Origin of the sequence: Inquilinus limosus (genome assembly GCF_002195995.1) — a bacterium.
Classification (GTDB): domain Bacteria; phylum Pseudomonadota; class Alphaproteobacteria; order DSM-16000; family Inquilinaceae; genus Inquilinus; species Inquilinus limosus_C.
The window spans coordinates 1-55,569 of sequence record NZ_NHON01000006.1; the positions used below are offsets into that span (position 1 = coordinate 1).

A 55,569-nucleotide genomic window follows, 5' to 3' on the forward strand; every position below is an offset into this window, starting at 1 on the left:
CTTCGGCGCCGGGGCGGCCGTGGGCGGCACCGGCTGCGGCGCGGCCACCGGCTCGGCGGTGGCGAGGCTGGGCGCCTCGGCCGGGCTCGGCGGCGTCACCGCCGTCTCGGCCGGGACTGGAACCGGCACGGGAATCTCGGCGGCGGCCGGGGCCGGTGTGGGCACAACGGGCTCGACCGACGGGGCCGGCACAGGCGCCGCGGCACCGCCGGCTGCGGCGCGCTGCTCCATCTCGGCGGCGAAGCGGGAGAAGAAGTCGTCGGCCATCTTCTTGGCGGTGCCGTCGATCAGCCGGGCGCCCAGCTGCGCCAGCTTGCCGCCGATATTGGCCTTCACAGCATATTGCAGCAGCGTGCCGTCGCCGTCCTCGACCAGCTTCACATCGGCACCGCCCTTGGCGAATCCGGCCGCGCCGCCCTTGCCCTCGCCGGAGATGGTGTAGCTCTCGGGCGGGTTCAGGTTGGACAGGGTGACCTGGCCGCCGAAGCTGGCCTTGACCGGGCCGACCTTGGCGGTGACGGTCGCCGTCATCTCGGTCGGCGATGTCTTCTCCAGCGTGTCGCAGCCGGGAATCGACCGGCGCAGCACCTCGGGGTCGTTCAGCCCCTCCCAGACCACCGACCGCGGCGCCGCGATCCGATGCTCGCCCGTCATTTCCATGGCACGGTTCCTTCTTCTGCGCCGGCTTGCGCGAGTCACTGGAAGCTAGTGTGCGCCGTGTGACGCGACAACCCTACCTTGGGCCCGACAGCGCGATGGGCGCGGCGGGCCGCCCGGAAAAGGTTTGCCGGCTTCGCCTCGATGGCCATACTCCTGCCGCCTGAAGCGCGAAGGGGAGAAGGGTGTTCATGCCGGTGTCTCGACATGCCTGTCGCCGTCTGAGAGTCGCGGCGGCGGGAGCGGCCTTCCTCATGTCGACCGCACCGGCCCAGGCCGCCGCCGAAGGCGCCCCTCATCTCGACGGATCGCAGCTCGGCCTGGGCTGGATCATCCCCTTCATCGGCATCCTGCTGTCGATCGCGCTGTTCCCGCTGGTCCGGCCGCAGTTCTGGCATCACCATTTCGGCAAGGTCGCGGCCTTCTGGGGCCTGGCCTTCCTGTTGCCCTTCGCCGCGATCCATGGCGTCGATCTGGCGCTCTACGAGGTGCTGACCGTCGCGCTGACCGAGTACCTGCCCTTCATCATCCTGCTGGCGTCGCTGTTCGTGGTCGCCGGCGGGGTGCGGCTCAAGGGCACGCTGGTCGGCACGCCGGCGGTCAATCTCGGCATCCTCGCGATCGGCACGGCGATCGCCAGCTGGATGGGCACCACCGGCGCCTGCATGCTGCTGATCCGGCCGCTGCTGCGCGCCAATGAGAACCGGCGCTACCGCGTGCACACGGTGGTGTTCTTCATCTTCCTGGTCGGCAATATCGGCGGCGCGCTGACGCCGCTGGGCGACCCGCCGCTGTTCCTCGGCTTCCTGCAGGGCGTGTCGTTCTTCTGGCCGACGCAGCACCTGCTGCTGCCGATGCTGGTGTGCTCCGTGGTCCTGCTGGCGCTGTATCTCGTCATCGACATCGCGCTGTTCCGGCGCGAGCACGGGCTGCGCGAGGTGCCGCCCGAACCGCGCGTGCCGTTCGGGCTGGAGGGCGGGGTCAACCTGCTGCTGCTGGCCGGCATCGTCGGCGCGGTGCTGCTGAGCGGCGTGTGGAAGCCGGGCGTCGAACTGACCGTCTATCACGTGCCGGTGGCGCTGGAGAACCTGGCCCGCGACCTGGCTCTGCTGGCCATCATCGGCCTGTCCTGGGTGCTGACGTCGCAGGACAGCCGGCGGCTGAACGACTTCAACTGGTTCCCGATCATCGAGGTCGGCAAGCTGTTCGCGGCGATCTTCGTCACCATCGTGCCGGCCATCGCCATCCTGCGCGCCGGTCGCGACGGGGCGCTGGCGCCGCTGGTCGACCTCGTCGGCGGCACCGGCGCGCCGAACAACCTGGCCTATTTCTGGCTGACCGGGGCGCTGTCCAGCTTTCTCGACAACGCGCCGACCTACCTCGTCTTCTTCAACATGGCCGGGGCCGACGCGCAGCACCTGATGGGCCCGCTGGCGACCACGCTCGGCGCCATCTCCGCCGGCGCCGTGTTCATGGGCGCGAACACCTATATCGGCAATGCGCCGAACTTCATGGTACGGTCGATCGCGCAGGAGCGGGGCGTCGCCATGCCCAGCTTCTTCGGCTACATGGCCTGGTCCTGCGGCATCCTGCTGCCGCTGTTCGTGCTGGTGTCGCTGCTGTTCTACGCGGGGGCGTAGGGGGATGGCCGGGCCCGCCGATGACTATGAGGCCCAGTACCGGAGCCTGCGCGAGATGGGGCAGCCAGGATGGGCCGGTGACCAGTATGAGCGTGGGCTAGCCAGGCTGAAGGAGACGCTTGACCGGCTGGAGCGCGAAGGGGCCTTGCCGGTGCCTCCGGCTCGGATGCTCGAGCTTGGCTGCGGCAACGGCCAGTCATCCTATCTGCTGGCCGGCAAGGGCTACGAGGTCCAGGGCATCGATATCTCTGCCACCGCCGTGGCCTGGGCGCGAGAGCGCTTCGCGGTAGCCGGGCTGCACGGGACGTTCCATGAGGGCACCGTCTGCTGCATGCCCGTCTTCGCTGATGGCATCTTCGATATCGTGTTCGACGGCAGCTGCCTGCACTGCCTGATCGGCGATGACCGGGCTGCGTGCCTCGCCGAGATCCGCCGCATCCTCTGGCCCGACGGCGTCTTCGTGGTCAGCAGCATGTGCGGCGAGCCCCGGTCGGCCGATGCCCGGGCCCGCTTCGACCCACGGGCCCGCTGCCTGATGCGGGACGGCCATCCCTACCGGACCCTCAAGCCCCTCTCGGCGCTCGAAGCCGAGTTGGCCGGCGCCGGCTTCGCGGTGCAGGATCGCCGCGTCGCGGTCAGCCCGTGGTGGGATCACGCCACGCTGGTCTGCGGCCGGGCCTGCTAATTGGTTGGCCCGACATAGCCGAGATAGTCGGCGATCTCCGGCAGTGGCGGGCGGGTCAGCAGCTCGGTGGCCGGGCCGGTGGCGGCGACGCGGCCGTCCTCGATGAAGGCGGCCTGGGCGTCGATGCCGGGCAGGGCGTCGAGCTGGTGGCTGACCATCAGCACGGTCAGGCCGCGCTCCCGCCGCAGCCGGTCGACCAGCCCGACCATCTCGCGCCGCTGCGCCGGCCCGAGCGCGGCGAAGGGCTCGTCCAGCAGCAGGATCGGGCGGTCGCGCACCAGGCTGCGGGCTAAAGCGACGCGCTGGCGCTCGCCGCCCGACAGCTCCGCCGGCCGGCGTGTCTCCAGCCCCTCCAGGTCGACATGGGCCAGCGCTTCCTGCACCCGGGCGGCCTCGGCCGGGCTCAGCCGGCCCGGATGCAGCCCCAGTGCCACGTTCTTCGCCGCCGTCAGATGCGGGAACAGGTTGTGGTCCTGGAACAGGGTGGTCACCGGCCGCGCCGCCGGCGGCAGGCCCAGCGCGTCGCGGCCGAGCAGGCGCAGGCGGCCGGACAGCGGCGCCTCGAAGCCGGCGATCAGGTTCAGGAGCGTGCTCTTGCCGGCGCCGCTGGGCCCGAACAGCACGACGAACGCCCCGGCCTCGACCGCCAGGTCGAAGCGCATCTCCATCGCCTCGTAGCGATAGGTCAGGGCCTCGATCTCAATCGCGCGGTCTTCAGTTGGAGGAGGGGCCACCGAAGATCCTCTCGATCAGGCCGAACAGGGCGAGGCCCATCAGCACCAGCAGCAGCACGACGGTCGACGCCTCCTGCAGCCGGTAGGCGCCGAGCAGCTGCGCCACCAGCACCGGCAGGGTCTGGTTGCCGTCGCCGCCGAACAGCGCCGCGGCGCCGAGGTCGCCGAAGGCCAGGCCCGCCGCGATCGCCAGGGCGAAGCCGGCCGGGCGGCGCAGCAGCGGCCATTCCACCAGCCGCAGCCGGGCCCAGCCGGACAGGCCGAGACTGTCGGCCAAGCGGCCGTGGCGATGCTGCGCCAGCTCGGCGGCGCCGACCAGCAGGCGCAGCACGAAGGGCAGGGCCATCAGCGCGTTGACCATGGCGACGATCGGCAGCGCCCAGCGCCGCAGGTCGGCGGTGCCGAGCAGCATCACGAACAGCCCGGCGCCGAGCGCCAGCGGCGGCACCACCAGCACCACCGTGCCGCTGAGCTCGAACAGCCGGGCCAGCCTGCGGCGGCGCCTCCCGATCCGCAGCACCGCGATGCTGTGCGCCAGGGCCCAGCCCAGAACCAGAGCCAGCGTGGCGGCGCCCAGCGCCACGGCCAAGCTGCGCCCGGCGGCCTGCCACAGGGCGGCGCTGGCCAGGATCGGCTTGCCGATGCCGCCCAGCCCCTCGACCAGGATCGCCACCAGCGGCAGCAACACGAAGCCGGCGGCCAGGACCAGGACCACGGCATCGATCGTCCGGGCGGCCGGAGTGTGGCCGTCGTCGCGCAGCACCGGCCGGCCGACACCGCCCTCATCGGCGACCCGGCCGGTCAGCCGCATCGCCGCCAGCACCAGCACGGCGCACAGCGCCACCTGCAGCAGCGACAGGGCGACGGCGCGGCCGGGGTCGAAGTCGAAGCGCAGCGCCTGGTAGATCGCGATCTCGATGGTGGCCGAGGCCGGGCCGCCGCCCAGCGTCAGCACCACGGCGAAGCTGGTGAAGCACAGCAGGAAGACCAGGGCGAGGAGGCCGGGCAGCTGGCGCCGCAGCATCGGCCATTCGACCAGCCGGAACAGGTCGGCGCCGCGCAGCCCCAACATCGACGCCAGGCGCCAGCTCTCGGCCGGGATGGTGCCCCAGGCCGCCAGCAGCACGCGCACGGCGAAGGGCATGTTGAAGAACACATGCGCCAGCAGGATGCCGGCCAGGCCGTAGATGTTCGGCCGGATCGGCAGCCCCAGCGCCGCGAACAGGTCGGCCAGCAGGCCGGAGCGGCCGAACACGGTGAGGATGCCGAAGGCGCCGGCCACCGCCGGCACGATCATCGGCAGGCCGAACAGGCGCAGCAGCAGCGTCCGGCCGGGGAAGCGGCGGCGCGACAGGGCGCGGGCGACCGGAATGGCGATGGCGACGCTGATCAGCGCCGACAGCCCGGCCTGCAGCGCGGTGAAGCGCAGCACCGACCAGAGATACGGATCGGCCCAGACGGAGAGCAGGTCGAACTCGGTGGCGGCGCGGAGGAGGCCGGTCGCCGCGGTGCCGATCAAGGCCAGGATGGCGAGAAGCGCGAGAAGGCCGGGAAGGGAGGTCATCCGGACGAAATGGCGGCCGTGTCCGGCGCCGGCTTCCCCCTCACCCGAAATCGCGATGCGATTTCGACCTCTCCCCAAGGAGAGGTGAACGGGACGTCGCTCGGTTTCCCTCTCCTCGGGGAGAGGGAGGGGCCCGGCCCGCTTGGGCCGGGAGGGTGAGGGGAAGAGCCGGCCCAAGGGCCATGTCCTACTTGCTGGTCGCCTGCAGCCATTCGGCGATCCAGGCGGCGCGGTTGGCCGCGACCTCCTCCGGCGGATACAGCAGGGCCTTGGCCGGGGCCGGCAGCGCCTTGTAAGCGTCGGGCAGGCCGGCCTTCGGCGTCACCGCCGGATACATCCATTGGGTGGTCGGCAGCTGGTCCTGGAAGGCGGGGGTCAGCATGAAGGCCAGGAATTTGTCGGCCAGCTCCGGATGCTTCGAGGAGGCGAGCTTGGCCGCGACCTCGACCTGCAGGTAGTTGCCCTCGCTGAACACCGCGGCGCCGACATTGCTGTCGTTCTCGGCGATCACGTGATAGGGCGGCGAGGTGATGTAGCTGAAGGTCATCGGCACCTCGCCCTTGCGGAACAGGCCGTAGCTCTCGCTCCAGCCCGGGGTGACCGTGAGAATGCGCGGCTTCAGCTTGGCCCAGGCCTCCGGCGCCTTGTCGCCGTACACCTGCTTGACCCAGAGCAGCAGGCCGAGGCCCGGCGTGCTGGTGCGCGGATCCTGGATGGTCAGCTCCAGGTCGCTGCTCTCGACCAGCTCGTGCAGGCTCTTCGGCGGGTTCGGCACCTTGGTCTTGTCGTAGACAAAGGCGAAGTAGCTCCAGTCGAACGGCACGAAGACCGGGTCGGTCCAGGCGACCGGTAGCGACAGGCCGTCGAGCTTCTGGCCATGCGGCGCGAACAGCCCGGTTGCCGTGGCCTCGGCGGTCAGGTTGGTGTCGAGGCCGAGCACGATGTCCGCTTCGCTCGACTTGCCCTCCAGCTTCAGCCGCGACAGCAGGGCGACGCCGTCCTCGACCGAGGTGAACTCGACCGTGCAGCCGCATTCGGCCTCGAAGGCCTTCTTGACCTGCGGCCCCGGGCCCCAGTCGGCAGTGAAGGATTCGTAGGTGTAGACCTTCAGCACCGGGGTCTCGGCCATGGCTGTGCCGGCGAGGGCGGAGGTCAGGGCCGTCAGCAGGACGGCGGCAGTCAGGCGCATCGTAGTTCCTCCGCAGGGTCGAGGCGGGGCGGGAAGGGACGTGCCGATGCCTGAGGCGTCGTCTCGCGCTCCCTCCGCCGGCATGACCCGGATCAGGTTCGTCGGGTTGGCGCGGACGCGCCTCTCAGCCCTCGCGGGCACCCCGGCAAGACGCGCGCATCATCGGGGCGCGCCCATTCCGTGTCAACGAGGTGACAGATGTCGAAAGTGCCATTCGCGAACTTGTGATTGAGCGAGTTGAGGCCTATGTCTCTGGCATATGCCGTGGAGGATCGAATGCCAGAGCAAAGGCACGTCAGGCTGTTCCGCAACGGCCGCAACCAAGCCGTTCGCATCCCAGTGGAGTTCGAATTGCCAGGCGACGAGGCGATCATGCACCGCGACGGCGATCGGCTGGTGATCGAACCTGTGCGCAAGCGCGGGCTGCTGGCTTTGCTTCGGACGATGAAGCCGCTCGACGAGGAGTTCCCCGAGATCGACGATCCGGTTCCGGCGCCGGAGAGCGTGCTTTGACCCGCTACCTCCTTGACACGAACATCATCTCCGACTTGATCCGGAACCCGCGGGGCAAGACCGCCGAGCGGATCGCCGCCATCGGCGAGGACTCGATCTGCACCAGCATCATCGTGGCTGCCGAACTGCGCTATGGCTGTGCGAAGAACGGCTCGAAACGGCTGCTCAAAGCAGTCGAGGATGTGCTCAGCGAGATCAAGGTCCTGCCACTCGATCGTCCCGCCGATCTGAACTACGGCCGCATCCGCTCAGAGCTGGAGGTGGTGGGGACACCGATCGGCAGCAACGATCTGCTGATTGCCGCCCATGCTTATGCGACCGGCGCCACTGTCGTGACCGCCAATGACGATGAGTTCAAGCGCGTCCGCGGCCTGAGGGTGGAGAACTGGCTCGCTTGAGCGGCCCTTGCGACAAGGCTCCTGATGACACCGGCCTCGCGGCACGGTAAAATTACAAAATTAACGTTTATTGGAGGTAGAAATGGCCGGACCGCTCGCGATTGGTGAGGACGCGCCCGATTTCGAAGTCGAGACCACCGAGGGGCGGATCCGCTTCCATGACTGGCTGGGCTCGTCCTGGGGCGTGCTGTTCTCGCACCCCAAGGACTTCACCCCGGTCTGCACCACCGAGCTCGGCGCCGTCGCCAAGCTGAAGCCGGAATTCGACCGCCGCGACGTCAAGGTCATCGGCCTCAGCGCCGACCCGGTCGACCGGCACGCCGCCTGGGCCGAAGACATCAAGGAGACCCAGGGCCACGCCCCGAACTTCCCGGTGATCGCCGATTCCGAGCTGGTCGTCTCCAAGCTCTACGGCATGCTGCCGGCCGATGCCGGCACCACGTCGGAGGGCCGCACCGCGGTCAACAACCAGACAGTGCGCAACGTCTACGTCGTCGGGCCGGACAAGAAGATCAAGCTGGTGATCTCCTACCCGATGTCCACCGGCCGCAACTTCGACGAGATCCTGCGGGTGATCGATTCGCTGCAGCTGACCGCCAGGCACAAGGTCGCCACCCCGGCCGATTGGCAGAACGGCGAGGACGTCATCATCGTCACCTCGGTCTCCGACGAGGAGGCGAAGCAGAAGTTCCCGGACGGCTTCAAGACCCTCAAGCCGTACCTCCGCACCGTCGCGCAGCCCAGGGATTGATGTCCGGATCCCCGGGCTCAATCGAGCCCGGGGACGCTCTTTTGCGGCACCAGCCAGCCCGAGTTGGGCCGCAGCCGGTAGACGGCGCGGCCGATGATGTTGCCGACCGGGACCGGGCCGAAATCGGGCGAGCGGCTGTCCAGCGAATTGTCCCGGTTGTCGCCCAGCACGAAGACGGCATCTGCCGGCACCACGCGCTCCGGAACCTCGTCGAAAGGCTGCGTGTCCGAGATCTCGGCGATCCGGTATGGCCGGGCGCCGCCCAACACCTCCTCATAGATCGAGACCGGCATCGACCGGTAGGACAGGGCCAACTCGGTCTGTCCCTGCGGCTGCCGTTCGACGATCTTGCCGTTCAGCACCAGCCGGCCGCCCTTCAGGGCCACGCGGTCGCCCGGCAGGCCGATCACCCGCTTGCAATAGACCGTGTCCGGGCCCGGCGGGCGGAAGACGATGATGTCGCCGCGGCCGGGCAGGGCGCCGGCCATGCGCAGATCGGCCAGGATGACATCTTTCTCCCCCAGCGTCGGCATCATCGACGAGCTGCCCATCGCGTAGCTCTTCGCTGGAATGCCGGCGGCCAGGAAGCGGCCGACCATGTCGGCGCTGTCCAGCCAATCGCCCAGGGATGCAGCGGAAGCCCGCCCCGCCGACAGGGTCAGCAGGGCCGTGCCCGCTGCCCCGATCGCCTCGCGTCGCCGCATCATCAGCCCAGCAGGTGCTTGGCCATCATCATGTGCACGCCCTTGCAGCCATTCACCGTCTGGGTGATGCGCAGGTCACCGGCCAGGCTGCACAGGGTGTAGGCGTCGTAGCGCGACAGCCCGGCCACCTCGCCCAGCAGCACGATCATGTCGCGCAGCGCCATCTCGGCGCAGCGGTCGAGGTCCGGGGCCATCCCCATGGTGATGTGGTGGGTCGGCGTCTCCGCCCGCGGATAGGTGAAGCCGAGGTCGTCGCGGGCGATCAGCTGGAAGGTGCCCTGCAGCGCCGTCTCGATCGCGGTGACGCAGACCTCGCCGTCGCCCTGGGCGCCATGGCCGTCGCCGCAGGAGAACAGGGCGCCGTCGTTGAACACCGGCAGGTAGAGGGTGGTGCCGGCCACCAGCTCCTTGTTGTCGATGTTGCCGGCATGGTCATGCGGCTGGATCGAGCTGATCCGGCCCCAGCCCTTCGGCGGCGCCACGCCCATGACGCCGAAGAAGGGGTTCAGCGGCAGCTCCAGCCCCCAGGGCAGCCGGGCGGTGCCGCGCGCCGCGTCGAGCGGGATGTGGATCAGCCGCATCTCCTCGAAATCGTAGGGCAGGGTGCCGGACAGCGGGCGGATGACGTTGTAGCCCCAGTCCTGGCGCAGCGAGACGTCGAGGATCCGCACCTCCAGCACCCGGCCGGGCCGGGCGCCGCGCACCGCGACCGGACCGGTCAGGATATGGCCGGGCGTCGACCGGTCGCAGCGCTCATGGATCTCGTGGATCTCGGGCGGGATGTGGAAATCGCCCTCGGGCAGCGCGGCCGGCCCGCCCGACACGGTGTCGATCACGACCGTGGCGCCGCTGTCGACCGTCAGGACCGGCTCGCGCGTCGCGTCGAAATAGCCCCAGGCGCAGGTCTCGGCGGACGCGGGCACATGGTGTCGCGGCATAGTCGGCTCCCCTCCGGTGGAGCCGACACGCTCGGACGTTTCGGCCGCCGGTTCAACCCTTCACCGCGCCGGCGGTCAGCCCCTGGACGAGGTAACGCTGGATCACCGCGAAGAAGATGCAGACCGGGATCAGCGCCAGCACCGAGGCCGCGGTCATCTGGCCCCAGTCGACGCCGAACTTGGCGACGAAGGTCAGCAGGCCGACGGCGAAGGTCTTCTGGCTGTCGGAGTTGATCAGCATCAGCGCGAACAGCAGCTCGCTCCAGGCCGCGGTGAAGACGAAGCCCAGCGTCGCGCCCATGCCCGGCAGGGTCAGTGGCAGGATCACCCGGCGCAGCGCCTGGAAGCGGTTGCAGCCGTCGATCATCGCCGCCTCCTCCAGGTCCTTCGGGATGGCATCGAAGAAGGACTGCATCAGGAAGGTGGCGAAGGCGACGTTGAAGGCGCTGTAGATGACGATCAGCCCCATCAGGTTGTTGGTCAGCCCCAGCGGCGCCATCAGGCGATAGACCGGCGGGATGATCATCACCAGCGGGAAGGTCTGGGTCAGCAGCAGCACGAACATCACCACCGGCTTCGCCTTGAAGCGGAAGCGCGAGAAGGCGTAGCCGGAGGCCGAGGCGCAGACCGTCACCACCGCCGCGGTGGCGATCGAGACGATGACGCTGTTCAGGAAGTAGCGCGGGAAGTTGCTGGCGGTCAGCACCGAGCCGAAATTCGCCAGCGTCCATTCCGAGGGCCAGAAGGTGATGCCTTCGGAGAACAGGAGCTGGGTCGGCGTGACCGAGATCTTGACCAGCCAGTACAGCGGGAACAGCGCGAACAGCAGATAGGCGCCGATGCCGAGATAGAAGCCGGTGCCGCCGGCGAGGCGGCCGAGGGGCGAGCGTCCGACGACGTTCATGGTCTCATTGCCCCGCGAGCAGGCTCTTGCGCATCCGGATCAGGATGCCGGCATAGAGCAGGAGGAGAAGCAGCAGCACCGTCGCCACGGCCGAGGCATAGCCGAAGTTCAGCCGGGTGAAGGCCTGGGAGAAGATGTAGGTCGACAGGATGTTGGTGGCGTTGGCCGGACCGCCATTGGTCATCACCCAGATCAGGTCGGCGAAGGTGGCGATCCAGATCGTGCGCAGCAGCACGGTGATGGCGATGGTCGGCGCCAGGAACGGGACGGTGATCTTGGTGAAGCGCTGCCAGGCCGAGGCGCCGTCGATCGCCGCGGCCTCGTAGAAGTCGCCCGGGATCGCCTGCAGCGCGGCCAGCAGCGTGATGGCGAAGAACGGGATGCCGAACCAGATGTTGGCCAGGATCGGACCCCACATCGCCAGGTCGGGGTCGGACAGGATGTTCAGCGGCTCCGACAGCAGGCCGAGATCCGCCATCCAGTAGGGCAGGGGCCCGACCACCGGGTTGAACAGCCAGGCGAAGACCAGGCCGGACAGGAAGGTCGGCACCGCCCAGGGCAGGAACACCAGCGCCTGCACCACGCGCTTGCCGCGGAACGGCCGGTTCAGCAGCAGGGCCAGGCCGAGCCCGCCGAAGAACTGGAACACCAGGCTGCCGACGGTCCACCAGACGGTGTTCTTCAGCGCCCGCCAGAAATTGGCGTCGCCCAGCAGCGTCTCGAAGTTCTTCAGCCCGATCCAGGTGGGCTTCCCGAACGGCCCGAAATTCTGGAAGGCATAGGACAGCCCGACGATCAGCGGCACCAGCATGCTGAGCGTCAGCAGGATGATGGCCGGGCTGAGATAGAGCCAGGGCTCCAGCGCATTGCCCAGCGCGCGGCGGAAGGATCCCGGGCGTGCGCCCGGGATCGCGTGGGTGGCGGTCATCTGACTCGTCTTGTGTATCGACCGGCGGTCACTTCTTGCTGGCCAGGAACTTCTGCTGTGCGGTGGTCAGGTAGTCGGCCCATTCCTTGGCGACGTCGGCCGACTGCTTCTGGCCCAGCAGGGCCTCCTGGAAGCTCTGCACCGACATGACGTCGAAGAAATAGCCGAACTCCTCGAGATGGGCCGGCCAGGGGATCGGCTGCCACTGCGGGTCGTTCAGCTCCTGGAACCAGCCGGCATAACGCTCGCCGGCGAAATGCTCGTTCTTCTCGGCACCTTTGTGGATCGGCAGCACGCCGACGAACTTGGCCCATTCGATGTTCTGGTCGGCATCGAGCAGGTAGGACATCAGCTTCCAGCTCTCCTCCTTGTGCTCGCTGTTGGCGAACATCGACCAGCCGGCATAGCCGATCGAGGGATAGGCGTGGCCGCCGGGCCCGACCGGCATCGGCGCCACCGCGAAATCCTCCGGCTTCATGTGGTCGAGGATGCCGATCATGGCGTCCGGGTCGTTGTCCAGCATCGCGCAGGTGCCGGAGTAGAAGCCGGTGACGGTCTCGTTGAAGCCCCAGTTCAGGCTGTCCTTCGGCGCGCCGCCGGCCTTGTACAGGTCGACCAGGAACTGCATGCCCTTGGCCGCGTCGGCATCGGCGAAGGTCGAGGTGCCATCGTCGTTGAAGAACTTGCCCTTGCCGTCCATGGTCAGCATGAAGAAGGCGGTGCCGCCGGTGCCGCCCTTGCCGCCGCGCAGGCAATAGCCGGCCTTGCCGCCGCCCAGCGCCGCGATCTTCTTCGACACGTCCATGAACTCGTCCAGCGTCTTCGGCGGGGCTGCGACGCCGGCCTCCTGGAACAGCTTCTTGTTCCAGTACAGGCCGCGCAGATAGAAGCCGTAGGGCACCATGTAGGGGGTGTTGTTCACGGTCTTCGAGAACTGCACCGCCCGGTCGTTCAGCGTCGACGCCTCGTCCCATTTGGCGATGTAGGACGTCAGGTCCTCGAGCTGGCCGTTGTTGGCGTAGAGCGACATCCAGCGCTCCGGCATCTCGGCGATGTCCGGGGTCTCGCCGGCCTGGACCATGGTCAGGAACTTCTCGAACGCCTCGCCCCAGGGCAGCGAGACGATCTCGACATGCACGCCGGGGTTGGCGGCCTCGAACTTGCTGATCTGGCCCTTCAGGAACTCGGTGCGCTGCGGGCTGGTGATGACCTCGACCAGCTTCAGGTTGGTGTCGGCCAGCGCCGGACCGGTGAAGGCGATCGCGGCCAGGCCGGCCAGGAGCATCAGTCGTTTCATTTTTGCCTCCCTTGTTACGGTGTCAAAAGTCAGATCAACGGTAGGAAGTCCTGAACCGTCATGGCGAGCCCCGAAGGGGCGTGGCCATCCAGGGCGGCTCGCATCGGCCCCTGGATGGCCACGGCGCTACGCGCCTCGCCATGACGGATCTGGGAAGAGCAGGACGTTGCCAATGCGGGCTCCGGTCAGTTCACGGAGCCGGCGAGCGCGCGCTCGAGATCGGCCCACAGGTCCTCGGTGTCCTCCAGCCCGATGGCGAGCCGGACGATGCGCGGCGTCACCCCGAAGGCGGACATCGAGTTCGGCCCCTGGGCCTGGCGCAGCGAGGCGCGGGCCGGGACCACCAGGCTTTCATGCCCGCCCCAGCTGACGCCGAGCTTGAACAGGCGCAGCGCGTCGACCAGCCGCGGCACGTCGACCGTCTCCTCGACCTCGAAGGAGAACAGGCCGCTATGGCCGGTCAGCGTGGCGCCGCCGGGGTGGTTGGAGAAGGCGGGGTGAAGCACCCGCGTGACCAGCGGGTGATCGGCCAGGCGGCGAGCGATGGCCAGCCCGCTCTCCTGGTGCTGGCGCATCCTGAGCGGCAGGGTGCGCATGCCGCGCACCAGCAGCCAGGCCTCGAAGGGCGACAGCTTGCCGCCGAGATAGGGCTGGGTCCGGTCGTTGACCCGGGCGATGGCCTCGGCCGAGCCGGCGATCACCCCGGCAACGGTGTCGCTGTGGCCCGACAGGTATTTCGAGGCCGAATGCACCACCAGGTCAACGCCGTGCCGGAGCGGCTGCTGGAACAGCGGCGTGGCCCAGGAATTGTCGATGATGGTGGCCGCGCCATGCGCCTTGGCCAGGGCCGCCAGCCGCCCGATCTCCTGCAGTTCGAACATCATCGAGGTCGGGTTCTCGAGATACAGCAGCTTGGCGCCGGGCAGCGCCGCCTCGACCGCAGCCAGATCGCCGCAATCGACATAGTCAACGGTGATGCCGAGCCGTGGCAGCAGCTTCTCGAACAGCCGGTAGGCGTCGCCATAGACATGGCGGGTGCTGAGGATGCGGTCGCCGGCCCCGGCGATGCTGAGCACGGCGGAGCTGATCGCCGCCATGCCGCTGGCGGTGCCGCGCGCCGCCTCGGCGCCTTCCAGCGCCGCCACCTTGCGCTCGAATTCCTGCACCGTCGGGTTGTCGCCGCGGGAATAGACTGGGCGCTTCACCTGGCCGGAGAAGGCCGCCTCCATCTCCGCATAGCTGGCGAAGGTGAACAGCGAGGTCTGGTAGATCGGCGGCACCACCGCGCCGGCGGGGAAGCTGTCGTCATGCGCCAGCGTCGTGGCGGCCCCGTATTCCTCGGGGGGAGTGAAATCGTCGGTCATCGGGTCCGTCTGCGGTCGGCGTCTCGGATGTCCTCATCGACCATGTCGATGATGGTCAGCGCGGCGGCGCGCGCGCCGTCCGGGTCGCGCCGGACGATCGCGTCGTACATCACGCGGTGATAGGGGAAGGTGCGGCCGGCGAAATCCGGCATGTCCAGCGGGTTCTCCCAGAAGCGGTGGAAGGCGTCCCGCATGCTGGCCAGGATCTGCTCGAAGATCGGGTTCTCGGTGGCGCGGAAGATCGACTGGTGGAACTCCCAATCCTGCTCCGGCGCGTCGCCGTATTTGGTGTGGTGCGCCTCCATGATGTCGAGGCGGCGGCCGATCTCGGCGATCTGCTCCCCGGTCGCCCGGCGGGCGCAGATCGCCGCGGCCTCGCCCTCCAGCGCCCGCCGCACCTCCAGCGTGTGCAAGAGCGTGGCGACATCGGAGGCGCGGTCGATGGTCAGCGGCATGTGGATGCTGGCGGTCGACACCGGTACCTTGAGATAGGTGCCGCTGCCCTTGCGCATCTCGACGATGCCCAGGCCCTCCCAGCGTTTCAGCGCCTCACGGATGGTAGAGCGGCTGACCTGCAACTGCTCGGCCAGGTCGCGCTCGGGCGGCAGCCGCTCGCCGGGCCCGATGCCGGTGCGCTCGACATGCTCCGCGATTGCCGCCAACGCCGCCTCGTCACGCGTCGGCGTGCGGATCGGCGACAGGGCAGGGCGGAGGCGGGCGGACATCGGCGGCGGCAGATTTCAAAATTGGTCTGACATCTGGACCACTTTGATCGAATGCATTGAATGCCGTCAATATCGGTTTGTCGCCGCGGCGGCCGCGGTTACAAATCGCAACATCGTTGCGAGGTGTCCGGAATGCGCGTGCGGTCATGGGGCTGGGTCGGGGTCGTCTGGGCCCTGCTGTCCTGCGGCGCCGCCGGGGCCGCCCAGGGCAAGGACGAGACGGTCGAGCAGGCGGTGTGCCGGCTGATCGAGCAATCCGCCGCGGCCGAGAACCTGCCGCTGGAGTTCTTCACCCGGCTGATCTGGAAGGAGAGCCGGTTCCGGCCGCGCGCGGTCAGCCCGAAGGGCGCGCGGGGCGTCGCCCAGTTCATGCCCGGCACCGCCAAGCTGCGCGATCTGGAAGACCCGTTCGACCCGGAGACCGCGCTGCCGGCCTCCGCCGCCTTCCTGGCCGAGCTGCGCGACCAGTTCGGCAATCTCGGCCTCGCCGCCGCCGGCTACAATGCCGGGCCGAACCGGGTCGAGAGCTGGGTCGGCGGCCATGGTTTTCTGCCGTTGGAGACCGAGGATTACGTGCTGTTCGTGACCAAGCGCCCGGCCGATGACTGGGTGCCGAAGCCCGGTGCCCCCGCCCCCAGCTTCGACGGCAGCGACAAGCCCTGCCTGGAGATCCTGGCATCGCTGAAGACCGAGGCCGACCGGGACGAGCTGGTGTCGCCGACCGCGCCCTGGCATGTGCAGATCGCCGGCAACTTCTCCAAGGGCCGGGCCCTGGCCTCCTACAACCGCGTCCGCCGGCGCTTCCCGCAGCTGATGGCGGAGATCCAGCCGATGATCGTCGGCACCCGGATGCTGAGCATGGGCACGCGGCGCTTCTACCGGGTCAGCGTGCCGGCGCAGAGCCGGGCCGAGGGCAACCAGTTCTGCACCCGGCTGCGCCGGGCAGGCGGCGCCTGCATCGTGCTGCGGAACTGAGCGGGTAAGAGCTTTGGATGAAGAGGCGCAATGACGCTGCGCTTGTTGCTTTGTGTCATTACCGCGCTTGACCCGGCAATCCAGGGGCCATCCAGAACAGCGTCGACATTCCTGGATGCCCGGGTCAAGCCCGGGCATGACAGTGAAATAGGGAAACGATCTTCTGCTCGATTGTCTCACCTGAAGAAACAACAGGGGCTTGAAGAAGCCCCATTTCGCGCCGATCCTCACTCGACTGTCCGCGACGGAGGATGCCATGCGGTTCCCGAAAATCCTGATCGTGGCCGGCCTGGCCATATCGCTCGCGTCCTGCCAGTTCGACAGCGCGCCGAACACGATCGGCGGCGCGGCCGCCGGCGGCTTGGCCGGGGCCGGCATCGGCGCCCTGGTCAGCGGCGGCAACCGCGGCGCGGGCGCGCTGATCGGCGCCGGCGTCGGCGCGCTGGCGGGCGGCGCCATCGGCAACTACATGGACCGGCAGCAGGCCGATATGCGGCGTAACCTCGCCGGTACCGGCATCGGCGTGAACCGCCGCGGCGACAATTTGGTGCTGGAGATCCCGGGCGACGTCACCTTCGCCACCGATTCCGCGTCCATCAAGCCGGCGTTCTACGGCCCGCTCGACCAGGTCGCGGCGACGCTGAACCAGTACACCAGCACCTATATCGACGTGGTCGGCCACACCGACAACACCGGCGCGGCCGAGTACAACCAGCGGCTGTCGGAGGCGCGGGCGCGCTCGGTCGCCGACTACATCTCCTCGCGCGGGGTGTATCCGCCGCGGATCAACATCGGCGGCGCCGGCGAGGACCAGCCGAAGGCCAGCAACGCCACGGCGGCGGGGCGGCAGGAGAACCGGCGGGTGGAGCTGACGATCCGGCCGAACGGGCAATAGCAGCGACAGGATTCCTTCGACCAAAGTCGGAGGTGGTACGCGACGGGTTCACAACCCGAAGCACGGCACGTTACGCTCATTGCCGGACATAAGATCCGCAACGGGAGGAACGGCCATGCAGCTGAGTCGCGACGACCTTTTGCGTGCCTATCGCCAGATGCGCCTGATCCGTGAGTTCGAGGATCGGGTGCATCTCGAATTCGCCACCGGGGACATTCCGGGCTTCGTCCATCTCTATGCCGGCGAGGAGGCCAGCGCCGTCGGCGTCTGCCTGCACCTGACCGACCGGGATTCGATCGCCAGCACCCATCGCGGCCATGGCCACTGCATCGCCAAGGACTGCGATCCGGTGGCGATGATGAAGGAGATCTACGGCCGCAAGGACGGGCTGTGCGGCGGCAAGGGCGGGTCGATGCACATCGCCGACCTGTCCAAGGGCATGATGGGCGCCAACGGCATCGTCGGCGGCGGCCCGCCGCTGATCTGCGGCGCCGCGCTGGCGGCCAAGACGCTGGGCACCGGCGGCGTCGCCGTGTCCTTCACCGGCGACGGCGGCTCGAACCAGGGCACCACCTGCGAGGCGCTGAACCTGGCCACGGTGTGGAAGCTGCCGGCGATCTTCGTGTTCGAGAACAACGGCTATGCCGAGGCGACCTCCAGCAAATACTCGGTCAGCTGCAAGGACATTGTCGAGCGTGCCCAGGCTTTCGGCATGCCCGGCGTCGTGGTCGACGGCCACGACTTCTTCGCGGTGTGGGAGGCCGCGCGGGAGGCGATCGAGCGGGCCAGGTCCGGCGGCGGCCCGACCCTGATCGAGGTCAAGCTGAACCGCTACTACGGCCATTTCGAGGGCGACGCCCAGACCTACCGCGCCCCCGGCGAGGTCGATGCCATCCGGGCCCAGCGCGACAGCCTGGACCTGTTCCGCAACCGGGTCACCGAGGCGGGGCTGCTGGATATCGCGCAGATGGACGCCATCGACGCCGAGATCAGGCAGGCGATCGACCGCGCCGTGGTCGACGCCAAGGCCGCCGCGGTGCCGGGGCCGGCCGACCTCCTGACTGACGTCTACGTCTCGTATTGAGGGAGGCAGGGCATGAGCAAAAAGAGCTTCCGCCAGGCGGTCAACGAGGCGCTGGCGCAGGAGATGCGGCGCGACCCGCGCGTGATCCTGATGGGCGAGGACATCTCCGGCGGTTCCGGCGCGCCGGGCGAGCAGGACGCCTGGGGCGGGCCGCTCGGCGTCACCAAGGGGCTGTACAAGGAGTTCGGTCCCAGCCGCGTGCTGGACACGCCGATCACCGAGAGCGCCTTCATCGGCGCCGCGGCCGGCGCGGCAGCCAGCGGACTGCGCCCCGTCGCCGAGCTGATGTTCGTCGACTTCATGGGCGTCTGCTTCGACCAGATCTTCAACCAGGCCGCCAAGTTCCGCTACATGTTCGGCGGCAAGGCGGTGACGCCGCTGACCATCCGCACCATGTACGGCGCCGGCTTTCGCGCCGCGGCCCAGCACAGCCAGTGCCTGTACCCGGTGTTCACCCACATCCCCGGGCTGAAATGCGTGGTGCCGTCCTCGCCCTATGAGGCGAAGGGCCTGCTGATCCAGGCGATCCGCGACGACGACCCGGTGATCTTCTTCGAGCACAAGGTGCTGTACGACATGGAGGAGGAGGTGCCGGACGAGCCCTACACCATCCCCTTCGGCGAGGCGAACCTGGTACGTGAGGGCGAGGACGTCACCATCGTCGCCATCGGCCGCATGGTGCAGATGGCCAAGGCGGCGGCCGAGGCGCTGGCCAGGGAAGGCGTCGACTGCACCATCATCGACCCGCGCACGACCTCGCCGCTCGACATGGACACGATCCTGGAGAGCGTGGAGGAGACCGGGCGGCTGGTGGTGGTGGATGAGGCCAGCCCGCGCTGCAACATCGCCACCGACATCTCGGCCCAGGTGGCGGACCAGGCCTTCGGGGCGCTGAAGGCGCCGATCAAGATGGTGTCGCCGCCGCATGTGCCGGTGCCGTTCTCGGCGGCGCTGGAGGATCTGTACATCCCGAACGCCGACAAGGTGGCGGCCGCGGTGCGCACGGTGATGGGCGCGCCGGACCGGCGGGAGGCGGCCGAATGACCGGGACGATCCACCCGATCACCATGCCGAAATGGGGCCTGGCGATGACCGAGGGGCTGCTCGCCGCCTGGACGGCGGAGGAGGGGGCGCGAATCGAGCCGGGCACCGAGATCGTCGACATCGAGACCAGCAAGATCACCAACGCGCTGGAATCGACGGTCGCCGGCACGCTGCGCCGGCGGGTGGCCGAGGAGGGGCAGACCCTGCCGGTCGGCGCCCTGCTCGGCGTGGTGGTCGAGGGCGAGGTCGAGGACGGCGAGCTCGACCGCTTCATCGCCGCCTTCCAGGCCGAGGCGGCGGCCGCGGCCGAAAGCGCCGCCCCGCCGCCCGAGCCCAAGGTGATCCAGGCCGCCGGCCGGCCGGTCCGGGCCCTGGTGACGGGGGAGGGCGACGGTACGCCGGTCGTGCTGATCCACGGCTTCGGCGGCGACCTCAACAACTGGCTGTTCACCCAGCCGGCGCTGGCCGGCCGCCCGGTCCATGCCATCGACCTGCCGGGCCATGGCGGCTCCGGCAAGGAGGTCGGGGCGGGCGACATCGCAGCGCTATCCGGCGCGGTGCTGGCCTATCTCGACGCCGCCGGCATCGGCAAGGCGCATCTGGCCGGCCATTCCATGGGCGGAGCGGTGGCGCTGGCCCTGGCTCTGGACTCGCCCGACCGGGTGGCCTCGGCAACTCTGATCGCCCCGGCCGGCCTCGGCGCCGAGATCAACAGCGGCTACATCGACGGCTTCATCGGGGCGCAGAAGCGCAAGGACCTGAAGCCGCATCTCGAGGCGCTGTTCGCCGACCCCGATCTGGTCACCCGCGACCTGGTCGAGGATGTGCTGAAATACAAGCGCCTGGACGGGGTCGAGGCGGCGTTGAAGACGATCGCCGGCGCCGTCTTCCCCGGCGGCCGCCAGGCGGTGTCGCTGCGCGACCGGATCGGCAGTGCCAAGGTGCCGGTCCAGGTGATCTGGGGCACGGCCGACGCGATCGTGCCGGCCGCCCATGCCGACGGGCTGCCGGACTCGGTCCCGGTACATCGCTTCGACGGCAAGGGCCACATGGTCCATATGGAGGCGGCGGCCGAGGTCAACCGGCTGATCGCGGACTTCGTCGCCGCGCATTGAACGGAGGCGGGGCCGGGCCCTTGCACCGCCTGGCCCCTCCGGCTAGCCTGTTGGCCGCGTGCAAGACGCATCCGGTCCGCGGGAAGGGCAGCGCCCACTTGCCGAGAGACGAGCTTCCAGCGTCGGTCCTTCTTTCTGCCCGTTGATGCGGATGCCGGGCGTGTGAAAGGAGGAGCGTCATGCCCCATCCCTATGCCCAGGACCTGCCCGCATCGCCCGATCCGGAGCAGCAGAAGAAGCGCGCCAAGGACCTGCTGAAGGCGCTGCGCGCCGGCGAGGCCACGGCGATCGCAAGGGTCCGCTACAGCCATCCCCGGCTGGCCCACCGCCCCGATGCCGAGCTGGTCGCCGCGGCGAAGCTGAGCGACGCGCAATGGGTGATCGCCCGCGAATACGGCTTCGCCAGCTGGCGGAAGCTGCAGGCGCATCTGGCCGGCGAGCCGCCGGAGATCGCCCGGCCCTTCGAGACCGAGCTGCAATATTATCGCGACCGTGCCGCCGGGATCCGCAGCAACCACCGCACCGGCGAGGCCGGGTCGCTGCGCCTGGTCCAGCGCTTCCATCCGCGCTTCGCCGCGGCGTCGGAGGCCGAGATCCGTGCCGCGGATTTGAGCCAGGAGGATGCCGAGCTGGTGGTTGCCCGCAGCCACGGCTTCGACGGCTGGGACGGGTTCGCCGCCCGGATCGAGGCGATGCAGGCGGGCCGGGCCGAGGAGCCGTTCCGCACCGCCTTCGAGGCGATCCGCGGTGACGACCGCGCGGGCCTGGCGGCCGTGCTGGCGACCGATCCCGGCCTGGTCAACGCCCGCGGCACCAACGGCAACCGGCTGCTGATGCTGGCGATCTCGATGGACCGGCTGGTTCTGGCCGGCGATCTGCTCGACGCCGGGGCCGACCCCGCGCTGACCAACGACAAGGGCTGGGGGCCGCTGCACGACATCGCCTATGGCGGCGGCCGCGGCGACCGGGAGGCTCGCATGACCCTGCTCGACCGGCTGATCGCGGCCGGCGGCTCGGTCGAAGCAGAGGCTTACGGCGACGGCGGTACGCCCCTGGCGGTGGCGCTGTTCTGGGGCCACGCGGACATGGCGGAGCGGCTGGCGGCGGAGGTGGTGGCGCCGCTGAACCTGCGCATCGCCGCCGGTCTCGGCCGGATGGACCTGGTCGCGCTGTTCTTCGAGGCCGACGGCACCCTGCGGCCGGAGGCGGGGTACCATCGCGGCTTCTACCGGCCGCATAGCGGCTTCCCGGAATGGCACATGACCGGCGCGTCGCAGGAGGTGCTGGACGAGGCGCTGACCTGGGCCGCGCGCAGCGGCCGGATCGAGGCGATGGCCGAGCTGCTGGCCCGCGGCGCCGATATCGACGGCGTGCCGCACAACGGCGCCGCCCTGCACTGGGCGCTGCTGGCGCACCGGGCGGAGGCGGTGGACTGGCTGCTGGGGCAGGGGGCGGATGCCAGCCGGCGCGCCGTCTGGGGCGACAGCGCCGACGTCACGCCGCTGCACATGGCGGCCGGCTGGGCCGATAATCCCGGCGCCGCCCGGCTGCTGCTGCGGCACGGGGCGGACCCGACCCTCCGCGACCGGACCTACGACAGCACGCCGCTCGGCTGGGCCGAGCATTTCGGCCATCCCGAGGTGGCCGCCGTGCTGAGAGGCGGTGCGGAGAGCGGGGCCTGACCTGCCGGCCGGTCCGGGGCATCGCTGGCCCCGGACCGGTCGCCCTCACACGGGCCGGTCCCGCAGTCGGCGCAGCAGCGACAGGGTGTAGAGCAGGACGAACAGATAGATGAACAGCTCCTGCTGCTCGGCGGCGCGGTACGGCTTGGGCCCCTGGCCGAAGCCGAACAGGTGCAGCCATTCCGGCAGGATCGTCACCAGCACCAGCGCCGCCGCGGTGAAGCCGGCGAAGGTCGGCATCAGCCACCAGGGGCGGGCGATGCGCAGCCGGCCGGTCGCGGCCGTCACCAGCGGGTAGAGGATGCCGCCGACATAGATCGCGGTCTCCAGCAGCGCCCGCGGCTTCTGGTCGAACCAGGCGGAGGTGTTGTGCAGGTTGGTCTCGTGCTGGTCGTTGACCTGGGCGAACCAGCCCTCGGCCGCCCAGCCGGCGTAATGCTGGCCCCAGCTGATCTCCTCGCCGAGCATGTAGAACGACCCCAGCGCCAGCAGGGCCGCCCAGATCGTCAGGCCGCGATCCCGTGCGGCACGGGCGCGCCCGAACAGGACCAAGCTGGCGATCAGCGACGCCAGCAGGATGGCCGCCTGGGTATTCTCGAGCACGCCGAGCTCGCCTTCGAGCACGGTCATGCGCAGATCGGGACGGAGATAGAGGGCGAGGCTGAAGGCCAGGAACAGGGCGAGCGGCAGGATGACGGTGATGCCGAAAGGCAGATCATCGGCCGCCCGCGTGCGGGACGGGGCGAAGGTAACCAATGACTCGAAACTCCAAGAACCGATGCCCCTCGGCCCTGGTGTTACGGAATTATGACGGCCGTGTCGACCTGCAATCTCCGGCTGTGGCGGATGCCCGCCAACTCACTCCAATGGCGAATCGTCGTCCCCGCCGATGGCGTCCTGGACCGCATCGACCGCGGCGTCCTGCACGACGGCGGTGGCCGCGTCCTGCACGGCGTTGATCGCCGAGTCCTGAAGGTCGCTGACCGGCTGCAGCGCGGTGTCGGCGGCCTGCCGCAGGGAGGCGAAGGCCGAATCGGCCGAGGCCAGCAGATGCCGGAAGCCTGGGACGCTCTCGCAATGGGCGCGCGGCGCCGAAGAGACCGCCAGCGCCTGCTCGCAGCGTTCCAGGCTGCCGGCCAGGATCGCCACCGGCGCCGGGGCCGCGTCGTCGCCGCTGTCCTCGATCAGGTAATAGACCGGCGTGACAGCCGCCCGGGCCATGATCGCCGCTGCGAAGATGATCACTGCCGATCGCATGCTCGGCCTCGCCGGTCGGTTTCGGGAGGGCCCGACCGTACACGCCGGGGGCAGCCGAAGGCCAGACCGGGATTGTCGCAAGGCAATGCTGATGGCTTCGCGGAAGCCGCGCACGGTGCCAAATTGTCCGGAAAGGCCGGAGTTGGCTGGGGGACTAGGATTCGAACCTAGGCTGGCGGAGTCAGAGTCCGCTGTCCTACCACTAGACGATCCCCCAGCGGCCGGCGGGAGGGTGTCTACCCCAGCGATCCGCCCGTGTAAAGGCCTGTGTGAACGAACGGCAGCCATGTCGATAGAGGATGCGACTCCCGGCCCATTTCCTCTTTGGTCGTGGCTGCGCTACAGTTCGATGAAGGGACGGAGGCGCCGTTCGAAACGGGACGGACGGCCATGGAAGGAATGTCAGTGGTGGAGTCGATCGCGATCTCGGAGGCCACCGCGGCCGGCGATCGACGTCGGGCCGCGAAGCCCGAACCTCTCTACGCCGCGGTGGATCTCGGCACCAACAACTGCCGGCTGCTGATCGCGCGCGCCGCGACCGGCGGCTTCCAGGTGGTCGACGCGTTCAGCCGCATCGTCCGGCTGGGCGAGGGCGTCGGCGCGACCGGGCGGCTGCAGCCGGAGGCGATGCAGCGCACGCTGTCGGCGCTGCGCATCTGCGCCGCCAAGATCCGGCGCCAGAACGTGATCCTGTCGCGCGCCGTGGCGACCGAGGCCTGCCGCCAGGCCGACAACTTCCCGGCCTTTCGCGACCGGGTGCGGCGCGAGACCGGGCTGAAGCTGGAGATGATCCCGGCGGCGGAGGAGGCGCGCCTGGCCGCGGCCGGCTGCGCCCCGCTGCTGGACCCCGCGATCCCGCACGCGATCATCTTCGACATCGGCGGCGGGTCGACCGAGCTGACCTGGCTGGAGATCGATTCCGACGGCCATCCGGTGACGCTCGACGCGCTCAGCATGCCGCTCGGCGTCGTCTCGCTGGCCGAGCAGCATGGCGGCCACGAGGTCTCGCCGGAGACCTATGCGGCGATGAGCGCCGCCACCGCCGCCGCCCTGGCCGGGTTCGAGGCGCGCAACAACCTGCGCGGGCTGGTCGACCAGGGCCGGGTGCAGATGATCGGCTCCTCCGGCACCGTCACCACCCTGGCCGGTGTGCATCTCGGCCTGCCGCGCTACATCCGGTCCGAGGTCGATGGCTGCACCCTGACCTTCGAGGAGGCGCGGCGCGCCAGCCGCATGCTGCTGGGCCTCGACTATGCCGGGCGGTCGTCCTATCCCTGCATCGGCCGCGACCGCGCCGACCTGGTGCTGGCCGGCTGTGCCATCCTCGAGGCGATCTGCGACACCTGGCCGGTCGGCAAGCTGCGGGTGGGTGACCGCGGCGTGCGCGAGGGCATCCTGTTCGACCTGCTGGCCGAGGCGCAGAAGCGCCACGCCTGACTACATCCGGGACCGATGAAGACACCGAAGAAGCCTGGAGCCGCCGGCGCGAGGGCAGGGGGGCCGAGCGGCCGCGGCAGCCGCGGCCTGACCGTGCGCGTGAAGACCGCCAAGCAGCGCACCCCGTCCTCGACCCGCTGGCTGGAGCGCCAGCTCAACGACCCCTATGTCGCCGAGGCCAAAAGGCTGGGTTACCGGTCCCGCGCGGCCTTCAAGCTGGTGCAACTCGACGACAAGCTAGGCCTGCTGCGCCGCGGCATGCGCGTGGTCGATCTCGGCTGCGCCCCCGGCGGCTGGGTGCAGGTGGCGCTGGAGCGGGTGGGGCCGCAGGGCAAGGTGGTCGGCATCGACTATCTCGGCATGGACCCGGTGCCGGGCGCGACCATCCTGGAGCTGGACTTCCTCGACCCGACGGCGCCGGACCGGCTGAAGGCGGCGCTGGCCGGCCCGGCCGACCTCGTGCTCAGCGACATGGCGGCCCCGACGGTCGGCCATCCGGCGACCGACCATCTGCGCATCATGGCCCTGGCCGAGACCGCGGCCGATTTCGCCCTCGACGTGCTGGTGCCGGGCGGCGCCTTCGTCGCCAAGCTGTTCCAGGGCGGGGCGGAGAAGGACCTGCTCGACATCCTGAAGCGCAACTTCGCCAAGGTCCGCCACGTCAAGCCGGCCGCCAGCCGGCAGGACAGCTCGGAAGTCTATGTCGTGGCGACGGAATTCAAAGGCCGGGAGCCGGGCGGATAGGCCGCCGGCGCGTCCCGGCCCGCTCTTAAGATCCGCCCCACGCAACGCTGGCCCCCTAGATCTGCGCTTCACAACGCCCGGAGGGGGGTTATATTGCGGCGCTTCCAAGCTCTGGGAGCCTCCACATGCAGTTCCGCGACGCCCTGACCTTCGATGACGTCCTGCTGGTCCCGCAGGCCTCGTCGATCCTGCCCGCCGAAGCGGACACGCGGACCAGGCTGACCAAGCGGATCGAGCTGGGCATCCCGCTGCTCTCCGCCGCCATGGACACCGTCACCGAGGCGCCGCTGGCCATCGCCATGGCCCAGGCCGGCGGCATCGGCGTGATCCACCGCAATCTCGACATCGACCGCCAGGCCGAGGAGGTGCGCAAGGTCAAGCGCTTCGAGAGCGGCATGGTGGTGAACCCGATCACCATCGGCCCCGACGCCAGCATGGCCGAGGCGCTGGCGCTGATGGACCGGCACGGCATCTCCGGCTTCCCGGTGGTGGAGAAGGACGGCAAGCTGGTCGGCATCCTGACCAACCGCGACGTCCGCTTCGCCAGCAACCCGGCCCAGCCGGTGCGCGAGCTGATGACCAAGGACAGGCTGGTCACCGTGCGCGAGGGCGTCGGCAAGGACGAGGCCAAGCGCCTGCTGCACCAGAACCGGATCGAGAAGCTGCTGGTGGTCGACCAGGACTACCGCTGCATCGGGCTGGTCACGGTCAAGGACATCGTCAAGGCGCAGCTGCACCCGAACGCCTGCAAGGACGAGCAGGGCCGCCTGCGCGTCGCCGCCGCCACCGGCACCGGTGACAAGGGCATCTCCCGCGCCGAGGCGCTGTTCGATGCCGGGGTCGACGTGCTGGTGCTGGACACCGCGCACGGCCATTCCGAGGGCGTGCTGAAGAGCGTCGAGCGGGCGCGGCGCCTGACCAACTCGACCCAGCTGGTGGCCGGCAACGTCGCCACCGCCGACGCCGCCAAGGCGCTGATCGATGCCGGGGCGGATGCGGTCAAGGTCGGCATCGGCCCGGGGTCGATCTGCACCACCCGCATGGTCGCCGGCGTCGGCGTGCCGCAGCTGACCGCGGTGATGGATTGCGTCGAGGCCTGCCGCAAGGCCGGCATCCCGGTGATCTCCGATGGCGGCATCAAGTATTCCGGCGACCTGGCCAAGGCCATCGCGGCCGGCGCCGACGTGGTGATGCTGGGCTCGCTGTTCGCCGGCACCGACGAGGCGCCGGGCGAGGTGATCCTGTACCAGGGCCGCTCCTACAAGAGCTATCGCGGCATGGGCTCGCTGGGCGCCATGGCGCGCGGCTCGGCCGACCGCTACTTCCAGCAGGAGGTGTCGGACACGCTGAAGCTGGTGCCGGAAGGCGTCGAGGGCCGGGTGCCGTACAAGGGCCCGATCGCCAATGTCGTCCACCAGCTGGTCGGCGGTCTGAAGGCGGCGATGGGCTACACCGGCAGCCGCACCATCGCCGACCTGCACCAGCGGGCGGAGTTCGTGCGCATCACCAATGCCGGCCTGCGCGAGAGCCATGTGCACGACATCACCGTGACCCACGAGGCCCCGAACTACCGGCCGGGGCTGTAAGGAAGAGGGGGCCCGCTCCCCAAACCGTCATTGCGAGCGCAGCGAAGCAATCCAGGGGCCAATGCGCACCGGCCCCTGGATTGCTTCGTCGGCTTCGCCTCCTCGCAATGACGGAGAGGGGTTGCGTCGTCCTGCGGCTGGCCCCGGCCGTCATCGCTCCCTATTCTGACTGGCCAACGCTGCAACCGGCACGGTCGACATGGACGCTGATCCCTATCTGTGGCTCGAGGACATCGAGGGCGAGACGGCCCTCGACTGGGTCCGGGCGCGCAACGCCGAGAGCAGCGGCCGCCTCGCCGAGACGACGGCGTTCGAGCGGATGCGCCGGCAGATGCTGGAGATCCTCGATTCCGAGGAGAAGCTGCCGCACATCGTCCGCCGCGGCGACCGCTGCTACAATTTCTGGCGCGACGCCGCCCATCCGCGCGGCCTGTGGCGGCGCACCACGCTCGCCTCCTTCCGCACCGCCGAGCCGGTGTGGGAGGTGCTGCTCGATCTCGACGCCCTGGCCGAGGCCGAAGGCGAGAACTGGGTCTGGCACGGCTCCGACGTGCTGGAGCCGGACTACAAGCGCGCCCTGATCGCCCTGTCGCGCGGCGGTGCCGACGCCCATGTGGTGCGCGAATTCGACCTGGAGAGCCGCAGCTTCGTGCCCGACGGCTTCGTCCTGCCCGAGGCCAAGAGCCGCTTCGGCTGGAAGGACGCCGATTCGATCTATATCGGCACCGATTTCGGCCCGGGGTCGCTGACCCGCTCCGGCTATCCGCGCATCGCCAAGCTGTGGCGGCGCGGCCAGCCCCTGGAGGCGGCGACGACCGTCTATGAGGGGCAGGAGGACGACCTCGCCGTCGACGCCGTCCATGACGACTTCCCCGGCTTCGAGCGGGATTTCGTCTCCCGCCGCATCGATTTCTACACCAGCGAGCTCTACCTGCTGGGGGACGACGGCAGCCTGACCCTGATCGACGTGCCACGCGACGCCGAGGCCGGCACCCACGGCCCCTGGCTCTTGGTGTCGCCGCGCACGGAGTGGACGGTGGGCGGCCGCACCTATGCCGGCGGCGCTCTGCTGGCCGCGCCCTTCGACGATTGGGTGGCCGGCAAGCGCGAACCCGTCGCCCTGTTCGAACCGACCGAGACCACCGCGCTGTCGAGCTATTCCGGCACCCGCAACCACCTGGTGCTGCAGATCCTCGACGACGTGAAGAGCCGGGTCGAGGTGCTGACGCCGGGCGAGGGCGGCTGGCGGCGCCAGGCGCTGGAAGGCCTGCCCGAGGCCGCGACCATCGCCTATGTCGGCACCGCCCCGCACCAGGATGACGACATCCTGGTGCTGGCCTCCGGCTTCCTCGAGCCGGACACGCTGTATCGCGGCACCGCCGGCCAGCCCGGCTTCGAGACGCTGAAGCAGGCGCCGGCCTTCTTCGACGCCTCGCCCTATGCGGTGGAGCAGCATTTCGTCGCCTCGGCCGACGGCACCCGCGTGCCGTATTTCGTGGTGGCCCGAAAGGATGCTCCGCGCGACGGCTCCGCTCCGGTCCTGCTGACCGGCTATGGCGGCTTCGAGGTGCCGCTGCTGCCGCACTACATCCCGGGCGAGGGGCGGCTGTGGCTCGACCGTGGCGGCGTCTACGCCGTGGCCAATATCCGCGGCGGCGGCGAATACGGGCCGCGCTGGCACCAGGCGGCGCTGCGCGAGAACCGGCCCCGCGCCTATGAGGATTTCGCCGCCGTGGCGCGCGACCTGGTGGCCCGCGGCATCACCTCCGTCCCGCATCTCGGCATCGAGGGCGGCAGCAATGGCGGCCTGCTGGTCGGCAACATGCTGACGACCTATCCGGAGCTGTTCGGCGCCATCGTCTGCGCCGTGCCGCTCTTGGACATGAAGCGCTACACCAAGCTGCTGGCCGGCGCCTCATGGGCCGCGGAGTACGGCGACCCGGACAAGCCGGAGGACTGGGCGTTCCTGCAGACCTTCTCGCCCTACCAGAACCTGCGGCAGGACGGGACGTACCCGCCGGTGCTGTTCCTGACCTCGACCCGTGACGACCGGGTCCATCCCGGCCATGCCCGCAAGATGGCGGCGCGGATGATCGAAATGGGCAAGGACGTCCGCTACTACGAGAATATCGAGGGCGGCCACGGCGCCGCCGCCAACAACGCCCAGACCGCCTTCAACCAGGCGCTGATCCATGCGTTCCTGTGGGACAAACTGACGTAGATCCCCCAGCGTCAACGAGGCCGCCGATGCTCGCGATCGAGATCAAGGGAGTTCATTGGGACCCCGACCCGCCCGCAGCGACCGAAAGCTCCGTTCGCGCGACGGTAACCGTCGAGGTTGGGCTTCGCGACAAGGACGGCGCGGATATCTTTCACACCTATGTCTGCACGCCCGCCTGGATCCAGGAGCGGGTGAACGCTGAGACGGTCTTCTGGCCGAGAGGTCACCTGATCGTCCAGCGCCTGGATCTGGAGCATGTGACAGCCGTGCTTCAGGCGCTTGCGGAGCAGTTTGCGGGATCGCGCGATTGGGATCAGTTCGGCGAGCGGCTTAACCGATATCTCTGCTGGGAGTTCAAGGACTACAACGACTATCAAGGCGACGTCACCCCGCCGCGGCTCAAAACCCACTAGGCAAGAGACGGCAGCCCTTCATTCCTGAATGGCGGACCTTCAGCCCTGTCGGGCTGCCTCAGCCGTGCGACGCCCCGATCATGCTGCCGCACCACTATTTGCGGAGGCATCTTGGCAAATCCCCTCATGATCCTGGTCGCCGGGCCGTACCGCTCCGGCACCGGCGACGATCCCCGGCGGATCGCGGCCAATATGCGGGCCATGAACGAGGCCGCGCTGCGACTTTTCCGGGCCGGCCACCTGCCGATCACCGGCGAGGCCCTGGCCCTGCCGCTGGTCGAGACCGCCGGCTCCTCCGGCCTCGGCGATCCTGTCTTCGATGAGATCTTCCACCCAATCGGCGAGCGCGTGGCGCGGCGCTGCGACGCCTGCCTGCGCATCGGCGGCCCGTCGGTGGGGGCCGAGGCGATGGTGGCGATCTTCGAGGAGGCTGGGCGACCCGTGTACCGCAGCCTGGCCGAGGTGCCGGGATGCGCCTGATGCAGGACCGGATCCGGATCAAGTCGGTCGAGACCCTGTCCGACGACTGGTACGTGCTGAAGAAGACCACCTTCGACTACCGGCGCCAGGACGGCAGCTGGCAGACGGTCAGCCGCGAGACCTATGACCGCGGCAACGGCGCCGCGATCCTGCTGTACGACCCGGCGCGCGGCCGGGTGCTGCTCACCCGGCAATTCCGCTTCCCGGCCTATGTCAACGGCCACCCCGAGCCGCTGATCGAGGCCTGCGCCGGCCTGCTCGACGACCGCGACCCGGAGACCGCGATCCGCCAGGAGGCGGCGGAGGAGACAGGCTATCGCGTGGCGGCGCCGCGCCGGGTGTTCGAGGCCTTCATGAGCCCGGGGTCGGTGACCGAGCGACTGGTCTTCTTCGTCGCAGAATACAGCCCGGCCGACCGCGCCTCGGATGGCGGTGGGATCCAGGCCGAGGGCGAGGACATCGAGATCCTGGAGCCGACCCTGGCCGAGGCGCTGGCCATGGTCGAACGCGGCGAGATCATGGACGGCAAGACCATTCTCCTGCTGCAATACACCCAGCTTCACCGATTGCTGGGCTGAGCGTGACCACGGGCGCCGCCATCTCTTCTCTCGTCGGGCAGACCTTTTCAGAGTTCTCAACACCGTCATTGCGAGCGCAGCGAAGCAATCCAGGGGCCAGTGCGAACCGGCCCCTGGATCGCCACGTCGCTTCGCTCCTCGCGATGACGACTCTATGATCGGTTCAGCGAGGCTGCAGCGAAGAACCGAGCGTGACCACGGGCGAGCCGAACTGGGACGACATCCGCATCTTCCTCGCCGTCGCCCGAACCGGCAGCCTGACCGAGGCCGCGCGGCGGCTGGGGCTGAGCCAGCCCACCATCGGCCGCCACCTGCGGTCGCTGGAGGGCCTCGCCGGCGCCCGGCTGTTCGACCGCTTGCCGAACCGGCTGGAGCTGACCGCCCGCGGCCGGACGCTGCTGCAGGCCGCCGGCGGCATGGAGGAGGGGGCGGGCGCCCTGCTGCGGGAGCTGCAGCAGAGCGTCGACGCCGAAGCGGAGCCGGTACGGGTCTCCGCCACCAGCTCGGTCGCGCTGTTCCTGACCGCCCATCTGCAGGTGCTTCTCGCTGAAAGCGGCCAGGCGATCGCGATCGGCAACTCACGGGCGCGAGCCAATCTCGCCTGGCGCGAGGCCGACATCGCGCTGCGCATGCGCCGGGTGCCGGAGGAGGGGGATCTCGCCGCCCGCCGGGTCGGCCGCATCGGCTTCGCCCTCTACGCCGCCCGGGCCTATCTGGAGCCGCGCGGCCTTGGCGGTGACTCCAGCCTGGCCGGCCTGGACTTCATCGGCCTGCCGGAGCCGGAGCGGACGCCGTCGCAATCCGCCTGGTTCGACGCTGTGGCCGCCCAGGGCACGCTGCGCTGCCGGCTGGGCGAGGTCTATCTGCGCCACCGGGCGGCGGCCGACGGGCTCGGCGTGGCGCTGCTGCCCTGCTTCCTGGGCGATGCCGACGACAGGCTGCTGCGCCTCGGCGGCCCGGTGCCGGAGCTGGCCGAAGACGTCTATCTGATGCTGCATGGCGAGCTGCGCCGCGACGACGCCGTCCGCGCCGTCACCGAGGCGTTGGCCGCCTTGTTCCACCGCCAGCGCCGCGCGCTCGAAGGCACGCGGCGCGTCGTCTGACTCGGACTACTCCGCCGCCTGCCGGTCCTGCCGGCTGTGGATGATCTGCCACAGCCTCGGCGGCGTCGCCGGCATGTCGACATGCTCGACGCCGAGCGGCGACAGGGCGTCGACGATGGCGTTGATGATCGCCGGCGGCGCGCCGATGGCCCCGGCCTCGCCGGCACCTTTCACCCCCAGCGGGTTGGTGGTGCAGGGGATCTCGTTGTACTTGAAATTGACCAGCGGCAGGTCGATCGCCCGCGGCATGGCGTAGTCCATGAAGGAGCCGGACAGCAGCTGGCCGCTCTCCGGGTCGAACACCGCATGCTCCAGCAGCGCCTGGCCGAGGCCCTGGGCGATGCCGCCATGCACCTGGCCAGCCACCATCAGCGGGTTCAGCACCCGGCCGAAATCGTCGACCACGGTGTAGCGCAGGATCTCGACCTCGCCGGTGTCGCCGTCGACCTCCAGCTCGACCACATGGGCGCCGTTCGGGAAGGTGGCCGAGGGCGGGGTGAAGCTGCCGCGCTCCTCGAACACGATCTCGCTGTCGCTGGCCGCGTCGGTCTGCGCCGCGATCTCGGCCAGGGTCAGCGCCCGGTCGGTGCCGACCACGGTGAAGCGGCCGTCGGCGAAGGCGATGTCGACCGCCGCCGTCTCCATCAGATCCGCCGCCCGCAGCTTGGCCTTGTCCTGGATCTTCAGCGACCCGTCGCGGATCGCGGCGCCGCCGACCGGGACGGAGCGCGAGCCGCCGGTGCCGTTGCCGGTGCGCACGAGGTCGGTGTCGCCCTGGACCAGAGTGACCTGGTCGGGCTCGACCCCGAGATGCTCGGCGATGATCTGCTTGTAGGCGGTCTCGTGGCCCTGGCCGTTGGTCTGGGTGCCGACATAGATCGTCACCTTGCCGTCGCGGCTGACCCGGACATCGGCGGCCTCATCCTCGCCGCCGGCGCAGGCCTCGACATAGGTGGCGATGCCGAGCCCGCGATACTTGCCCGACCGGCCCGACTCGCGGCGGCGCGCCTCGAAGCCGGCGACATCGGCGATCTGCGCCGCCTCCTCGAGGTTGCGGGTGAACTCACCGCTGTCATAGGTCACGCCGGTGACCGTGTCGTAGGGCATGGCCGAGGGGGGGATGTAGTTGCGCCGCCGCAGCTCGACCGGGTCGATGCCCAGCACGCGCGACGCGTGGTCGACGATGCGCTCGACATTGTACGCCGCCTCCGGCCGCCCGGCGCCGCGATAGGCGTCGACCGGCTGGGTGTTGGTGAACACGCCGCGCACCCGCTCATACACGCCCTGCAGCGTGTACAGCCCGTTCAGCATCTGGGCGCCGCCGGCCATGGTCGGGATGAAGGGCGCGAAGTTCGACAGATAGGCGCCCATATTGGCGATCAGATCGACCCGCAGCGCCAGGAAGCGGGCGTCCTTGTCGACCGCCAGCTCGACCGTGGTGACGTTGTCGCGGCCATGGTCGTCGCTGATGAAGGCCTCGGTCCGCTCCGACGTCCATTTCACCGGCCGGCCGAACTTGCGGGCGGCGTAGAGGGTCGCCGGATATTCCGGATACATGAACAGCTTCATGCCGAAGCCGCCGCCGACATCGGTGCTGCGCACCAGGAACCGCTCCGGTGGCAGCTTGAAGATGTCGTTCGCCAGCATGTCGCGCAGCATGTGCACGCCCTGGCAGGAGACGTAGAGCACGAAGCGGCCTTCCGTCGCATCCCAATCGGCGTGGCAGCAGCGCGGCTCCATCGGCGAGGCGACCACCCGGTTGTTGACCAGGTCGACCTTCACGATCCGGTCGGCCCGGGCGAACAGCGCCTCGACCTTGTCCTTCTCGCCGAACTCCCAGTCGAAGCAGACATTGCCCGGGGCGGCATCCCAGATCGCCGGGCCGGCCATGGTGCCGGTCAGGTCGGTCGCCGAAGGCAGCGAATCATAGTCGACCTCGATCGCCTCGGCGGCGTCCTTGGCCTGTTCCATGGTCTCGGCCACCACCAGCGCCACCGCCTCGCCGACATGGCGCACCCGGCCGCGCGCCAGGATCGGCCGCGGCGGCAGCACCTGGTCGGAGCCGTCGCGGTTCTTCACCGGTGCGTAGCATTTCAGGTCGGCGATCCCGTCGGCATCGAGATCGGCGATGGTGACGATGCCGATCACGCCGGGCATCGCCGCGGCCGCGCTGGTGTCGATGCCGCGGATCTCGGCATGGGCGAAGGGCGAGCGCAGGAACCAGGCCTGCGCCTGGTTCGGCGCGGAGACATCGTCGGTGTACCGGCCGCTGCCCTTCAGCAGTCGCGGGTCCTCGCTGCGGCGCATAGGCTGGCCGATGCCGAACTTCGTCGCCACGATCTGCTCCTCCCGGGCTTTGAATCAGGTTAGGATCGGACGTGGCGCCACGGGCGTCAATGCCATGTCGGACAATATCCGCGCCGGGATGCGGCCTGTATTGTCCGCCGGTGCAGCGAGGGGCTGGTATTGGGGGCTGGTCTTCGCTACATAAGCGCCATCGCCGGCTGCCGGGCGCAGCCGGCCGTTTTTGTTTGTCGACAGGTGTCCAGTGCAGCAGGTCTTGCTCGTCATCCACGTCCTGATCGCCATCGGCCTGATCGGAGTGATCCTGATCCAGCGCAGCGAGGGCGGCGGCCTTGGCATCGGCGGCGGTGGCGGCGGCGGGCTGGTCTCGATCCGCGGCCAGGCGAACCTGTTGACCCGAATCACCGCGGTCCTGGCCGGGGCCTTCATGGTCACCAGCATCGTCCTGGCGATCATGGCCGGCGCCCATCGCAGCGGCTCCGCGATCGTCAACGAGGTGACGCCGCCGCCGGCGCAGGGCGCGCCGGCCAGCACCGCTCCGTCCGGGCCGAGCGTTCCCACGACGGAATAACCTGTCGGCATGACTGTCATGTCGGGGCGGCCCCGGTCTGGGGCCGCCTCGTTGTTTTTGGCTGGACGAATCTGGGGTAGGGTTGAATTCCATGACGCGGTACATCTTCATTACCGGCGGCGTGGTCTCCTCGCTTGGCAAGGGACTGGGCGCAGCAGCACTCGGGGCACTCCTTCAGGCGCGGGGCTTCAAGGTCCGGCTCCGGAAGCTCGACCCCTATCTCAACGTCGATCCGGGCACGATGAGCCCGACCCAGCACGGCGAAGTCTTCGTCACCGATGACGGGGCCGAGACCGACCTGGATCTGGGCCATTACGAACGCTTCACCGGCGTCTCGGCCCGCAAGAGCGACAACGTCACCACCGGCCGGATCTACTCCAACGTGATCGCGCGGGAGCGCCGCGGCGACTATCTCGGCGCCACGGTGCAGGTGATTCCGCACATCACCGACGCGATCAAGGAGTTCATCCGCTCCGACGTCACCGACGAGGATTTCATCGTCTGCGAGGTCGGCGGCACGGTCGGCGACATCGAGAGCCTGCCGTTCCTCGAGGCGATCCGCCAGTTCGGCAACGAGGTCGGGATCGAGAACGCGCTGTTCCTGCACGTCACGCTCTTGCCCTACATCCCGGCGGCGGGCGAGCTGAAGACCAAGCCGACCCAGCATTCGGTGAAGGAGCTGCTGTCGGTCGGGATCCAGCCGCAGATGTTGCTGTGCCGCGCCGACCGGCCGATCCCGGACAATGAGCGGCGCAAGATCGCGCTGTTCTGCAACATCCGGCCGGAGCGGGTGATCGCCGCCCTCGACGTCGACACCATCTACAACGTGCCGATCTCGTATCACGAGGAAGGCTTCGACGATCAGGTGCTGGCCTATTTCGGCATCGGCCAGGACAAGGCGCCGGACCTGTCGCGCTGGACCGGCATCGTCCAGCGAGTGCGCCAGCCGGAGGGCGAGGTCACCATCGGCGTGGTCGGCAAGTACACCTCGCTGATCGACAGCTACAAGAGCCTGGCCGAGGCGCTGACCCATGGCGGCATAGCCAACAACATCAAGGTCAAGCTCGACTGGATGGATTCGCAGATCTTCGAATCGGAGGATGCGGTCAGCCATCTCGAGCATGTCCACGGCATCCTGGTGCCCGGCGGCTTCGGCGAGCGCGGGGCCGAAGGCAAGATCCGCGCCGCCCAGTTCGCGCGCGAGCGCAAGGTGCCATATTTCGGCATCTGCTTCGGCATGCAGATGGCGGTGATCGAGGCGGCGCGCCATATGGCCGGGCTGCCGGCGGCCAACTCGACCGAATTCGGCCCGACCAACGAGCCGGTGGTCGGCCTGATGACCGAATGGACCCGCGGCAACGCGCTGGAAACCCGCAAGACCGACGGCGACCTGGGCGGCACCATGCGCCTCGGCGCCTATCCGGCGGCGCTGGTGCCCGGCAGCCGGGTGGCCGGGATCTACGGCGCGACCGAGATCAGCGAGCGGCACCGCCACCGCTACGAGGTCAACATCAACTACCGCGAGCGGCTGGAGCAGGCCGGCCTGTTCTTCTCCGGCCTGTCGCCGGACGGCGTGCTGCCGGAGATCGTGGAGCTGCCGGACCATCCCTGGTTCATCGGCGTGCAGTACCATCCGGAGCTGAAGTCGAAGCCGTTCGACCCGCATCCGCTGTTCACCGACTTCATCCGCGCCGCGATCGAGCAGAGCCGGCTCGTCTGAGGACATGACCATGACCGCAGCCCGCCCCGTCACTGTCGGCCCTGTCACCTTCGGCAACGACCGGCCGTTGACCATCATCGCCGGCCCGTGCCAGCTGGAGAGCCGCGAGCACGCGCTGGAGATGAGCCAGGCGCTGGTCGAGATCACCGGCCGGCTGGGCCTCGGCCTCGTCTACAAGACCTCCTTCGACAAGGCGAACCGCACCTCCGCCGCAGCCCAGCGCGGCCTGGGGATGGAGAAGAGCCTGCCGATCATGGCCGAAATCCGGGAAAAGTTCGGCTGCCCGGTGCTGACCGACATCCACGACGCGGCGCAATGCGCGCCGGTGGCGGAGGCGGTGGACATCCTGCAGATCCCGGCCTTCCTGTGCCGCCAGACCGACCTGTTGCTGGCCGCCGGCGCCACCGGCCGGGCGATCAACGTCAAGAAGGGCCAGTTCCTGGCGCCCTGGGACATGAAGAACGTCGCCGCCAAGATCGCCTCGACCGGCAACGACAAGGTGCTGCTGACCGAGCGCGGCGTCAGCTTCGGCTACAACACCCTGGTCAGCGACATGCGCTCGCTGCCGATCCTGGCGCAGACGGGATATCCGGTGGTGTTCGACGCCACCCATTCGGTGCAGCAGCCGGGCGGGCAGGGCACCAGCTCGGGCGGCCAGCGCGAATTCGTGCCGGTGCTGGCCCGGGCCGCGGTCTCGATCGGCGTCGCCGCCGTGTTCATCGAGACCCATCAGGACCCGGACCACGCCCCGAGCGACGGCCCGAACATGGTGCCGATCAGCAAGCTCGAGGCGCTGCTGACCACCCTGGTCGCGCTCGACCGCATCGCCAAGGCCGACCCGGTCCGGATCTGACAGGGGTCAGAAGACCCGAAGCACCGCCTTGCCGGTGATCTCGCGGCGCTGGAAGCGCTCGGCGATGGCGCCGATCTCCTCCCACGGCGCTTCGACCTCGATCCGCGGTCGCAGCAGGCCGCGCTCCGCCAGTCCGGCGAGGCGGGCAAGCCCCTCGCCCGGCGGCACGCGCTGCAGCAGCGGCAGCAAATAGAGCCCGACCAGCTTGGTCTGGCCCTGCGGATAGAAGAACTCGAACGGGTCGATGGTCATCGGCGACCGGCTGGAATTGCCGCAGGTGACGCAGAGCCCGCCGCTGGCCAGCGACCGCAGCGCGTTGGCCAAGGCCTCGCCGCCGGCCGATTCGACCACCAGGTCGAACGGCCCCGCCTCCCGCGCCTCGGCCAGCGCCTCGCTGACGATCACCCGGTCGGCGCCGTCGGCCTCGGCCAGCCGTCGCTGGGACTCGCGCCGGACGGCGGCCACGACGACGGCGCCGGAGGCGCGGGCCAGTTGTACCGCGACATGGCCGACCCCGCCGGACGCGCCGTTGACCAGAACCCTCTTGCCGACCAGCAGCCCGCCCTCGGCCAGGGTGTAGAGCGCGGTCAGGCCGGCGACCGGGAAGGTCGAGGCCACCGCGGCCGAGACCGCGTCCGGCAGGACCGCCAGGGACCGCGTGGCGACGGCGACCCGCTCGCGCCAGGCGCCTTCCGGCAGGAATCCGACCACGCGCACCCCGGCGGCCGGGCCGGTGCCGTCCGCGGCGGCGCGCTCGACCGTTCCGGCGAGATCCCAGCCCGGGATCCAGCCGGCCGGCGCGTCGTCCAGGGCGCGGCGGATCTCGCCCTGGTTCAGCGAGATCGCCTCGACCCGGATCAGGGCCTGGTCGGGCAGGGGAATGGGATCGGGAGCCTCGCCCAGGACCAGGCGGGACAGGCTGGCGGGGTCGACGACGATGGCGCGCATGGGGCCTCCGAAATGCTGCTTCGGGGATATGCGGGGTGCGATGTGGCTCAACAAGCGGCATGCTGGCGGATGGCTTGTTGAGGATATTTCACCAATGAACCGGCCCGACTTCACCGGCCTCGCCGCCTTCCTGTCGGTGGCCAGGAATCGCAGCTTCCGCCAGGCCGCGGTGGATCTCGGCGTGTCCCGCTCGGCGCTCAGCCACTCCGTGCGCCTGCTGGAGGAGGGGCTGGGCCTGCGGTTGCTGCACCGGACCACGCGCAGCGTCGCCCTGACCGAGGCCGGCACGCGGCTGATGGGCCGGCTGCAGCCGGCCTTCGGCGAGATCGCTGGGGCCATCGAGGACCTGAACGCGCTGCGGGAGACGCCCGCCGGCGTGCTGCGGATCAGCTCGCCGCGCCCGGTCACCGGGCTGGTGCTGGCACCGCTGATCCCGGCCTTCCTCCGCGCCCATCCGCAGATGCGGCTGGAGATCATTGACGACGACGCGCTGGTCGACATCGTGGCCGACGGCTTCGACGCCGGCATCCGCTTCGGCGAGCGGGTCGAGCGCGACATGGTGGCGGTGCCGGTCGGGCCCCGGCAGCGCTTCGCGGTGGTCGCCTCGCCGGTCTATGCCGCCGCGCAGGGCCTGCCGCAGCATCCGCGCGACCTCAAGCAGCATGGCTGCATTCTCTACCGCTTCCCGAGCGGCAGCCTGTGCCGCTGGAATTTCGAGAAGGACGGGGAGGCGATCGAGGTCGCGGTCGATGGCCCGCTGGTGCTGAACAACCACGAGGTGATCCTGCGGGCGGCGCTGCAGGATGCCGGCCTGGCGCTGCTCTACGAGGACGAGGTCGCGACTCATCTGGCGGAGGGCCGGCTGGTCCGGGCGCTGGCGGACTGGACGCCGGAATTCGCCGGATTCTTCCTCTATTACCCCAGCCGACGGCATGTCTCGGCCGGACTCAGGGCCTTCATCGAGATGGCCCGCCGGCGGTAGAGGCTGGCCGGACCGGACCATGCCTCCAACCTACGCTTCTGTTGTCATTGCCGGGCTTGACCCGGCAATCCAAGGGCCACCGAGAACCGCTCTGGCCGCCCCTGGATCCTCGGGTCAAGCCCGAGGATGACAGAAGGGGGATGGCCGGGATCCGGGTCCGCCGTGACGAACCCGGGCCGGCCTCTTCACTCCGCCGCAGCGGCCAGGGTGGCGTAGCGGCGCTCGGTGTCGGTGATGTAGTCGCGGGTGAGGGGGGCGGCGTCGCGCTTCCGGGCCAGCTGCATCTGGAACACCATGCAGGTGCCCATCCGGAACTCGTTCTCGCAGCCCAGCAGATAGAACTCCCACATCCGGCAGAAGCGCTCGTCATAGAGCTTGGCGATGCGCTCGCGCTGCTCCTGGAACCGCTCGTTCCAGGCCGCCAGCGTGTCGGCGTAGTGCACCCGCAGGATCTCGATGTCGGTGACCCACAGCCCCTGGCGCTCGACCGCGGCCATCACCTCCGACAGCGCCGGCACATAGCCGCCGGGGAAGATGTATTTCCGCAGCCAGGCGCCGGTGTTGCCTGGCGGGGTCATCCGGCCGATCGAGTGCAGCAGCATGACGCCGTCCTCGGCCAGCAGATTGCGGACCTTCCCGAAGAACTCGTCATAATAGCTGGCGCCGACATGCTCGAACATGCCGACCGAGACGATCCGGTCGAAGCGCTGGTCGAGCTTGCGGTAATCGAGCAGTTCGAACTTCACCCGGTTGCCCAGGCCACGCTTGGCGGCGCGCTCCTGCGCCAGCTTCTGCTGCTCGACCGACAGGGTCACGCCCGTCACCTCGACCGGCGCCAGCTCCGCCAGGGTCATCGCCATGCCGCCCCAGCCGCAGCCGATGTCCAGCACGCTGCTGGCGTCGTCGAGCAGCAGCTTGGCGGCGATGTGCCGCTTCTTGGCGATCTGGGCCTCCTCGATCGACCGCACCCCGTCGCCGAAATAGGCGCAGGAGTACTGCATGTCCTCGTCGAGGAAGAGCTCGAACAGCTCGCGCGACAGGTCGTAATGATGGTGGACGTGCTCCTGCGCCTTGCCGACCGGGTTGTATTGCTGCAGCCGGCGCAGCCGGCGGCCGACCGAATTCAGCAGCGCCTGCAGCGGATAGCCGTCCAGCGCCTGGAAGTTATGGCCATAGAGCGCGAACAGGTCGCGCAGAGTCGTGCCGTCCTCCAGCGTCAGCGTGCCGTCCATATAGGCCTCGCCGACCGCCAAGGCCGGGGCCGCGAACAGCTTGCGGTGCAAGGTCGGGTCGTGCAGGCGGACAGAGGCGAAGGGACCTGGCTGCTTGCCGGTGAAGTCGTGGACCACGCCGCCGGCATCGGTCACGCGCAGGCGCCCGGCCTGCACGAAGCGCGAGAGCATATGGGAGAGAAGCCGCATTTCGGTACCCTGAGTTGCGCACTTTTGTCGCGAGGCTACTCCCCAAATTGACGCAGTTTCAACATGGCGACGCCACAATCACCGGATGCGAGACCTGTCCCAGGCGCAGAGGCGAAAGTCCTTGCATTTTCCGGTCCGCGGCACAGTCTGGCCGCGCCGATTCCCGCCCCACCACTCCTGATGCCAGCGAGAGGCCGCTTCATGACCGCGATCGTCGACATCCATGCCCGCCAGATCCTCGACAGCCGGGGCAACCCGACCGTCGAGGTCGACGTGACCCTCGAAACCGGCGCCTTCGGCCGCGCCGCGGTGCCGTCCGGCGCCTCGACCGGCGCCCATGAGGCGGTCGAGCTGCGCGACGGCGACAAGTCGGTCTATGGCGGCAAGGGCGTCATCAAGGCCGTCGACGCCGTCAATGGCGAGCTGTTCGACGCGCTGACCGGCCTCGACGCCGAGGAGCAGATCGAGCTCGACCGCACCATGATCGAGCTGGACGGCACGCCGAACAAGGGCCGGCTCGGCGCCAACGCCATCCTCGGCGTCAGCCTGGCCGTGGCCCGCGCCGCGGCGGAGGATGCAGGCCTGCCGCTATACCGCTATGTCGGCGGCGCCTATGCCAGCACCCTGCCGGTGCCGCTGATGAACATCATCAATGGTGGCGCCCATGCCGACAACCCGATCGACATCCAGGAATTCATGATCCTGCCGGTCGGCGCGCCGACCCTGGCCGAGGCGGTGCGCACCGGGTCCGAGGTGTTCCACGCCCTGCGCAAGAAGCTGAAGGATGCCGGCCACGGCACCAATGTCGGCGACGAGGGCGGCTTCGCCCCGAACCTCGCCTCGGCCGATGAGGCGCTGAGCTTCATCATGCAGGCGATCGAGGCCGCCGGCTACAAGCCGGGCGACGACGTGGTGCTGGGGCTGGACGCCGCCTCGACCGAGTTCTTCAAGGATGGCCGCTACCATCTGGAAGGCGAGGGCAAGACCCTCGATAGCGCCGGCCTCGTCGCCTATTATGAGGACCTGGTGAAGCGCTACCCGATCGTGTCGATCGAGGACGGCATGGCCGAGGACGACTGGGAGGGCTGGGCCGCCATCACCAGCGCCCTGGGCAAGCGCGTCCAACTGGTCGGCGACGACCTGTTCGTGACCAACCCCGAGCGCCTGTCGCAGGGCATCGGTCGCGGCATCGCCAACTCGATCCTGGTCAAGGTCAACCAGATCGGCACCCTGACCGAGACGCTGCAGGCGGTGGAGATGGCGCACAAGGCCGGCTACACCGCGGTGATGTCGCACCGCTCGGGCGAGACCGAGGATTCGACCATCGCCGACCTCGCCGTCGCCACCAATTGCGGGCAGATCAAGACCGGCTCGCTCAGCCGCTCCGACCGGCTGGCCAAGTACAACCAGCTGATCCGGATCGAGGAGCAGCTGGGCCGTGCCGCCAGCTATGCCGGCCGTTCGGTGCTGCGCCAGCGCTAGTGGCATCCATTGACGCCGACCCCGACCTATGGTGACCTAGGGCCATGAGCATGTTTCGCACTCTGCGGCGGAAACTGCGACCCGTCATCGGGCCGGCGGTCGGCGTCTGCCTGATCGCCTACTTCACCTATCACGCGATCCAGGGCGATCACGGCATCTTCGCCCGTGACGCCCTGCAGGGCGAGGTGGCGCAGGCGAAGGCGACGCTGGAGTCGCTGACGGCGCAGCGCACCGAGATGGAGAAGCGCGCCGCGCTGATCGACCCGAAGCAGGTCGACACGGACATGCTGGACGAACGGGCCCGGGCGATGCTGAATGTCGCCAGGCCGGACGATGTCGTCATCTTCTTTCCCAAGACCACGCCGGCCCCGGCGCCGGCCCAGTAAACCCGCGCGTCTGCCTTGCGCCGATGATGGCGCAGCCCCGGTCCTGCGCCTTGCAAATTCCGTCCGTGCGGGGTAGCACTGGGCCAGGCGAAGGTACTATGCGCGCCTACTAACCCGATGCTATCCGACCAGGGAGGATCCATTGGCCGCCACGAAACGTCGTCCTGCCCAGGAAAAGACGTCGGGAGCCGTGGCTCCCGCTGCCGCCGGCAAGGATGAGCTGCTGCAGTATTACCGGGACATGCTCCTGATCCGCCGCTTCGAGGAGAAGGCCGGCCAGCTGTACGGCATGGGCCTGATCGGCGGCTTCTGCCACCTCTATATCGGCCAGGAGGCCGTGGTGGTCGGCATGCAGTCGGCCCAGACCCCGGCCGACGACGTCATCACCGGCTATCGCGACCATGGCCACATGCTGGCCTGCGGCATGGACCCGCGCGGCGTGATGGCGGAGCTGACCGGGCGCCGTGGCGGCTACTCCAAGGGCAAGGGCGGCTCGATGCACATGTTCAGCCGCGAGAAGAAGTTCTTCGGCGGCCACGGCATCGTCGGCGCCCAGGTGTCGCTGGGCACCGGCCTCGGCTTCGCCCACCGCTACAAGGAAGACGGCGGCGCCTCGATCACCTATTTCGGCGACGGCGCGTCGAACCAGGGCCAGGTCTATGAGAGCTTCAACATGGCGGCTCTCTGGAAGCTCCCGGTCATCTACGTGATCGAGAACAACAAATACGGCATGGGCACCTCGGTGCAGCGGGCCTCGGCCAATGCCGACCTGCACCTGCGCGGCCAGGCCTACGGCATCCCGGGCTTCCAGGTCGACGGCATGGACGTGCTCTCGGTCAAGGCCGCGGCCGAGGAGGCGCTGGAGCGGGCCCGCTCGGGCGGCGGCCCGACCATCCTGGAGATGATGACCTACCGCTACCGCGGCCACTCCATGTCCGATCCGGCCAAGTACCGGAGCAAGGAGGAGGTGGCGAAGATGCGCGAGACGCACGACCCGATCGACCTGGTGCGCAAGAAGATCGACGCGATCGGCGGCGTCAGCGAGGACGACTTCAAGGCGATCGACAAGGAGATCCGGGGCATCGTCAACGATGCGGCGGAATTCGCCCAGCAGAGCCCGGAGCCCGATCCGTCGGAGCTCTACACCGACGTTCTGATCGAAGCCTGACGCCAACACGACCCGGCGGGCGCCCCGCGTGAGGCGCCGCCGGCTGCCGGAGAATTTCCCAATGCCCACCGAGATCCTGATGCCGGCGCTGTCGCCGACCATGACCGAGGGCACGCTCGCGAAGTGGCTGAAGCGCGAGGGTGACGCGGTGAAGTCGGGCGACGTGATCGCCGAGATCGAGACCGACAAGGCGACCATGGAGGTCGAGGCGGTCGACGAAGGCACCATCGGCAAGATCCTGGTGCCGGAAGGCACCGAGGCCGTGGCCGTGAACACCCCGATCGCCATCCTGCTCGGCGACGGCGAGAGCGCCGGCGATATCGGCCACGCCAACGGCAAGGCGGCCCCCGCGGCCGAGACTCCGGCGGCGGAGCCGAAGGCCGAGGCGCCGAAGTCGGAGGCCCGGGCGCCCGCCACCCCAGCCGCGCCGCCGGCCACCAAGGCGCCGCCCGCCACCGATGAGGACAAGTTCTTCGCCAAGACCAAGCGCATCACCGTGCGCGAGGCGCTGCGCGACGCCATGGCCGAGGAGATGCGGCGTGACGCGACCGTGTTCCTGATGGGCGAGGAGGTCGCGGAGTACCAGGGCGCCTACAAGGTCAGCCAGGGCCTGCTGGAGGAGTTCGGCGCCAAGCGCGTGATCGACACCCCGATCACCGAGCACGGCTTCGCCGGCCTCGGCGTCGGCGCCGCCTATTCGGGCCTGCGGCCGATCGTCGAGTTCATGACCTTCAACTTCGCCATGCAGGCGATCGACCAGATCATCAACTCGGCGTCCAAGACGCTGTACATGTCCGGCGGCCAGATGGGCAGCCCGATCGTGTTCCGCGGCCCGAACGGCGCCGCCGCCCGCGTCGGCGCCCAGCACAGCCAGGATTATGCCAGCTGGTACGCCCATTGCCCGGGCATGAAGGTGGTGGCGCCCTGGTCGGCGGCGGACGCCAAGGGCCTGCTGAAGGCCGCGATCCGCGATCCGAACCCGGTGATCTTCCTGGAGAACGAGATCCTCTACGGCCAGAGCTTCGACGTGCCGGAGGATCCCGACTTCATCGTCCCGATCGGCCGCGCCAAGATCGTGCGCCCGGGCAAGGACATCACCATCACCGCCTATTCGATCATGGTCGGCAAGGCGCTGGAGGCGGCGGAGACCCTGGCCGCCGAGGGCATCGACGCCGAGGTCATCGACCTGCGCTCGATCCGGCCGCTGGACGTCGAGACCATCGTCAATTCGGTGAAGAAGACCAACCGCCTGGTCTCGGCCGAGGAGAGCTGGCCCTTCGCCGGCATCGGCTCGGAGCTGGCGGCGCTGATGATGGAGCACGCCTTCGACTATCTCGACGCGCCGGTCGGCCGCGTCTGCTCGGTCGACGTGCCGCTGCCCTATGCCGCGAACCTGGAGCACCTCGCGTTGCCCCAGGCCTCGCACATCGTCGAGGCGGCCAAGGCCGCCTGCTACCGCTAGGCCCGGCACGGGACAGGGGAGGGATCGATGACGATCAACATTCTGATGCCGGCGCTGTCGCCCACGATGACCGAGGGCACGCTCGCCACCTGGCACAAGAAGGAAGGCGACAAGGTCAAATCCGGCGACGTGATCGCCGAGATCGAGACCGATAAGGCGACCATGGAGGTCGAGGCCGTCGACGAGGGCACCATCGGCAAGATCCTGGTGGCCGAGGGCACTGAGAACGTGCCGGTCAATGAGATCATCGCCATCCTCTTGGAGGAGGGCGAGGATGCCGGGGCGCTGAAGGGCGGCGCGGCCCCCGCCGCGGCGAAGCCCGAGGCCAAGGCGGAGGCTCCGGCCGAGCCGAAGGCCGAAGCGGCCCCTGCCGCGCAGCCGGCCCCGGCCGCCAAGCCGGCGGCGAACGGCCATGATGACAGCCGCGTCTTCGCCAGCCCGCTGGCCCGCCGCATGGCGCAGCAGGCTGGCATCGACCTGGCGGTGCTGCAGGGCAGCGGCCCGCATGGCCGCATCGTCAAGGCCGACATCGACGCGGCCGTGTCCGGCGGCGCCCCTGCCAAGCCGGCCGCCGCTGCGCCCGAGGCGGCGAAGCCCGGCGCGGCCCCCGCTGCCGCCCCGACGGCGAAGCCGGCTTCCGCCGGCCCGAACGCCAAGCAGTTGGCCGATGCCTATGGCATCCCGTACAGCGAGCAGAAGCACAGCAACATGCGCAAGACGGTGGCGCGCCGGCTCCTGGAGTCGAAGCAGACCGTCCCGCATTTCTACCTGACGGTCGACATCGAGCTCGATGCGCTCCTCAAGTTGCGCAAGGAGCTGAACGACCGCGGCGACGTCAAGCTGTCGGTCAACGACCTGATCATCAAGGCGGCGGCGCTGGCGCTGCGCAAGGTCCCGGCGGCCAACGCCTCCTGGACCGACGACGCGATGATCAATTACGAGCGGGTCGACGTCTCGGTCGCGGTGGCGACGCCGGGCGGCCTGATCACCCCGATCATCAAGGACGCCGACCGCAAGGGCCTGGGCACCATCTCCGGCGAGATGAAGGACCTGGCCGCCCGCGCCCGCGACGGCAAGCTGAAGCCCGAGGAGTACCAGGGCGGCACCTTCTCGATCTCCAATCTCGGCATGTTCGGGGTCAAGGATTTCGCGGCGATCATCAACCCGCCGCAATCCTGCATCCTGGCGGTCGGCGCCGGCACCCAGCAGCCGGTGGTGAAGGATGGCGCGCTGGCCATCGCCACGGTGATGAGCTGCACCCTGTCGGTCGACCACCGCGCGGTCGACGGCGCGGTCGGCGCCGAATACCTGGCCGCCTTCCGCGCGCTGATAGAAGCCCCGCTCAGCATGATGCTGTGACCGGTCGCGGGGGCCGGGCCAGACCTGCCCCCGACCGGCGACCCCATGATCGCCTCCGCCGGGATGCGGGTGGCAGCAAGGAGACACGACAGTGGCTGAGACCAGCTTCGACGTCCTGGTGATCGGCGGCGGCCCGGGCGGCTATGTCGCGGCGATCCGCGCGGCCCAGCTGGGGCTGAAGACCGCGGTGGTCGAGCGCGAGCATCTGGGCGGCATCTGCCTGAACTGGGGCTGCATCCCGACCAAGGCGCTGCTGCGCTCCTCCGAGATCTCGCACCTGCTGAAGCATCTCGACCAATATGGCTTTACGGCCAAGGACATCAGCTTCGATCTTAAGAAGGTGGTTGATCGGTCGCGCAAGGTCGCGTCGCAGCTGTCCGGCGGCGTCAAGCACCTGCTGAAGAAGAACAAGGTGCCGGTGTTCGACGGCAGCGCGAAGCTGCTCGGCGGCGGCAAGGTCGAGGTGGCGCTGAAGGCCGGCGGCAAGGAGACGCTGGCGGCCAAGCACATCATCATCGCCACCGGCGCGCGGGCGCGGAACTTGCCGGGCCTCGAGGCCGACGGCAAGCTGATCTGGAGCTACAAGGAGGCGATGGTCCCGCCGACCATGCCGAAGTCGCTGCTGGTCATCGGCTCGGGCGCGATCGGCATCGAGTTCGCCAGCTTCTACCGCAACATGGGCGCCGAGGTGACCGTGGTCGAGATGCTCGACCGCGTGCTGCCGGTGGAGGACGAGGAGATCTCGGCCTTCGCCAAGAAGCAGTTCGAGAAGCAGGGCATGCGCATCCTGGTCGGCGCCAAGACCCAGAAGCTGGAGAAGGGCGCCGACAGCGTCACCGCCACCATCGAGGTCGGCGGCAAGACCGAGAAGATCACCGCCGACCGGGTGATCCTGGCGATTGGCATCACCGGCAATGTCGAGAACATCGGGCTGGAGAACACCAAGGTGAAGGTCGATCGCGGCCACATCGTGGTCGGCCCGTATCTGGAGACCGACGAGCCGGGCGTCTACGCCATCGGCGACGTCGCCGGCGCGCCCTGGCTGGCGCACAAGGCCAGCCATGAGGGCGTGATCTGCGTCGAGAAGATCGCCGGCCAGCATCCGCACCCGATGGATGTCAGCAACATCCCGGGCTGCACCTACTGTTCGCCGCAGGTGGCGTCGGTCGGGCTGACCGAGGCGAAGGCCAAGGCCGCCGGCCACGAGGTCAAGGTCGGCCGCTTCCCCTATATCGGCAACGGCAAGGCGATCGCGCTGGGCGAGCCCGAGGGCATGGTCAAGACCGTGTTCGACGCCAAGACCGGCGAGCTGCTGGGCGCCCATATGGTCGGCGCCGAGGTCACCGAGCTGATCCAGGGCTACGTCGTCGCCAAGACCGGCGAGCTGACGGAGGCCGAGCTGATGCACACCATCTTCGCGCATCCGACGCTCAGCGAGATGATGCATGAGAGCGTCCTGGACGCCTACGGCCGCGCAATCCACTATTGAGCAAAGCGTGCTTGGCTTCCGGTGGCATTTCCCCATCTTTGAGGGAATGTCGCCGAGCCAGGCCGCAACCCCGCAAGGACGACCATGTCCGCTGTAGAGCCTCATCTTCGCCACCCCGAGAAGGCGCATCGCCCCGACAACCCGGTGCCGCGCAAGCCGGCCTGGATCCGGGTCAAGGCGCCGGTCTCGGCCGAGTACAACGAGACCCGCCGGCTGATGCGGGATCTCAAGCTGAACACGGTGTGCGAGGAGGCGGCCTGCCCCAATATCGGGGAGTGCTGGGCCAAGGGCCACGCCACGGTGATGATCCTCGGCTCGGTCTGCACCCGCGCCTGTGCCTTCTGCAATATCGCCACCGGCAGGCCCGACCAGCTTGACCCGCATGAGCCGCAGCACGTCGCCGAGGCCGCCGGAAGGCTGGGGCTGAGCCATATCGTCATCACCTCTGTCGACCGCGATGACCTGGACGATGGCGGCGCCCGGCATTTCGCCGAGACCATCCGCGCCGTTCGCGCCGCGTCGCCGGACACGACCATCGAGATCCTCACTCCCGACTTCAAGAACAAGCCTGGAGCCGTTGAAATCGTTGTCGAAGCACGGCCGGATGTCTTCAATCACAACCTCGAGACCGCGCCCCGGCTGTACCCCTCGATCCGGCCCGGTGCCCGCTATTTCACCTCGCTGCAGCTGCTGTCGCGGGTGAAGGAGCTGGACCCGACCATCTTCACCAAATCCGGCATCATGGTCGGCCTGGGCGAGACGGCGGAGGAGGTCGGGCAGGTGATGGACGACCTGCGCGCCGCCGATGTCGACTTCATGACCATCGGCCAGTACCTGCAGCCGACGCCGAAGCACGCCCGGCTGGACCGCTTCGTCACGCCGGAGGAGTTCCAGTCCTACGAGCGGATCGGCCGCGGCAAGGGCTTCCTGATGATCTCGGCCTCGCCGCTGACCCGGTCCTCGTACCATGCCGGCGCCGATTTCGAGAAGATGAAGGCCAACCGGCTGGCCAAGCTGGCCGCGGCTTCCGGATCCATCGACCTGATTGCTTTGGCGCAGGGCGCCTGAACGTCGCACTGGCGGGACGCGGCCGAGGGTCTAATCTAGACCTCCAAGCGTCCCGCGGATCCATCATGCCCTCACACACCGAGCGCCGCGTCCTGCCCTACACCCCGCAGCAGCTCTACGAGCTGGTGGCGGATATCGAGAGTTACCCGAGCTTCCTGCCCTGGTGCCTCGCCGCGCGCATCCGCAAGCGCGAGGGCAACGTGCTCACGGCGGACCTGGTCATCGGCTTCAAGATGATCCGCGAGCGCTACACCAGCCGCGTCACCTTGACGCCGGGCCAGCAGATCGACGTCGCCTATGTCGACGGGCCGATGAAGCGCCTGACCAATTGCTGGCGCTTCCTGCCGCATCCGACCGGCTGCGAGATCGACTTCCATGTCGATTTCGAGTTCCGGTCGCGGGTGCTGCAGACGGTGATCGGCGCGGTGTTCCACGAGGCCTTCCGCCGCATGGTCGGCGCCTTCGAGACCCGGGCCCGGGCGCTTTACGGCGACCGCGCCTCGGTGTCCGCCGCGGCCGCCGAGGGCTGATCCGACAGGCCGCCGGCCGCCGCGGTGAAGCGCGGGGCCAGGGTGCGGTCGGCGCAGAGCGTGTCGAGCGGCGCCGCCGGCATGTCGATGAAATGGGCCACCAGATCGGGCGCGCAGCTTTCCGTGGTCAGGATCGAATGGCTGCCGGCCCGGAACTCGATCACCCGGCCATTGGTCAGGGTCCGCGCCGCGATATAGGCATATTCCGGCGGCGTGATCGGGTCGAAGCTGCCGGCCAGCAGCAGGGTGGGGGTGGTGCTCGACACCGCCACGGCATCGACCGCCGAGATCGGCGGCACATGCCAGGAATCGCAGACCTGCCACTCCAGCGCATAGGCGGCGTTGCCGCCATAGGGCTCCGAGGCCGCGACCGACGCCGCCAGCGCGTCGCGGGTGGCGAAGGGCCAGCTCTCGCTGCAGGCGACGCTCAGCGCCAGCCCGTCGGACCGGTTCGGCCCGCCGCTGAACACCGGCCCGATCCAGGGGGCGAGGGCGGCCAGGTCGCCGCGCGCCACCTTGTCGATCAGCTCCGGCAGGTCCGCCAGGGTGGTGTGGTCGTAGAAGGTGGCGTAGAGCGCGTCGAGCACGATGCCGTCATCGACCCGGATGTTGCGCCGGCCCTGGCGCACCATCTCCGGCTGCGCCCGCAGCTGCGCCAGCATGCCGTCGAAGCGGGCCTCCAGCAGCGGATAGGCAGCGTCACAGTCCGGGCTGCTCTGGCATTCGCCGAACAGCCGGCGAAACACGCGCGCGATCAGCGCCGGCTGGGTGTCCAGATCGAAGATCCCGGGCGGGTAGACGCTGTCCAGCACGGCGCTGCGCACGCGATCGGGGAAGTCGCGCATCACCGCCAGAGCCACCCGGGTGCCGTAGGACACGCCGACCAGGTTGTAGCTCTCGTAGTTCAGCGCCGCGGCGATGTCGTCGACATCGGCCGCCGCCTCGGCCGTGGTGAAGGCCGACAGGTCGTTGCCGCCACGGGTCAGGCGGTCATGGCAGGCCACCGCCGCCGGCCGCTCCAGCGCCAGCACCTCGGCCCGGGTCAGGCCGGGCTTCCAGTTCCGTTCGGAAATGCGGTCCAGCTCCGGGCAGTCCAGGCTGGGCCGGGACTGGCCGACGCCGCGCTGGTCGAAGACGATGAAGTCCCGGGCCTGGCGGATCGGCCGGCTGATCTGCCACCAGGTGTCGGAATCGTCGCCGAAGGCGGTGTCGCCCGGGCCGCCATTGAGGAAGATCACCGGGTCGGGCAGGGGCGACGGGGCCTGGCTGTGCAGCACCGCGACATAGAGGCGGAGGTTGCGGCCGCGCGCACCTTCGCGATGCGCCGGCACGGCGACGAAGCCGCAGGTGGCCCGTTCGCCGCGCGGCACGGCGAAGGCGCAGCGCGCGCTCTCGAAGCCGGGGGCCGCCGAAGCCGGAAAGGCGAACAGGAGCAGGGCGCCGAAGGCGAGGAAAGGCCAAAGAGTCGAGGCCGAGTTCAGGCGCACTGGCACGGTGCTTTCGTGTGAGTCCTGGCCGCCATGATGCGGTGCGCTCCGCCGGCCGGCAACCCGCGTCAGCCGGCGTGGGGGGATGCGGTTTTCGCGGCTTGCGCGCCTGGGGGCCGGCCGCATTGCCGGATCAGTTCTGGCGATCGACGGCGGCGGAGGCGCGAGCCAGCACCGCCGCCTTGAATGCGACGGCGATCTTGTTCACGAAGGAGGCGCTGAAAGCCCCGATCGGATCGGCGGCGGGATCGAGGTAGAACGAGCGCTCCGCCACGTCGCGGTTGTATTCGTCGACGTAAACCCAGCAGCGGGCCTTCCATTCCGAAAGCCCACCCCTTCGGCGCTCGATCTCAGGCACCTCGATCGCACCATCGCGATCAGTTGGTGGAACTGTGCTGACGGCAAGGAGGTAGAGAATGGTTTGCTTCGATCCAGCCTTCTGCACCGGCAGCAGCATGCAACAGGGACGGTCCTTTCGCCCCTCGGTTTCACCGGCTGCCCGCTACCGGGCCCAAAGGTACGGATACCAGACGAGTTGCCCGGTCCTAAGCGTCGCCATCACGCTGACCGACGATGATATCGTCCAAGGCTGCGAGAAGCTCCGCGCGAACATCGGCAGGTTCCTCGCCTGAGACATAGACCTTTCGCGGGTCTTCCGCCCGACGGGTCAGGCGCTCGAAATCCTCGATCGCCATAAGGACCAGGCGGGGTTTGTTCCGCTGGGTGATCGTGACCGGGTGGCGCAGGGCTTCGGCGATGATGTCACCTGACCTGCGCGACAGGTCACTGGTCGAGTATGACGACATGGCAACGACCTCCTTTGATGCTGCAATATACAGCAAAAACAGAATTGCTGTAAATTTCAGAAGAGATTCTGCTTGCCTCGGATAGCGGTTTCACAGGGCTGATAGCCCCACCCGCGTCAGCCGGCGTGGGGGGATGCGGTTTTTGCGGCTTGCGCGCCGGCCAGCAGCAGCTCCAACGCCAGCCGCATGGCCTGGGCCCGGACGGCGGTCCGGTCGCCGGCGAAGACGCGCCGCTCCGTCCGGGTCGCGACGCCCGGCCGGGCGAGGCCGAAATGCACCAGCCCGACTGGCTTGCCCGGCGTGGCGCCGCCCGGCCCGGCGATGCCGGTGACCGAGACCGCCAGGCCGACCTTCGCATGGGTCACGGCGCCCTCGGCCATCGCCGCCGCAACCTCGGCGCTGACGGCCCCTTTGTCGGCGATCAGCGGCGCGGGCACGCCCAGCAGTTCGGCCTTGGCGGCGTTGGAATAGGTGACGAAGCCGCGTTCCACCACGTCGGAGGAGCCGGCGATCGCGGTCAGCGCCGCCGCCACCAGCCCGCCGGTGCAGCTTTCCGCCGTCGCCAGCATCAGCCCCGCGGCGCGGCAGGCATCCAGCACCTGCGCCGCCAAGGCGAGATCCGCGTCGTCGATCACGCCAGTCCTCCCGCCAGGACCGCCGCGCCGATCGCGGCGACCGCCACGCCGGCGGCGATGTCGTCCATCATCACGCCCCAGCCGCCGCCCAGCTCGCGGTCCAGCCAGGAGATCGGCCACGGCTTGGCGATGTCGAGCAGCCGGAACAGGGCAAAGGCGAGGGGATAGAGCCACAGCACCCCGGCGACCGGGGCCAGGGCCAGCAGCTGGCCGGCCACCTCGTCGATCACGATCGCGCTCGAATCCGCCTCGCCGCCGCGGCAGACGGCGCCCGATGCCCACACCCCGACCAGGCCGATGACGACCCCGGCGATCGCCACGGCCAGTGGTCCGCCCAGCCACCACAGCGCCCAGGCCAGGGGCAGGGCGGCCAGCGATCCCCAGGTGCCGGAGGCCACCCGGATCAGCCCGATCCCACCCACCGTCGCCAGCAGCGTCGTCGGCTGCCAGAAGGTGCAGCCGGGCGGGAGCGGCCGGAACGGCATCAGCGCTCGATCCGGACGCTCGCGGAAGCCTGGGCGGCGATGCCTTCCTCGCGGCCGGTGAAGCCCAGCCGCTCGGTCGTGGTCGCCTTGACGCTGACCCGCTCCGCGTCGAGCCCCAGGATCCCGGCGATCCGGGCGACCATGGCGGCGCGGTGCGGGCCGACCTTCGGCCGCTCGCACAGCAGGGTGACGTCGACGTTGAGGATGGTGCCGCGGGCCCGCACCAGCTCGCCGGCATGGGCCAGGAAGGCGGCGGAATCGGCGCCGCGCCAGCGCTCGTCCGATGGCGGGAAGTGCTGGCCGATGTCGCCGGCGCCGATCGCGCCCAAGAGCGCGTCGGTCAGGGCGTGCAGCCCGACATCGGCGTCGGAGTGGCCTTCCAGCTTGAAGCCGTGGGGAATGCGGACACCGCACAGGATGACGGCGTCGCCCGGGATCAGGCGATGCACGTCGAAGCCGGTGCCGGTCCGGATGTCGGCGGCGCCGCCGAGCAGTCGTTCCGCGCGGGTCAGGTCCGCCTCCGTGGTGATCTTGAAGTTGTCGACATGGCCTTCGACCAGGCGCACGGCGATGCCCTGGCGCTCCGCCACCGCGGCGTCGTCGGTCAGCGCCTCGCCGGCCACGGAGCGGTGGGCGGCCAGCAGGGCCGGGAAGCGGAAGCCCTGCGGCGTCTGCGCCTGCCACAGCCCGCTGCGGTCGACCGTGCCGGCGGCGATGGGAGCGCCACCCTTGGCCTCGGCCCGCTTGATCGTGTCGACCACCGGCACCGCGGCGATCGCCGCCTCGGCCTCGTCCAAGGCGTCCAGCACCCGGTCGATCGTGGCGCGATCGATCAGCGGCCGCGCCGCGTCATGCACCAGCACCCGGTCGGGGGCGCGGGCCTCCAGCCATTCCAGCGCTGCGCGGACGCTGTCCTGCCGGGTGGCGCCGCCGATCACCGGGTCGGGCAGGCCGAGGTCCGCCGCGGCCGCGTTATACAGCGCCCGGTGCTCGTCGCGGATCACCACGACGATGTCGTCGAAGCGGCCGGTGGCGCGGAAGGCCTCGACCGACCGGCGCAGCACGGTGCTGCCGGCCAGTGGGCGGTACTGCTTGGGCAGGGAGCCGCCGAAGCGCTCGCCGGTTCCGGCGGCGACGATGACGGCGGCGTGGCGTGGCATGGTCCGCTGGGACTCCCTCGACGAAAAAAGCGCCGCACGATAGGGCGGCGCCGGGGGAGAGACAAGCGGCACGGCCGGGCGGCGGCGCCACCCGGCCATATCGTCACCGCGGGCCGGTCACTGGGGGATCAGCTCGACCCGCCGGTTCTTGGCCCGGCCCTCGTCGCTGTCGTTCGGCGCCACCGGCGCCAGCGGGCCGACGCCGGCCGGGTTCAGCCGGCCCGCCGGGATGCCGTACTGCTTGACCAGCGCCGACACCACCGAGGCGGCGCGGGCCCGCGACAGCGCCATGTTGGTATCCATGCCACCGACATTGTCGGTGTGGCCGACGACATGGATCTTCAGCGACGGGTCGTCCTTGAGGACCTGCGCGATCTGCTCCAGCGCCGGCTTCGATTCCGGTTTGAGGTCGGCCTTGGCGAAGTCGAAAGTGATGCCGTAGAGGGCGATATGGCCCTGCGCCGACAGGCTCTTCTCGATCTCGGCCGCCGTTACCGTCACCATCTTGTCCTGCAGCGTGCCGGATTCGATGACGTCGAGCTGGACGATGGCCTGGCCCTTCGCGACCTCGATGTCCCGGGTGTAGCCGTCCTCGAACTCGGTGACGTAGAGGGCGATGCTGACGGTGCCGCCGTCCTTGGCCAGCTCCGCGGTCAGGAGATGCGCGGCCTCCGGGCTGTAGCTGAACAGCTGGGTCCCGACCCCGTCGAAGATGACGTCCTGGCGCCTGCCGATGGCGCCGCCATCGGCCTTGAACAGCACCTGGTAGCCCTTGGCCGCCAGCTCGTTCTCGTAATTCTCGAACACGTCGGCGGAGGAGATGCCGGCCGGGACCGTGTAGCTGAGGCGGGTCAGCGCGCCGCTGACCTGCTTCGAGGCGGCGAAGACCGGCTTGTTGTCGGCGTCGGCCTCGTCGGCCGCGCCCAGCGGCAGGGTGTAGTGGGTGAATTTCTGGGTCTTGTATTCCACGATCGACGCGCCGTCGTAGCGCTTGATCCCCGGATAATCCTTCGCCCCCGGGATGTCGGCGGCCGCGGCCGGCGCCGTCATGGCGGCAGCCAGCGCGAAGGCCAGCACGGCGATGCGACCGATCGTCCCGATCATCGAATTCATAGGAGTCTGCTCCATCGTCGCCACCGAGCCGAAGCCCGGCGGCATCATGCCTCAACCGCGGCCGTCCGTCCGGCGGAAACACCGGCCCCGACCCCGGCCGCCTGACATGTAGCGCCCCGCGCAAGGAACTTCTTCCCCCCAAGAATCGGGGGTGGTTGCTGTTTCTGCTCATTGGTTGGGCAAAACTTTCATTGGACAAAATTTAGGCGATGGGCTGATGTGGCAGCCGCAATCCCGCTCGCCGCCGATGCCGAATCTGAAACCGATCCCCACCGCTGCGGTCGCGCCGCAACCGGACCCCTTCGCGCTCCTGGCCTCGCTGCCGGTGGCGGTGCTGGCCGTCGGCCACGACCGGGTGATCCGCTTCGTCAACCTGGCCGCGCAGCAGCTGCTGGACGCCAGCGAATCCGCCCTGCTGGGGCAGGAGCTGACCGGGCTGGTGCCGGGCGACAGCCCGCTGTTCACCCTGATCGACCAGGCGATCCAGCAGGACCGCAGCGTCGCCGATTACGGCATGCTGCTGGAAAGCCCGCGG

At 69.3% G+C, this 55,569-nt stretch carries 55 protein-coding genes, 1 tRNA gene and 1 riboswitch (1 of these 57 only partly in view); of the genes, 32 read left to right on the plus strand and 24 right to left on the minus strand.

Translation table 11 applies throughout. From position 1 onward, the window contains the following. Positions 1–660 (minus strand): SRPBCC family protein (locus BWR60_RS04820; protein WP_144445520.1); only part of this gene is annotated, 660 nt, incomplete at its 3' end. 251 nt (positions 661–911) lie between these two features. Between BWR60_RS04820 and BWR60_RS04825 the strand changes: the two genes are divergently transcribed. Beyond that, positions 912–2,297: a sodium:proton antiporter gene (locus BWR60_RS04825; RefSeq protein WP_230982952.1), complete on the plus strand. Its 1,386-nt coding sequence runs from the start codon at positions 912–914 to the stop codon at positions 2,295–2,297. A 4-nt stretch (positions 2,298–2,301) separates the two neighbouring features. Continuing rightward, positions 2,302–2,982, plus strand: coding sequence for a class I SAM-dependent methyltransferase (locus BWR60_RS04830; RefSeq protein WP_088149881.1), 681 nt, complete (start codon positions 2,302–2,304; stop codon positions 2,980–2,982). Here the strand turns inward: BWR60_RS04830 and thiQ are convergent. The 3 genes from thiQ to thiB form a co-directional block, all read right to left on the minus strand. Further along, positions 2,979–3,716, minus strand: a complete 738-nt coding sequence (gene thiQ / locus BWR60_RS04835) for a thiamine ABC transporter ATP-binding protein (RefSeq protein WP_218823345.1) — start codon at positions 3,714–3,716, stop codon at positions 2,979–2,981. The genes BWR60_RS04830 and thiQ overlap by 4 nt on opposite strands. Continuing rightward, positions 3,697–5,280, minus strand: coding sequence for a thiamine/thiamine pyrophosphate ABC transporter permease (gene thiP / locus BWR60_RS04840; RefSeq protein ID WP_088149882.1), 1,584 nt, complete (start codon positions 5,278–5,280; stop codon positions 3,697–3,699). The genes thiQ and thiP overlap by 20 nt, the downstream gene beginning before the upstream one ends. Positions 5,281–5,467: 187 nt before the next feature. Further along, entirely contained in the window at positions 5,468–6,469 is a 1,002-nt protein-coding gene (thiB, locus tag BWR60_RS04845) for a thiamine ABC transporter substrate binding subunit (RefSeq protein WP_088149883.1), read from the minus strand. 52 nt (positions 6,470–6,521) lie between these two features. After that, a riboswitch (TPP riboswitch) is annotated at positions 6,522–6,624 on the minus strand. A gap of 121 nt (positions 6,625–6,745) precedes the next feature. Between thiB and BWR60_RS04850 the strand changes: the two genes are divergently transcribed. From BWR60_RS04850 to BWR60_RS04860, 3 genes are all read left to right on the plus strand, one after another. Then, on the plus strand, positions 6,746–6,982 hold the full coding sequence (locus BWR60_RS04850; protein WP_088149884.1) for an antitoxin: 237 nt from the start codon (positions 6,746–6,748) through the stop codon (positions 6,980–6,982). Beyond that, on the plus strand, positions 6,979–7,380 hold the full coding sequence (locus BWR60_RS04855; RefSeq protein WP_088149885.1) for a type II toxin-antitoxin system VapC family toxin: 402 nt from the start codon (positions 6,979–6,981) through the stop codon (positions 7,378–7,380). Before BWR60_RS04850 ends, BWR60_RS04855 begins: the two co-directional genes overlap by 4 nt. A gap of 82 nt (positions 7,381–7,462) precedes the next feature. Next, positions 7,463–8,131, plus strand: coding sequence for a peroxiredoxin (locus BWR60_RS04860; protein ID WP_088149886.1), 669 nt, complete (start codon positions 7,463–7,465; stop codon positions 8,129–8,131). A gap of 17 nt (positions 8,132–8,148) precedes the next feature. Here BWR60_RS04860 and lepB read toward each other — a convergent pair whose 3' ends face one another. From lepB to BWR60_RS04895, 7 genes are all read right to left on the minus strand, one after another. Further along, positions 8,149–8,838, minus strand: a complete 690-nt coding sequence (gene lepB, locus BWR60_RS04865) for a signal peptidase I (protein WP_088149887.1) — start codon at positions 8,836–8,838, stop codon at positions 8,149–8,151. Beyond that, a complete protein-coding gene (locus BWR60_RS04870) occupies positions 8,838–9,773 on the minus strand; it encodes an acetamidase/formamidase family protein (RefSeq protein ID WP_088149888.1) in 936 nt (311 codons plus the stop codon). Before BWR60_RS04870 ends, lepB begins: the two co-directional genes overlap by 1 nt. Positions 9,774–9,825: 52 nt before the next feature. After that, positions 9,826–10,677, minus strand: coding sequence for a carbohydrate ABC transporter permease (locus BWR60_RS04875; RefSeq protein ID WP_088149889.1), 852 nt, complete (start codon positions 10,675–10,677; stop codon positions 9,826–9,828). A gap of 4 nt (positions 10,678–10,681) precedes the next feature. After that, positions 10,682–11,605 carry a carbohydrate ABC transporter permease gene (locus BWR60_RS04880; RefSeq protein ID WP_088149890.1) on the minus strand — a complete coding sequence of 308 codons (924 nt, stop codon included), beginning with the start codon at positions 11,603–11,605 and terminating at the stop codon, positions 10,682–10,684. Positions 11,606–11,633: 28 nt separating this feature from the next. Then, on the minus strand, positions 11,634–12,902 hold the full coding sequence (locus BWR60_RS04885; protein WP_088149891.1) for an ABC transporter substrate-binding protein: 1,269 nt from the start codon (positions 12,900–12,902) through the stop codon (positions 11,634–11,636). Positions 12,903–13,087: 185 nt separating this feature from the next. Continuing rightward, the gene (locus BWR60_RS04890) at positions 13,088–14,266 is read right to left on the minus strand and encodes a PLP-dependent transferase (RefSeq protein WP_088149892.1); all 1,179 of its coding nucleotides are present in this window, start codon (positions 14,264–14,266) and stop codon (positions 13,088–13,090) included. Then, a complete protein-coding gene (locus BWR60_RS04895; RefSeq protein WP_088149893.1) occupies positions 14,263–14,991 on the minus strand; it encodes a FadR/GntR family transcriptional regulator in 729 nt (242 codons plus the stop codon). The genes BWR60_RS04890 and BWR60_RS04895 overlap by 4 nt, the downstream gene beginning before the upstream one ends. Positions 14,992–15,123: 132 nt before the next feature. Here BWR60_RS04895 and BWR60_RS04900 point away from each other — a divergent pair, with 132 nt between their 5' ends. From BWR60_RS04900 to BWR60_RS04925, 6 genes are all read left to right on the plus strand, one after another. Further along, positions 15,124–15,966: a lytic transglycosylase domain-containing protein gene (locus tag BWR60_RS04900; protein ID WP_088149894.1), complete on the plus strand. Its 843-nt coding sequence runs from the start codon at positions 15,124–15,126 to the stop codon at positions 15,964–15,966. A gap of 256 nt (positions 15,967–16,222) precedes the next feature. After that, positions 16,223–16,861 carry an OmpA family protein gene (locus BWR60_RS04905; protein WP_088149895.1) on the plus strand — a complete coding sequence of 213 codons (639 nt, stop codon included), beginning with the start codon at positions 16,223–16,225 and terminating at the stop codon, positions 16,859–16,861. Between the two features lie 115 nt (positions 16,862–16,976). Beyond that, positions 16,977–17,945: a thiamine pyrophosphate-dependent dehydrogenase E1 component subunit alpha gene (locus tag BWR60_RS04910; RefSeq protein WP_088149896.1), complete on the plus strand. Its 969-nt coding sequence runs from the start codon at positions 16,977–16,979 to the stop codon at positions 17,943–17,945. Positions 17,946–17,957: 12 nt separating this feature from the next. Continuing rightward, positions 17,958–18,989: an alpha-ketoacid dehydrogenase subunit beta gene (locus BWR60_RS04915; protein ID WP_088149897.1), complete on the plus strand. Its 1,032-nt coding sequence runs from the start codon at positions 17,958–17,960 to the stop codon at positions 18,987–18,989. Continuing rightward, on the plus strand, positions 18,986–20,104 hold the full coding sequence (locus tag BWR60_RS04920) for an acetoin dehydrogenase dihydrolipoyllysine-residue acetyltransferase subunit (protein WP_088149898.1): 1,119 nt from the start codon (positions 18,986–18,988) through the stop codon (positions 20,102–20,104). Before BWR60_RS04915 ends, BWR60_RS04920 begins: the two co-directional genes overlap by 4 nt. A gap of 179 nt (positions 20,105–20,283) precedes the next feature. Next, positions 20,284–21,786 carry an ankyrin repeat domain-containing protein gene (locus BWR60_RS04925; protein ID WP_218823346.1) on the plus strand — a complete coding sequence of 501 codons (1,503 nt, stop codon included), beginning with the start codon at positions 20,284–20,286 and terminating at the stop codon, positions 21,784–21,786. A gap of 45 nt (positions 21,787–21,831) precedes the next feature. On the opposite strand, the gene BWR60_RS04930 is transcribed toward BWR60_RS04925, so the two are convergent. The 3 genes from BWR60_RS04930 to BWR60_RS04940 form a co-directional block, all read right to left on the minus strand. Beyond that, positions 21,832–22,542, minus strand: coding sequence for a hypothetical protein (locus tag BWR60_RS04930; protein ID WP_088149899.1), 711 nt, complete (start codon positions 22,540–22,542; stop codon positions 21,832–21,834). A 102-nt stretch (positions 22,543–22,644) separates the two neighbouring features. Next, entirely contained in the window at positions 22,645–23,043 is a 399-nt protein-coding gene (locus BWR60_RS04935) for a hypothetical protein (RefSeq protein WP_144445521.1), read from the minus strand. Positions 23,044–23,186: 143 nt separating this feature from the next. After that, positions 23,187–23,260: transfer RNA gene (locus BWR60_RS04940), tRNA-Gln, on the minus strand. 173 nt (positions 23,261–23,433) lie between these two features. Here BWR60_RS04940 and BWR60_RS04945 point away from each other — a divergent pair. The 8 genes from BWR60_RS04945 to BWR60_RS04980 all read left to right on the plus strand — a co-directional run bounded on the left by BWR60_RS04945 (position 23,434) and on the right by BWR60_RS04980 (position 31,605). Continuing rightward, positions 23,434–24,480: a Ppx/GppA phosphatase family protein gene (locus BWR60_RS04945; RefSeq protein ID WP_230982953.1), complete on the plus strand. Its 1,047-nt coding sequence runs from the start codon at positions 23,434–23,436 to the stop codon at positions 24,478–24,480. A 15-nt stretch (positions 24,481–24,495) separates the two neighbouring features. Then, positions 24,496–25,224, plus strand: a complete 729-nt coding sequence (locus BWR60_RS04950; protein ID WP_088149902.1) for an RlmE family RNA methyltransferase — start codon at positions 24,496–24,498, stop codon at positions 25,222–25,224. 125 nt (positions 25,225–25,349) lie between these two features. Then, positions 25,350–26,810, plus strand: a complete 1,461-nt coding sequence (guaB, locus tag BWR60_RS04955) for an IMP dehydrogenase (RefSeq protein WP_088149903.1) — start codon at positions 25,350–25,352, stop codon at positions 26,808–26,810. Between the two features lie 199 nt (positions 26,811–27,009). After that, entirely contained in the window at positions 27,010–29,031 is a 2,022-nt protein-coding gene (locus BWR60_RS04960; RefSeq protein ID WP_088149904.1) for a prolyl oligopeptidase family serine peptidase, read from the plus strand. 26 nt (positions 29,032–29,057) lie between these two features. Beyond that, complete coding sequence (locus BWR60_RS04965) at positions 29,058–29,444, plus strand: Imm8 family immunity protein (protein WP_088149905.1); 387 nt, start codon at positions 29,058–29,060, stop codon at positions 29,442–29,444. A 111-nt stretch (positions 29,445–29,555) separates the two neighbouring features. Next, a complete protein-coding gene (locus BWR60_RS04970; protein WP_218823347.1) occupies positions 29,556–29,924 on the plus strand; it encodes a hypothetical protein in 369 nt (122 codons plus the stop codon). Continuing rightward, complete coding sequence (locus tag BWR60_RS04975) at positions 29,924–30,502, plus strand: NUDIX domain-containing protein (RefSeq protein WP_218823348.1); 579 nt, start codon at positions 29,924–29,926, stop codon at positions 30,500–30,502. The genes BWR60_RS04970 and BWR60_RS04975 overlap by 1 nt, the downstream gene beginning before the upstream one ends. 191 nt (positions 30,503–30,693) lie before the next feature. Next, positions 30,694–31,605 (plus strand): LysR family transcriptional regulator, encoded by a 912-nt coding sequence (locus BWR60_RS04980; RefSeq protein WP_088149908.1) that lies wholly within the window; start codon positions 30,694–30,696, stop codon positions 31,603–31,605. A 6-nt stretch (positions 31,606–31,611) separates the two neighbouring features. Here the strand turns inward: BWR60_RS04980 and BWR60_RS04985 are convergent, their stop codons facing one another. Then, positions 31,612–33,942 carry a xanthine dehydrogenase family protein molybdopterin-binding subunit gene (locus BWR60_RS04985; protein ID WP_343216362.1) on the minus strand — a complete coding sequence of 777 codons (2,331 nt, stop codon included), beginning with the start codon at positions 33,940–33,942 and terminating at the stop codon, positions 31,612–31,614. Between the two features lie 211 nt (positions 33,943–34,153). On the opposite strand from BWR60_RS04985, the gene secG reads away from it, so the two are divergent. The 3 genes from secG to kdsA all read left to right on the plus strand — a co-directional run bounded on the left by secG (position 34,154) and on the right by kdsA (position 37,053). Next, positions 34,154–34,480, plus strand: a complete 327-nt coding sequence (gene secG, locus BWR60_RS04990) for a preprotein translocase subunit SecG (protein ID WP_088149909.1) — start codon at positions 34,154–34,156, stop codon at positions 34,478–34,480. Positions 34,481–34,571: 91 nt separating this feature from the next. After that, positions 34,572–36,200 (plus strand): CTP synthase, encoded by a 1,629-nt coding sequence (locus BWR60_RS04995; protein WP_088149910.1) that lies wholly within the window; start codon positions 34,572–34,574, stop codon positions 36,198–36,200. Positions 36,201–36,210: 10 nt separating this feature from the next. Next, the gene (kdsA, locus tag BWR60_RS05000; RefSeq protein ID WP_088149911.1) at positions 36,211–37,053 is read left to right on the plus strand and encodes a 3-deoxy-8-phosphooctulonate synthase; all 843 of its coding nucleotides are present in this window, start codon (positions 36,211–36,213) and stop codon (positions 37,051–37,053) included. Positions 37,054–37,059: 6 nt separating this feature from the next. Here the strand turns inward: kdsA and BWR60_RS05005 are convergent, their stop codons facing one another. Beyond that, the gene (locus tag BWR60_RS05005; protein ID WP_088149912.1) at positions 37,060–38,001 is read right to left on the minus strand and encodes a zinc-binding dehydrogenase; all 942 of its coding nucleotides are present in this window, start codon (positions 37,999–38,001) and stop codon (positions 37,060–37,062) included. A gap of 94 nt (positions 38,002–38,095) precedes the next feature. On the opposite strand from BWR60_RS05005, the gene BWR60_RS05010 reads away from it, so the two are divergent. Then, entirely contained in the window at positions 38,096–38,983 is an 888-nt protein-coding gene (locus BWR60_RS05010; RefSeq protein WP_088149913.1) for a LysR family transcriptional regulator, read from the plus strand. A 185-nt stretch (positions 38,984–39,168) separates the two neighbouring features. Here the strand turns inward: BWR60_RS05010 and BWR60_RS05015 are convergent, their stop codons facing one another. Next, a complete protein-coding gene (locus BWR60_RS05015; protein ID WP_088149914.1) occupies positions 39,169–40,404 on the minus strand; it encodes an SAM-dependent methyltransferase in 1,236 nt (411 codons plus the stop codon). 201 nt (positions 40,405–40,605) lie between these two features. Here BWR60_RS05015 and eno point away from each other — a divergent pair, with 201 nt between their 5' ends. From eno to BWR60_RS05055, 8 genes are all read left to right on the plus strand, one after another. Then, positions 40,606–41,886: a phosphopyruvate hydratase gene (gene eno, locus BWR60_RS05020; protein ID WP_088149915.1), complete on the plus strand. Its 1,281-nt coding sequence runs from the start codon at positions 40,606–40,608 to the stop codon at positions 41,884–41,886. A 50-nt stretch (positions 41,887–41,936) separates the two neighbouring features. Continuing rightward, on the plus strand, positions 41,937–42,272 hold the full coding sequence (locus BWR60_RS05025) for an FtsB family cell division protein (protein ID WP_230982954.1): 336 nt from the start codon (positions 41,937–41,939) through the stop codon (positions 42,270–42,272). 190 nt (positions 42,273–42,462) lie between these two features. Further along, the gene (gene pdhA, locus BWR60_RS05030) at positions 42,463–43,440 is read left to right on the plus strand and encodes a pyruvate dehydrogenase (acetyl-transferring) E1 component subunit alpha (RefSeq protein WP_275542366.1); all 978 of its coding nucleotides are present in this window, start codon (positions 42,463–42,465) and stop codon (positions 43,438–43,440) included. Between the two features lie 61 nt (positions 43,441–43,501). Beyond that, positions 43,502–44,902 (plus strand): pyruvate dehydrogenase complex E1 component subunit beta, encoded by a 1,401-nt coding sequence (locus BWR60_RS05035; RefSeq protein WP_088149918.1) that lies wholly within the window; start codon positions 43,502–43,504, stop codon positions 44,900–44,902. Between the two features lie 27 nt (positions 44,903–44,929). Continuing rightward, on the plus strand, positions 44,930–46,261 hold the full coding sequence (locus BWR60_RS05040; RefSeq protein WP_088149919.1) for a pyruvate dehydrogenase complex dihydrolipoamide acetyltransferase: 1,332 nt from the start codon (positions 44,930–44,932) through the stop codon (positions 46,259–46,261). Between the two features lie 91 nt (positions 46,262–46,352). After that, a complete protein-coding gene (lpdA, locus tag BWR60_RS05045; RefSeq protein WP_088149920.1) occupies positions 46,353–47,750 on the plus strand; it encodes a dihydrolipoyl dehydrogenase in 1,398 nt (465 codons plus the stop codon). 84 nt (positions 47,751–47,834) lie between these two features. Continuing rightward, the gene (gene lipA / locus BWR60_RS05050; protein ID WP_088149921.1) at positions 47,835–48,818 is read left to right on the plus strand and encodes a lipoyl synthase; all 984 of its coding nucleotides are present in this window, start codon (positions 47,835–47,837) and stop codon (positions 48,816–48,818) included. A 65-nt stretch (positions 48,819–48,883) separates the two neighbouring features. Continuing rightward, positions 48,884–49,348 carry a type II toxin-antitoxin system RatA family toxin gene (locus tag BWR60_RS05055; RefSeq protein WP_088149922.1) on the plus strand — a complete coding sequence of 155 codons (465 nt, stop codon included), beginning with the start codon at positions 48,884–48,886 and terminating at the stop codon, positions 49,346–49,348. Here the strand turns inward: BWR60_RS05055 and BWR60_RS05060 are convergent. The 7 genes from BWR60_RS05060 to BWR60_RS05090 form a co-directional block, all read right to left on the minus strand. Beyond that, entirely contained in the window at positions 49,303–50,841 is a 1,539-nt protein-coding gene (locus tag BWR60_RS05060) for an alpha/beta fold hydrolase (protein ID WP_179221636.1), read from the minus strand. The two genes, BWR60_RS05055 and BWR60_RS05060, sit on opposite strands and share 46 nt — an antisense overlap. A 127-nt stretch (positions 50,842–50,968) precedes the next feature. Next, positions 50,969–51,292, minus strand: a complete 324-nt coding sequence (locus tag BWR60_RS05065; RefSeq protein ID WP_218823349.1) for a hypothetical protein — start codon at positions 51,290–51,292, stop codon at positions 50,969–50,971. An 88-nt stretch (positions 51,293–51,380) separates the two neighbouring features. Next, positions 51,381–51,641 (minus strand): type II toxin-antitoxin system prevent-host-death family antitoxin, encoded by a 261-nt coding sequence (locus BWR60_RS05070; RefSeq protein ID WP_088149924.1) that lies wholly within the window; start codon positions 51,639–51,641, stop codon positions 51,381–51,383. A gap of 116 nt (positions 51,642–51,757) precedes the next feature. Then, positions 51,758–52,276, minus strand: a complete 519-nt coding sequence (locus BWR60_RS05075; RefSeq protein WP_088149925.1) for a CinA family protein — start codon at positions 52,274–52,276, stop codon at positions 51,758–51,760. Beyond that, positions 52,273–52,761, minus strand: a complete 489-nt coding sequence (locus BWR60_RS05080; protein ID WP_088149926.1) for a phosphatidylglycerophosphatase A family protein — start codon at positions 52,759–52,761, stop codon at positions 52,273–52,275. The genes BWR60_RS05075 and BWR60_RS05080 overlap by 4 nt, the downstream gene beginning before the upstream one ends. Further along, positions 52,761–53,921, minus strand: coding sequence for a bifunctional 2-C-methyl-D-erythritol 4-phosphate cytidylyltransferase/2-C-methyl-D-erythritol 2,4-cyclodiphosphate synthase (locus BWR60_RS05085; protein WP_088149927.1), 1,161 nt, complete (start codon positions 53,919–53,921; stop codon positions 52,761–52,763). Before BWR60_RS05085 ends, BWR60_RS05080 begins: the two co-directional genes overlap by 1 nt. 117 nt (positions 53,922–54,038) lie before the next feature. Then, entirely contained in the window at positions 54,039–55,034 is a 996-nt protein-coding gene (locus BWR60_RS05090) for an OmpA family protein (RefSeq protein WP_179221637.1), read from the minus strand. 247 nt (positions 55,035–55,281) lie between these two features. On the opposite strand from BWR60_RS05090, the gene BWR60_RS05095 reads away from it, so the two are divergent. Further along, positions 55,282–55,569, plus strand: the 5' end (the start) of a protein-coding gene (locus tag BWR60_RS05095; RefSeq protein ID WP_088149989.1) for a two-component system sensor histidine kinase NtrB. It continues 855 nt past the right edge of the window; the window shows 288 of its 1,143 coding nt (coding positions 1–288); its start codon is at positions 55,282–55,284; its stop codon lies off the right edge, out of view.

Bases quoted from the DNA above. Each gene is read 5' to 3' on its own strand.
- BWR60_RS04925 (WP_218823346.1), top strand. From the start codon at position 20,284: ATGCCCCATCCCTATGCCCAGGACCTGCCCGCATCGCCCGATCCGGAG.
- BWR60_RS04935 (WP_144445521.1), bottom strand. From the start codon at position 23,043: ATGCGATCGGCAGTGATCATCTTCGCAGCGGCGATCATGGCCCGGGCG.
- eno (WP_088149915.1), top strand. From the start codon at position 40,606: ATGACCGCGATCGTCGACATCCATGCCCGCCAGATCCTCGACAGCCGG.
- BWR60_RS05035 (WP_088149918.1), top strand. From the start codon at position 43,502: ATGCCCACCGAGATCCTGATGCCGGCGCTGTCGCCGACCATGACCGAG.
- BWR60_RS04900 (WP_088149894.1), top strand. From the start codon at position 15,124: ATGCGCGTGCGGTCATGGGGCTGGGTCGGGGTCGTCTGGGCCCTGCTG.
- BWR60_RS05005 (WP_088149912.1), bottom strand. From the start codon at position 38,001: ATGCGCGCCATCGTCGTCGACCCCGCCAGCCTGTCCCGCCTGGTCCTG.
- BWR60_RS04950 (WP_088149902.1), top strand. From the start codon at position 24,496: ATGAAGACACCGAAGAAGCCTGGAGCCGCCGGCGCGAGGGCAGGGGGG.
- BWR60_RS05015 (WP_088149914.1), bottom strand. From the start codon at position 40,404: ATGCGGCTTCTCTCCCATATGCTCTCGCGCTTCGTGCAGGCCGGGCGC.
- thiB (WP_088149883.1), bottom strand. From the start codon at position 6,469: ATGCGCCTGACTGCCGCCGTCCTGCTGACGGCCCTGACCTCCGCCCTC.
- BWR60_RS05080 (WP_088149926.1), bottom strand. From the start codon at position 52,761: ATGCCGTTCCGGCCGCTCCCGCCCGGCTGCACCTTCTGGCAGCCGACG.
- BWR60_RS05085 (WP_088149927.1), bottom strand. From the start codon at position 53,921: ATGCCACGCCACGCCGCCGTCATCGTCGCCGCCGGAACCGGCGAGCGC.
- BWR60_RS04965 (WP_088149905.1), top strand. From the start codon at position 29,058: ATGCTCGCGATCGAGATCAAGGGAGTTCATTGGGACCCCGACCCGCCC.
- BWR60_RS04960 (WP_088149904.1), top strand. From the start codon at position 27,010: ATGGACGCTGATCCCTATCTGTGGCTCGAGGACATCGAGGGCGAGACG.
- BWR60_RS04880 (WP_088149890.1), bottom strand. From the start codon at position 11,605: ATGACCGCCACCCACGCGATCCCGGGCGCACGCCCGGGATCCTTCCGC.
- BWR60_RS04895 (WP_088149893.1), bottom strand. From the start codon at position 14,991: ATGTCCGCCCGCCTCCGCCCTGCCCTGTCGCCGATCCGCACGCCGACG.
- BWR60_RS04910 (WP_088149896.1), top strand. From the start codon at position 16,977: ATGCAGCTGAGTCGCGACGACCTTTTGCGTGCCTATCGCCAGATGCGC.
- BWR60_RS04825 (WP_230982952.1), top strand. From the start codon at position 912: ATGTCGACCGCACCGGCCCAGGCCGCCGCCGAAGGCGCCCCTCATCTC.
- BWR60_RS04905 (WP_088149895.1), top strand. From the start codon at position 16,223: ATGCGGTTCCCGAAAATCCTGATCGTGGCCGGCCTGGCCATATCGCTC.
- BWR60_RS04915 (WP_088149897.1), top strand. From the start codon at position 17,958: ATGAGCAAAAAGAGCTTCCGCCAGGCGGTCAACGAGGCGCTGGCGCAG.
- lepB (WP_088149887.1), bottom strand. From the start codon at position 8,838: ATGATGCGGCGACGCGAGGCGATCGGGGCAGCGGGCACGGCCCTGCTG.
- BWR60_RS04975 (WP_218823348.1), top strand. From the start codon at position 29,924: ATGCAGGACCGGATCCGGATCAAGTCGGTCGAGACCCTGTCCGACGAC.
- BWR60_RS04875 (WP_088149889.1), bottom strand. From the start codon at position 10,677: ATGAACGTCGTCGGACGCTCGCCCCTCGGCCGCCTCGCCGGCGGCACC.
- BWR60_RS05090 (WP_179221637.1), bottom strand. From the start codon at position 55,034: ATGAATTCGATGATCGGGACGATCGGTCGCATCGCCGTGCTGGCCTTC.
- BWR60_RS04830 (WP_088149881.1), top strand. From the start codon at position 2,302: ATGGCCGGGCCCGCCGATGACTATGAGGCCCAGTACCGGAGCCTGCGC.
- BWR60_RS04885 (WP_088149891.1), bottom strand. From the start codon at position 12,902: ATGAAACGACTGATGCTCCTGGCCGGCCTGGCCGCGATCGCCTTCACC.
- BWR60_RS04945 (WP_230982953.1), top strand. From the start codon at position 23,434: ATGGAAGGAATGTCAGTGGTGGAGTCGATCGCGATCTCGGAGGCCACC.
- guaB (WP_088149903.1), top strand. From the start codon at position 25,350: ATGCAGTTCCGCGACGCCCTGACCTTCGATGACGTCCTGCTGGTCCCG.
- kdsA (WP_088149911.1), top strand. From the start codon at position 36,211: ATGACCGCAGCCCGCCCCGTCACTGTCGGCCCTGTCACCTTCGGCAAC.
- BWR60_RS05040 (WP_088149919.1), top strand. From the start codon at position 44,930: ATGACGATCAACATTCTGATGCCGGCGCTGTCGCCCACGATGACCGAG.
- BWR60_RS05070 (WP_088149924.1), bottom strand. From the start codon at position 51,641: ATGTCGTCATACTCGACCAGTGACCTGTCGCGCAGGTCAGGTGACATC.
- lipA (WP_088149921.1), top strand. From the start codon at position 47,835: ATGTCCGCTGTAGAGCCTCATCTTCGCCACCCCGAGAAGGCGCATCGC.
- BWR60_RS05065 (WP_218823349.1), bottom strand. From the start codon at position 51,292: ATGCTGCTGCCGGTGCAGAAGGCTGGATCGAAGCAAACCATTCTCTAC.
- BWR60_RS04870 (WP_088149888.1), bottom strand. From the start codon at position 9,773: ATGCCGCGACACCATGTGCCCGCGTCCGCCGAGACCTGCGCCTGGGGC.
- BWR60_RS04920 (WP_088149898.1), top strand. From the start codon at position 18,986: ATGACCGGGACGATCCACCCGATCACCATGCCGAAATGGGGCCTGGCG.
- BWR60_RS04890 (WP_088149892.1), bottom strand. From the start codon at position 14,266: ATGACCGACGATTTCACTCCCCCCGAGGAATACGGGGCCGCCACGACG.
- BWR60_RS04860 (WP_088149886.1), top strand. From the start codon at position 7,463: ATGGCCGGACCGCTCGCGATTGGTGAGGACGCGCCCGATTTCGAAGTC.
- BWR60_RS05010 (WP_088149913.1), top strand. From the start codon at position 38,096: ATGAACCGGCCCGACTTCACCGGCCTCGCCGCCTTCCTGTCGGTGGCC.
- thiP (WP_088149882.1), bottom strand. From the start codon at position 5,280: ATGACCTCCCTTCCCGGCCTTCTCGCGCTTCTCGCCATCCTGGCCTTG.
- BWR60_RS04995 (WP_088149910.1), top strand. From the start codon at position 34,572: ATGACGCGGTACATCTTCATTACCGGCGGCGTGGTCTCCTCGCTTGGC.
- BWR60_RS04850 (WP_088149884.1), top strand. From the start codon at position 6,746: ATGCCAGAGCAAAGGCACGTCAGGCTGTTCCGCAACGGCCGCAACCAA.
- BWR60_RS05055 (WP_088149922.1), top strand. From the start codon at position 48,884: ATGCCCTCACACACCGAGCGCCGCGTCCTGCCCTACACCCCGCAGCAG.
- BWR60_RS05025 (WP_230982954.1), top strand. From the start codon at position 41,937: ATGTTTCGCACTCTGCGGCGGAAACTGCGACCCGTCATCGGGCCGGCG.